This window comes from Aquimarina celericrescens (genome assembly GCF_042682765.1).
GTDB classification, from domain to species: Bacteria; Bacteroidota; Bacteroidia; order Flavobacteriales; family Flavobacteriaceae; genus Aquimarina; species Aquimarina celericrescens.
The window spans coordinates 115,343-168,492 of sequence record NZ_JBHUHY010000033.1 but is presented as its reverse complement, the minus strand read 5'-3'; the positions used below and the strand labels follow the sequence as shown (position 1 = coordinate 168,492).

46 protein-coding genes (1 of these 46 cut by a window edge) are annotated in these 53,150 nt (G+C 34.0%); 28 read left to right on the top strand and 18 right to left on the bottom strand.

Features of this window, described 5'->3' with window-relative positions:
* Positions 1–1,058: 1,058 nt before the first annotated feature.
* Positions 1,059–1,421, top strand: a complete 363-nt coding sequence (locus ACFSJT_RS19600) for a hypothetical protein (protein WP_378322042.1) — start codon at positions 1,059–1,061, stop codon at positions 1,419–1,421.
* Positions 1,422–1,447: 26 nt separating this feature from the next.
* On the opposite strand, the gene ACFSJT_RS19595 is transcribed toward ACFSJT_RS19600, so the two are convergent.
* The 4 genes from ACFSJT_RS19595 to ACFSJT_RS19580 all read right to left on the bottom strand — a co-directional run bounded on the left by ACFSJT_RS19595 (position 1,448) and on the right by ACFSJT_RS19580 (position 4,296).
* The gene (locus tag ACFSJT_RS19595; protein WP_378322041.1) at positions 1,448–2,263 is read right to left on the bottom strand and encodes an alpha/beta hydrolase; all 816 of its coding nucleotides are present in this window, start codon (positions 2,261–2,263) and stop codon (positions 1,448–1,450) included.
* Positions 2,256–3,125, bottom strand: coding sequence for an alpha/beta hydrolase (locus tag ACFSJT_RS19590; RefSeq protein ID WP_378322040.1), 870 nt, complete (start codon positions 3,123–3,125; stop codon positions 2,256–2,258). Before ACFSJT_RS19590 ends, ACFSJT_RS19595 begins: the two co-directional genes overlap by 8 nt.
* A 103-nt stretch (positions 3,126–3,228) precedes the next feature.
* Entirely contained in the window at positions 3,229–3,831 is a 603-nt protein-coding gene (locus ACFSJT_RS19585) for an outer membrane beta-barrel protein (RefSeq protein ID WP_378322039.1), read from the bottom strand.
* Positions 3,832–3,945: 114 nt separating this feature from the next.
* Positions 3,946–4,296: a 4Fe-4S dicluster domain-containing protein gene (locus ACFSJT_RS19580; RefSeq protein ID WP_378322038.1), complete on the bottom strand. Its 351-nt coding sequence runs from the start codon at positions 4,294–4,296 to the stop codon at positions 3,946–3,948.
* Positions 4,297–4,362: 66 nt separating this feature from the next.
* Between ACFSJT_RS19580 and ACFSJT_RS19575 the strand changes: the two genes are divergently transcribed.
* From ACFSJT_RS19575 to ACFSJT_RS19550, 6 genes are all read left to right on the top strand, one after another.
* Entirely contained in the window at positions 4,363–5,424 is a 1,062-nt protein-coding gene (locus ACFSJT_RS19575; RefSeq protein WP_378322037.1) for an acyl-CoA reductase, read from the top strand.
* Positions 5,425–5,550: 126 nt separating this feature from the next.
* Positions 5,551–6,615, top strand: a complete 1,065-nt coding sequence (gene serC / locus ACFSJT_RS19570) for a 3-phosphoserine/phosphohydroxythreonine transaminase (protein WP_378322036.1) — start codon at positions 5,551–5,553, stop codon at positions 6,613–6,615.
* A gap of 59 nt (positions 6,616–6,674) precedes the next feature.
* Positions 6,675–7,625: a D-2-hydroxyacid dehydrogenase gene (locus ACFSJT_RS19565; protein ID WP_378322035.1), complete on the top strand. Its 951-nt coding sequence runs from the start codon at positions 6,675–6,677 to the stop codon at positions 7,623–7,625.
* A 177-nt stretch (positions 7,626–7,802) separates the two neighbouring features.
* The gene (locus ACFSJT_RS19560; protein WP_378322034.1) at positions 7,803–8,441 is read left to right on the top strand and encodes a DUF937 domain-containing protein; all 639 of its coding nucleotides are present in this window, start codon (positions 7,803–7,805) and stop codon (positions 8,439–8,441) included.
* Between the two features lie 86 nt (positions 8,442–8,527).
* Positions 8,528–8,956 carry a DUF6146 family protein gene (locus tag ACFSJT_RS19555; RefSeq protein ID WP_378322033.1) on the top strand — a complete coding sequence of 143 codons (429 nt, stop codon included), beginning with the start codon at positions 8,528–8,530 and terminating at the stop codon, positions 8,954–8,956.
* 32 nt (positions 8,957–8,988) lie between these two features.
* A complete protein-coding gene (locus tag ACFSJT_RS19550) occupies positions 8,989–9,510 on the top strand; it encodes a DUF6787 family protein (protein WP_378322032.1) in 522 nt (173 codons plus the stop codon).
* Here ACFSJT_RS19550 and ACFSJT_RS19545 read toward each other — a convergent pair.
* The 3 genes from ACFSJT_RS19545 to msrA are packed head-to-tail and all read right to left on the bottom strand — an operon-like array spanning position 9,507 to position 11,023.
* Positions 9,507–9,806 carry a hypothetical protein gene (locus tag ACFSJT_RS19545; RefSeq protein WP_378322031.1) on the bottom strand — a complete coding sequence of 100 codons (300 nt, stop codon included), beginning with the start codon at positions 9,804–9,806 and terminating at the stop codon, positions 9,507–9,509. The two genes, ACFSJT_RS19550 and ACFSJT_RS19545, sit on opposite strands and share 4 nt — an antisense overlap.
* Positions 9,807–9,863: 57 nt before the next feature.
* Complete coding sequence (folE, locus tag ACFSJT_RS19540; RefSeq protein WP_378322030.1) at positions 9,864–10,460, bottom strand: GTP cyclohydrolase I FolE; 597 nt, start codon at positions 10,458–10,460, stop codon at positions 9,864–9,866.
* A gap of 5 nt (positions 10,461–10,465) precedes the next feature.
* A complete protein-coding gene (msrA, locus tag ACFSJT_RS19535; protein WP_378322029.1) occupies positions 10,466–11,023 on the bottom strand; it encodes a peptide-methionine (S)-S-oxide reductase MsrA in 558 nt (185 codons plus the stop codon).
* A 145-nt stretch (positions 11,024–11,168) separates the two neighbouring features.
* Between msrA and ACFSJT_RS19530 the strand changes: the two genes are divergently transcribed.
* Entirely contained in the window at positions 11,169–13,601 is a 2,433-nt protein-coding gene (locus ACFSJT_RS19530; RefSeq protein WP_378322028.1) for a DUF5916 domain-containing protein, read from the top strand.
* Between the two features lie 56 nt (positions 13,602–13,657).
* The gene (locus tag ACFSJT_RS19525) at positions 13,658–14,320 is read left to right on the top strand and encodes an ABC transporter ATP-binding protein (RefSeq protein ID WP_378322027.1); all 663 of its coding nucleotides are present in this window, start codon (positions 13,658–13,660) and stop codon (positions 14,318–14,320) included.
* Positions 14,321–14,395: 75 nt separating this feature from the next.
* Here the strand turns inward: ACFSJT_RS19525 and ACFSJT_RS19520 are convergent, their stop codons facing one another.
* The gene (locus ACFSJT_RS19520; RefSeq protein ID WP_378322026.1) at positions 14,396–15,229 is read right to left on the bottom strand and encodes a M57 family metalloprotease; all 834 of its coding nucleotides are present in this window, start codon (positions 15,227–15,229) and stop codon (positions 14,396–14,398) included.
* 476 nt (positions 15,230–15,705) lie between these two features.
* Entirely contained in the window at positions 15,706–16,647 is a 942-nt protein-coding gene (locus tag ACFSJT_RS19515) for a helix-turn-helix domain-containing protein (RefSeq protein ID WP_378322025.1), read from the bottom strand.
* 481 nt (positions 16,648–17,128) lie between these two features.
* Here ACFSJT_RS19515 and ACFSJT_RS19510 point away from each other — a divergent pair, with 481 nt between their 5' ends.
* Complete coding sequence (locus ACFSJT_RS19510; protein ID WP_378322024.1) at positions 17,129–17,890, top strand: TIGR02757 family protein; 762 nt, start codon at positions 17,129–17,131, stop codon at positions 17,888–17,890.
* Between the two features lie 26 nt (positions 17,891–17,916).
* Here the strand turns inward: ACFSJT_RS19510 and ACFSJT_RS19505 are convergent, their stop codons facing one another.
* A complete protein-coding gene (locus tag ACFSJT_RS19505) occupies positions 17,917–19,428 on the bottom strand; it encodes an NADP-dependent isocitrate dehydrogenase (protein ID WP_378322023.1) in 1,512 nt (503 codons plus the stop codon).
* Between the two features lie 349 nt (positions 19,429–19,777).
* Here ACFSJT_RS19505 and ACFSJT_RS19500 point away from each other — a divergent pair, with 349 nt between their 5' ends.
* The 3 genes from ACFSJT_RS19500 to ACFSJT_RS19490 all read left to right on the top strand — a co-directional run bounded on the left by ACFSJT_RS19500 (position 19,778) and on the right by ACFSJT_RS19490 (position 24,528).
* Entirely contained in the window at positions 19,778–21,235 is a 1,458-nt protein-coding gene (locus tag ACFSJT_RS19500) for a PhoX family protein (RefSeq protein ID WP_378322022.1), read from the top strand.
* A gap of 4 nt (positions 21,236–21,239) precedes the next feature.
* Entirely contained in the window at positions 21,240–23,042 is a 1,803-nt protein-coding gene (locus ACFSJT_RS19495) for a cytochrome-c peroxidase (protein ID WP_378322020.1), read from the top strand.
* Positions 23,043–23,313: 271 nt separating this feature from the next.
* Complete coding sequence (locus ACFSJT_RS19490) at positions 23,314–24,528, top strand: sensor histidine kinase (RefSeq protein WP_378322044.1); 1,215 nt, start codon at positions 23,314–23,316, stop codon at positions 24,526–24,528.
* Here ACFSJT_RS19490 and ACFSJT_RS19485 read toward each other — a convergent pair.
* Positions 24,525–26,093, bottom strand: coding sequence for an NAD(P)/FAD-dependent oxidoreductase (locus ACFSJT_RS19485; RefSeq protein ID WP_378322019.1), 1,569 nt, complete (start codon positions 26,091–26,093; stop codon positions 24,525–24,527). The two genes, ACFSJT_RS19490 and ACFSJT_RS19485, sit on opposite strands and share 4 nt — an antisense overlap.
* A 161-nt stretch (positions 26,094–26,254) precedes the next feature.
* Between ACFSJT_RS19485 and ACFSJT_RS19480 the strand changes: the two genes are divergently transcribed.
* From ACFSJT_RS19480 to ACFSJT_RS19440, 9 genes are all read left to right on the top strand, one after another.
* A complete protein-coding gene (locus tag ACFSJT_RS19480; RefSeq protein WP_378322018.1) occupies positions 26,255–26,779 on the top strand; it encodes a porin family protein in 525 nt (174 codons plus the stop codon).
* Between the two features lie 172 nt (positions 26,780–26,951).
* On the top strand, positions 26,952–27,929 hold the full coding sequence (locus ACFSJT_RS19475) for a YitT family protein (protein WP_378322017.1): 978 nt from the start codon (positions 26,952–26,954) through the stop codon (positions 27,927–27,929).
* Between the two features lie 64 nt (positions 27,930–27,993).
* Positions 27,994–29,922, top strand: coding sequence for a vWA domain-containing protein (locus ACFSJT_RS19470; RefSeq protein WP_378322016.1), 1,929 nt, complete (start codon positions 27,994–27,996; stop codon positions 29,920–29,922).
* A complete protein-coding gene (locus tag ACFSJT_RS19465; protein WP_378322015.1) occupies positions 29,919–31,172 on the top strand; it encodes a dihydroorotase in 1,254 nt (417 codons plus the stop codon). The genes ACFSJT_RS19470 and ACFSJT_RS19465 overlap by 4 nt, the downstream gene beginning before the upstream one ends.
* Before the next feature lie 78 nt (positions 31,173–31,250).
* Positions 31,251–31,580, top strand: a complete 330-nt coding sequence (locus ACFSJT_RS19460) for a DUF4870 domain-containing protein (protein ID WP_378322014.1) — start codon at positions 31,251–31,253, stop codon at positions 31,578–31,580.
* A gap of 170 nt (positions 31,581–31,750) precedes the next feature.
* On the top strand, positions 31,751–32,407 hold the full coding sequence (locus tag ACFSJT_RS19455) for a hypothetical protein (protein WP_378322012.1): 657 nt from the start codon (positions 31,751–31,753) through the stop codon (positions 32,405–32,407).
* Between the two features lie 4 nt (positions 32,408–32,411).
* A complete protein-coding gene (locus ACFSJT_RS19450) occupies positions 32,412–33,071 on the top strand; it encodes an alpha/beta hydrolase (protein WP_378322011.1) in 660 nt (219 codons plus the stop codon).
* Between the two features lie 117 nt (positions 33,072–33,188).
* Positions 33,189–34,034 (top strand): M57 family metalloprotease, encoded by an 846-nt coding sequence (locus ACFSJT_RS19445; RefSeq protein ID WP_378322010.1) that lies wholly within the window; start codon positions 33,189–33,191, stop codon positions 34,032–34,034.
* 202 nt (positions 34,035–34,236) lie between these two features.
* On the top strand, positions 34,237–35,061 hold the full coding sequence (locus ACFSJT_RS19440; RefSeq protein ID WP_378322009.1) for a M57 family metalloprotease: 825 nt from the start codon (positions 34,237–34,239) through the stop codon (positions 35,059–35,061).
* Between the two features lie 77 nt (positions 35,062–35,138).
* Here ACFSJT_RS19440 and ACFSJT_RS19435 read toward each other — a convergent pair whose 3' ends face one another.
* From ACFSJT_RS19435 to ACFSJT_RS19425, 3 genes are all read right to left on the bottom strand, one after another.
* Complete coding sequence (locus ACFSJT_RS19435) at positions 35,139–35,918, bottom strand: hypothetical protein (protein WP_378322008.1); 780 nt, start codon at positions 35,916–35,918, stop codon at positions 35,139–35,141.
* A gap of 540 nt (positions 35,919–36,458) precedes the next feature.
* Positions 36,459–37,301, bottom strand: coding sequence for an alpha/beta hydrolase (locus ACFSJT_RS19430; RefSeq protein ID WP_378322007.1), 843 nt, complete (start codon positions 37,299–37,301; stop codon positions 36,459–36,461).
* 238 nt (positions 37,302–37,539) lie between these two features.
* On the bottom strand, positions 37,540–39,930 hold the full coding sequence (locus ACFSJT_RS19425) for a glycoside hydrolase family 31 protein (RefSeq protein ID WP_378322006.1): 2,391 nt from the start codon (positions 39,928–39,930) through the stop codon (positions 37,540–37,542).
* Positions 39,931–40,286: 356 nt separating this feature from the next.
* On the opposite strand from ACFSJT_RS19425, the gene ACFSJT_RS19420 reads away from it, so the two are divergent.
* Positions 40,287–43,157, top strand: a complete 2,871-nt coding sequence (locus ACFSJT_RS19420) for an esterase-like activity of phytase family protein (RefSeq protein WP_378322005.1) — start codon at positions 40,287–40,289, stop codon at positions 43,155–43,157.
* Positions 43,158–43,368: 211 nt separating this feature from the next.
* On the opposite strand, the gene ACFSJT_RS19415 is transcribed toward ACFSJT_RS19420, so the two are convergent.
* Together ACFSJT_RS19415 and ACFSJT_RS19410 are read right to left on the bottom strand one after the other, a co-directional pair.
* Positions 43,369–43,878, bottom strand: coding sequence for a hypothetical protein (locus ACFSJT_RS19415; protein WP_378322004.1), 510 nt, complete (start codon positions 43,876–43,878; stop codon positions 43,369–43,371).
* Between the two features lie 2 nt (positions 43,879–43,880).
* Positions 43,881–44,642 carry an MBL fold metallo-hydrolase gene (locus ACFSJT_RS19410; RefSeq protein WP_378322002.1) on the bottom strand — a complete coding sequence of 254 codons (762 nt, stop codon included), beginning with the start codon at positions 44,640–44,642 and terminating at the stop codon, positions 43,881–43,883.
* Between the two features lie 166 nt (positions 44,643–44,808).
* Here ACFSJT_RS19410 and ACFSJT_RS19405 point away from each other — a divergent pair, with 166 nt between their 5' ends.
* The gene (locus ACFSJT_RS19405; RefSeq protein ID WP_378322001.1) at positions 44,809–46,263 is read left to right on the top strand and encodes a TonB-dependent receptor; all 1,455 of its coding nucleotides are present in this window, start codon (positions 44,809–44,811) and stop codon (positions 46,261–46,263) included.
* A 65-nt stretch (positions 46,264–46,328) separates the two neighbouring features.
* Here ACFSJT_RS19405 and bcp read toward each other — a convergent pair whose 3' ends face one another.
* Complete coding sequence (gene bcp, locus ACFSJT_RS19400; protein WP_378322000.1) at positions 46,329–46,778, bottom strand: thioredoxin-dependent thiol peroxidase; 450 nt, start codon at positions 46,776–46,778, stop codon at positions 46,329–46,331.
* Positions 46,779–46,936: 158 nt separating this feature from the next.
* On the opposite strand from bcp, the gene ACFSJT_RS19395 reads away from it, so the two are divergent.
* Positions 46,937–47,605 carry an endonuclease III domain-containing protein gene (locus ACFSJT_RS19395; RefSeq protein ID WP_378321999.1) on the top strand — a complete coding sequence of 223 codons (669 nt, stop codon included), beginning with the start codon at positions 46,937–46,939 and terminating at the stop codon, positions 47,603–47,605.
* Between the two features lie 232 nt (positions 47,606–47,837).
* On the opposite strand, the gene ACFSJT_RS19390 is transcribed toward ACFSJT_RS19395, so the two are convergent.
* Complete coding sequence (locus ACFSJT_RS19390) at positions 47,838–48,422, bottom strand: RNA polymerase sigma factor (RefSeq protein WP_378321998.1); 585 nt, start codon at positions 48,420–48,422, stop codon at positions 47,838–47,840.
* Positions 48,423–48,662: 240 nt separating this feature from the next.
* On the opposite strand from ACFSJT_RS19390, the gene uvrA reads away from it, so the two are divergent.
* The 3 genes from uvrA to ACFSJT_RS19375 form a co-directional block, all read left to right on the top strand.
* Complete coding sequence (gene uvrA, locus ACFSJT_RS19385) at positions 48,663–51,443, top strand: excinuclease ABC subunit UvrA (protein ID WP_378321997.1); 2,781 nt, start codon at positions 48,663–48,665, stop codon at positions 51,441–51,443.
* 457 nt (positions 51,444–51,900) lie between these two features.
* Positions 51,901–52,602, top strand: a complete 702-nt coding sequence (locus ACFSJT_RS19380) for a hypothetical protein (protein ID WP_378321996.1) — start codon at positions 51,901–51,903, stop codon at positions 52,600–52,602.
* A 221-nt stretch (positions 52,603–52,823) separates the two neighbouring features.
* Positions 52,824–53,150 carry the start of an amidohydrolase family protein gene (locus ACFSJT_RS19375; protein ID WP_378321995.1) on the top strand. 702 nt of this gene lie beyond the right edge of the window, so only the first 327 of its 1,029 coding nucleotides appear in the window; its start codon is at positions 52,824–52,826; its stop codon lies off the right edge, out of view.

Here is a 53,150-nt window from a genome sequence, read left to right as displayed (position 1 = left end):
GATGGTTGGTCTTCCAGACTTGTGTGCGTTTCATATCTAAAAATACAAACAACACAAATCTTATCAAAAAAAAAAAGAAGCTGCCTTTTTAGACAGCCTCTCTTGTTTATTTTTGAGTCGCAGTTACGATAGTAGTGAGAGACTTTTGTGGGATAAAACAATAAAACCTTTTGGCAGATGAAAAATGTTCTAAAAAAAATCATTAAGTCTGTTATCGAGAATCACCATCACACCAATCTATTTTTTGTCTTTCCAAGAAAAACATATGTCTATTTCTTAACCGAAAACTGGTGAGAAAATTAACTTGGAGGTACTTATTGTCCTTACAACACCAGATATCCGTTACTGTTTAAAATGAATGAATAGTTTTTGAAATATACTCCTGAAAATGGGGGAACGTTTCAAACACTTGATTTACAAATGAGAATCGCTTCATGCTTTATCACATACAACGCTTGTTGCTATACTTTTTCAAAAGCGCAACGACACTTTTTGGGGAATGCTTGGTGCAAATAGGTTTCTAATGGTTATCTATTTATAATTTAGTTTCAGGTGTATGAACGTTTGGATTAGACTGCCTAATTATACAATATGGCTTTCCTTGAGGGAAAAAGATCAGATATTGAATTCCCTCTAAATAATATAATTGTTGTTCAATTTAAGAAGAAGAAGATCATAGAACACAAACTTTATTTTAAAACATATAGGTATATAGAAGAACTTACCTCCTTAGGATTAAGGAGGTAAGTGTTGGGGAAAACAAAAAAAGTAAGGGAAAAATTGTAATTGGAATACTCTTCAAAGATAAAGAGGATTGTAGTATATGTGGTTACGGTTTTACCTCAAACTTTAGCCGGAATACTAGTATTTGTTCAGGTAAACTACTTTAAAATATTGAAAATCAATTATTTAAAATAAATTGATCAGCTTTGTTAAATCATCATGGATTAAAAAAAAATGCAATGTTCAAATAAATAATACTATTTCATGGGGTGATAATTCTGGAAAAAATTAAATTTGCACTGATCATTAATTAACCATCATATAATTTTACTCCTTTGGAAAATAAAAAGGCCATCAAATTAATCGATAAAATTCTGGAAGACCTTGATAAAAAAGGTATTAATACAGATGCATTAGTAGAAGATTTAAAGAAATTAAGAGAGTATGCTTTAGAAGAACAAATTCCACTTGTGGTAAAGGTTTTAAGATTTACCTATGAGCACCTTGAAGAAAACAACTCTTTTCTAATACCCATCCCAGATGACGAACCCGTTGACGATTCTTCTGAGACGTCTAATAATAATGCTTCAGACCCTGTAGAAAGTCTTAAGTATTTAATTGCTCTAACCAAAAGTGTTAAGAATAAAACAAATATATCTGATTTAAGAGAGTATAGAGACGCTCTAATGGCATATTAATATATTAAAACTTAATTTTTTTGAGATTAGTTGTTTTCAAGAATTTTATCAATGGTATTTAAGTATCCTTCAAATTCTATCAGATCGTTATGAGATCCCTCGGGAATGGTAATCATTTGTTTATTTTTTGTTGGAATACTTTTGTATAGACGTTCTCCTGTTTGGTAAGGTACTACCCCATCATCAGTACCATGATATATGGTGACAGTACAAGTTACATTCTTAATAAATGATCCAGAAGGTATTTTAAATCGCAATAGTGCGTTGGTAGGAATATGAGGTAACCAACTTTCTACAATATCCTTAATATTATAGTAAGGGGTTTCTAATATCAAATTGCAAGGCTGATTGTCTGCAGCTATTTTGGTTGCAATTCCCGTTCCGATTGATCTACCATATACCGTAATTTGATCTTCAGGATACTGTTTCAAAATATGATTATAAAATAATTGCGCATCACTATACAATTTTTTCTCAGTAATCTCTCCTGCACTTTTTCCATAACTTCTATAATCCATTACGACAACATCGTATTGCTTTTTGGCAAAGAACAAGACGACCTCTCCCCATCTCCTTAGACTTCCTCTATTACCATGAAAGTATAAAATAATGCCTTTAGGGTTATTATTTTTAAAGTGAATCGCATTTAAACATACTCCTTCGTCAGTTTCCAGAAAAAATTCTTCAAAAGGATGATCAAATTGAAATGTATAATCATCTGGTAATTCTTCTGGTTGAAAAAGAATATTTTCTTGAAAAAAATAAAGAATTACTATAATAATACTGTAGAACAAAATGCCAAAAATGCTAAATCCTATTATTTTCTTTAGTATTCTAGGCATTTACCTTTTTTTCAGCATGTATAACTCCAATACTGGTGTCAGAAAGATTTAAACGTTTCATTTTAGAATTAATGATTTCTCCCAACATCTTATGATAGGACTCAAAATTATTGAGGTTTTTATGTCCTCCTCCGATTACCGTGTACAAGCGGGTAAGTTTAGGTCGAATCTTAGATAATTTAATACTTGATTTAAAAGGAATTAACTTATCATGTGTACCATGGATAATATGAATTGGACAATTTACATATTTAAGCCATTTATAAGTCGGAATAGGATAGCGCATGATCAAAGACACTGGCATAAAAGGAATAAATTTACCCGCTACCTTACTAAGACTATAATAAGGAGCATCCATAATTAACATTCTGGGATTATTAATAGAAGCAAGTTTTGCCGCAAAGCCTGATCCCATTGATCTTCCGTATAAAATAATATGTTTTTCATCTACTTTATCTTTGATTCTATTGTAGACAAATTGTAAATCTCTTTTAATAGCTTTAAATGAGCGTCTTCCGGTGCTTTTACCAAATCCCCTATAATCAATCATGAATACATCATATCCATGCCTAGTAAAATCAACTGCAAATTTCCCCCAACCTTTTATACTTTTAGAATTTCCTTTGAGATACAGTACCACTCCTTTAGGATTTTCGACTATAAAATGAAGACCATTTAAGATAGCTCCATCTCTTGTTTCGAGATTATACTCTTCTACCACCTGATTTTTGTAATGAAACTCAAAATCCTTATCTAATTTCTCAGGTTTAAAAATGAAATACTCTTGCAAATAGTACAAAGCTACACTTACAATAATATATATTGCAAAAACAATAATCGCGGTGTATCCCCAGTTTGGCATGTTGTTATCCCTTGTTGTAAGATAACTAATTTACGAAAAATTAAAATCATTGCATAAAAAAATCCTGCCCTAGCAGGATCTTAATTACATTATTTACAATGTTTTATCGTCTTGCATCATAGATTCTGAATCGAATTCCTACTCTTGCATAGAAATCAAAAAACTTACTACCACCGGTTATAAACTCATCATTGAAGTTATCTACAAAATCATTCATAGCCCCTACTTCGACCATTACGTCAAACATTTCCCCTATCATTTGCGAGAAACCAGCTCCGTATACACCACCAATAACTACATTCTCATAAGCCTCAGAATCTAATTCTTCATTAGCTATCTCAACATTGGCATTTATTCTAAATGAAGGTCCGGCATTTATAAAAGCTCTGAACCTATCCTTTCCTGCACCAAATAAATATCTAAATTTAGGTGTGATCCCTACTTGAAGAATGTCGAGATCTCCAATATTTTCAATTTCACTTTTACGTTGCAAAAGGTCTAATGAGAAAACAATACTCGTTTTTGCCCTTACTCCCATTACATAGCCATATCCAGCATTGATAAAAAATCCAGTTCCTCGTTCAGTTTCTACATTATCCAGATTCAGATCAGAAAAAGTAGCACCAGCAGAAACTTCCCAGCGATATTGAGCATAACTTGTAAGTGAAAAAGCTGTGAATAATAGAAAGAATACTATTTTTTTCATAATATCATGTTTAGATTTGAGGTTAAATCGATAACGAAAATACTAAAATTTAAAAAACGACCATAAAAAAACCTGTCAATTGACAGGTTTTTGTTCATATTCAATATAAAAATGTTATTCTTTATGCATAAAAGACTGTTTCTGAAGTAGAAACTCTTCTGTCTCCACAACATCGTCATCAGGAACACAACAATCTACAGGGCATACTGCCGCACACTGCGGTTCTTCATGAAAACCTTTACACTCTGTACATTTGTCCGGTACGATGTAATAGATCTCATCACTTACAGGTTCTTGTGCTTCGTCTGCATTAACAGCCTTTCCACCAGGTAAAACCACATCTCCTTCCAGATCAGTACCATCAGAATACCTCCAATCATCTGCTCCTTCATAAATTGCAGTGTTTGGACATTCTGGTTCACAAGCACCGCAGTTTATACATTCATCTGTTATAATAATTGCCATAGCTCTTTTTTATTCTAAATTTGCAAAACAAAAATAACTCGTAAACTAGTGATAAACAAATAAGGAATGTTATTAAATGATCGAATTAGTGCTTTTGCAGAACTAGGAAACTTTATTAGACAATTTAAAACATCTGGTTATGAGAAAGTTACCACAGTATTATTGAATGATGATTTTTTTGATAAAATGGTGTTAAAGATTGATACTGCAGTACATCACAATGGATGGTTTACAAAAGAAAATGTACTTTTCGCATTGAATGAATGGAGTGAAGCTCTTGACAATGATTGTTTAAATGAATGGGTTTCTTCTTACAAGCTAGAAAAAATGTCACCTAGAACTGTTGGTGTAATTATGGCGGGAAACATTCCATTGGTTGGATTTCACGATTTTCTGTCAGTTCTAATTTCTGGACATAAAATTATTGTGAAACAGTCTTCGGACGATAATCAGTTACTGCCCTTTCTGGCTTCTTACCTTATCGCAGTAGAACCAAAATTTGAAGAAAAAATAACATTTACTACAGAAAAATTTACAAATTTTGATGCCATAATTGCTACAGGAAGCGATAATACTGCCAGATATTTTGAATATTATTTTGGAAAGGTGCCTAACATAATACGAAAGAATAGAAATTCTGTAGCCATATTAACTGGTACTGAAACAACCGAGCAACTTTATTCGCTAGGTCAAGATATATTTAAATACTACGGTTTGGGATGTAGAAATGTTTCGAAATTACTAATTCCTAAAGATTACGATTTTGATACATTTTTTAAAGCTATATATGACTATAGTGACATCATGAAAAGTGCCAAATACGCCAACAACTATGATTACAACAAGGCTGTTTATTTAATGAGTAATTTTAAGCTTCTTGAAAATGGTTTTTTGATATTAAAAGAAGATCAAAGTTATAGTTCTCCCATAGCGACACTATTTTATGAAACTTATCAAACAAAAGAAGAACTATTGCAAAAGTTAGAAAACGATAAAGAAAAAATTCAATGTATTGTTGGCGATAATTTTAACGAAAAAAGTATTGATTTTGGTCAAACCCAAAGCCCTTCACTTTCAGATTATGCAGATGGTGTAGATATTATTGAGTTTTTGACAAAAATTAATTAAATAATTTATCATTTTGATAATGCTTTTGTATAAGATTATTAGCACCTTTGTGGTGTTTTTTTCTCCTTGTAATTAGGTGGAAAATGACGTAGAAACCGGAACAATTAATAATAACAAAAATCACCGATGAAAAAGCACAATTTTAGCGCTGGACCCTGTATTTTACCACAAGAAGTATTTAAAGAAGCGTCAGAAGCTATTTTAAATTATAATGACTCCGGTCTCTCTATTATTGAAATTTCTCATCGCAGTAAAGATTTTGTTGATGTTATGGAAGAAGCCCGTAGTCTGGCTTTAGAATTATTAGGATTAGAGGGTAAAGGATATAAAGCACTCTTTCTGCAAGGTGGAGCGAGTATGCAATTCCTTTCAGTAGCATATAATTTATTGCAATCAAAGGCAGGATATATCAACACCGGTAGCTGGAGTGATAAAGCTATAAAAGAAGCAAAGCTTTTTGGAGAAGTAGTTGAGATTGCTTCTTCAAAAGATGCAAATTTCAATTATATCCCAAAAGGTTATACAATTCCCAAAAACTTAGATTATATACACTGTACAAGTAATAACACCATTTTTGGAACTCAAATCAAAGATTTTCCTGTTTCAGAGGCACCTTTGATCTGTGATATGAGTAGTGATATTTTTTCTAGGCAACTTGATTTTTCAAAATTCAGCTTAATTTATGCTGGCGCACAAAAAAATATGGGACCTGCAGGAACTACTTTGGTGGTCATAAAAGAAGATATTCTCGGCAAAATTGAAAGACAAATTCCTTCTATGCTGGATTACAAAGTACATATAAGTAAAGGAAGTATGTTTAACACCCCGCCCGTATTTGCTGTTTATACATCAATGCTCACCCTTAAGTGGCTTAAAAAATTTGGAGGCGTTGAGGCTATTGAAGAGCGAAATGAGAAAAAAGCAAAATTGATTTACTCTGAAGTAGATCTAAATCCTTTGTTCAAAGGGTTTGCAGTAAAAGAAGATCGCTCTACCATGAATGCTACCTTTACCCTGATAAATGAAGACCTAAAAGAGACTTTTGATGCAATGTGTACAGAAGCAGGAATTAATGGGGTTAATGGGCATCGTAGTGTTGGTGGTTATAGAGCAAGTATGTATAATGCTATGACCTTAGAAAGTGTTGCCACACTGGTAGATGTAATGAGTGACTTAGAAAGAAAAGCATAACAAAAATGGTTAAGAACTGGTAAAATAAGAACTTAACATTTATAACTTAACATTTAATAATGAAAGTATTAGCAAACGACGGAGTGTCTCAAAGTGGTATAGACGCTTTGGAAAAAGACGGATTCGAGGTGTTAACAACTACTGTTGCTCAAGATCAATTGGTAGATTATATTAATGAAAACGAAATTTCGGTATTATTGGTACGCAGTGCTACAAAAGTGAGAACTGATATCATAGATAATTGCCCTTCTCTCAAAATCATTGGTCGTGGTGGTGTGGGAATGGATAATATCGATGTTGCCTACGCTCGCGAAAAAGGATTACACGTGATTAATACTCCGGCAGCATCTTCTGGATCTGTCGCAGAATTAGTCTTTGCTCATTTATATGGTAGTGTTCGTTTCCTGCATGATGCGAATCGTAACATGCCTTTAGAAGGTGATAGTAAATTCAAAAACCTAAAAAAAGCTTACGGGGGTGGTGTAGAACTAAGAGGCAAAACTTTAGGGGTTCTTGGTATAGGACGAATTGGCCAGGCAACTGCAAAAATTGCAATAGGTGTCGGGATGAATGTTATCGCCTATGATCCATACATTGAAGAAGTTGATATTCCTTTGGAATTCTTTGACGGACAATCATTAAATTTTAAAATTAAAACAATTTCTAAGGAAGAGGTATTAAAAAATGCAGATTTCTTTACACTTCACGTTCCGGCACAAAAAGAATATGTGATCGGAAAATCTGAAATTGAGCAAATGAAAGATGGAGCAGGAATTATTAATGCTGCTCGCGGTGGTGTAGTCGATGAAGTTGCATTAGTCGAGGCCTTAGAAAATGAAAAATTAAGCTTTGCCGGACTAGATGTATTCGAAGATGAACCTAGCCCAGCCATTAAAGTACTCATGAACAATAAAATATCGTTAACCCCGCATATTGGTGCTGCAACCGGGGAAGCTCAGGATCGTATTGGTCAAGAATTAGCAGAACAGATTATAAAGATTTTGAAATAAAATACTTTAGACAATTATAATTAAAAGCGAAACGCTGTTTCAAGATATGAAACAGCGTTTTTTGTAATTTGACGATCAAATATGCTTTTAATCCTTTTTTCATCCATAAAACTAAGTGAAATCTAAAATTGTTAACATAAAAAATGTAATTTTAGATATACATAAAAACATACAACTATGTCAGGAATTTTAGATCTTTTAAATAGCCCAATGGGTAGACAAATTGTTAACGGTGTGAGTTCACAAACAGGACAGCCAGCTAATAAAACAGGTGATTTACTAAGTATGGCAATGCCAGTCCTCATGGGTGCTATGCAACGCAATGCCTCTACTCCAGAAGGTGCATCGGGATTATTAAATGCTCTTTCAAACAAACATTCTGGAGGAATTCTGGATGATCTGGGTGGATTATTTGAAGGTGGTGTAGATCAAAATGTGACTAACGATGGGGCTGGAATTTTAGGACATATTCTTGGCAGTAAAAAACCGGCAGTAGAGCGCGCATTGAGTCAAAAATCAGGAATGGATGCCGGATCGGTGAGTGAAATTTTGAAAGTAGCCGCACCAATTTTGATGGGAGTTTTGGGAAAACAAGCCTCACAAAACAATGTGAGTGATGCTAATGGATTGTCAAGTCTCTTAGGCGGAATGTCGGGAGCACAAAAAGGATCTAAACAACAATCTCTGATTGAATCTTTTCTCGATGCAGACGGAGATGGAAGTATTTTGGATGATGTAGCCGGAATGCTGTTGAGTGGTAGTGGGAAGAAAAAAAGTGGTCTTGGTGGTTTGCTAGGTGGACTTTTTGGAAAATAACAGATCATCATAAATAATGGTTAAAGCCGAAGACTTATCTTTGGCTTTTTTGTATTTTAAAAAAGTTGGAATAAGGAAACAAAATCATGAAAACTTTTTTATACATTACTTTTATTGCCATGTTTATTATCAGTTGTGCGTCTACTCAAGAAAAAAACATGGATACATCTTCTGTAAACAGTACCTCAGACACAGTAAGAATTGCCAATGACAGTTTAGAATACGAGATTATTATTATCGAACCAGGATTTAATGCCTGGTTAGTAACTCAAAGACCCAGAGGATTCTACGGTGAACAATTTTTGGAAAATCGAAATAGACTTTATGTTATGGAATACAATCAGCGCGTTCTACAACCACAACGTTTTGATCCAAACCTCTATATTCAACAAATAAATTATGATACCAACATTCACTATGGATACGAAGTGAATTATTTATTATATCACTATTTCCTGTTTTTTGAACAACGGTTTAATCAAAGATTTATATTTAGTCGTGGACGAGGGTTTTGATTTGAACATTTTTTAATTGTATTTTTGCCTCCATGAGAAGATTTATGGATCGCTGGGAGATACAATCAAGTTGGCAACTAATATTTCCTGTATCTGGATTGATAGGATTATTATTTTCGGGTTACTTATTTAGTAAGTATATTTTAAATGCCATAGGTTTTGCCCAAACTGATATTGCTTATTTTGGTTTGCTTTCGGCGATAACAATATTAGTTACTTACCTTTTTCTATACATTACCTTAAAGCTTTTTTCGATTCTAGAAACTAAATGGAATGTTACATACCGATGGGAGTTAATTGCTATTTTTATAGCTTTTGCAATAACAGGATCGACTGCTGCGCGCATATCAGATCCTATAATTTCTTTTCTAGGGTTTTCTAGAGAAACTACGATCGGATGGATATATTGGCCGATAAGAATTTTCTTGATATTTCCAGTATACCAAGTATTGCTACTAATTGTAGGATGGCTTTTTGGGCAATTTAAATTTTTCTGGAATTTCGAAAAGAAAATGCTAAGTAGATTGGGGTTTGCCCGCTTCTTTAAGAATTAGGAAACATCGATATCAATAATATCTTTTACTTTCTCTTTTTTAATCACATAGGTATATAACCACATTAATGTAAAAGTTGGTATTATATCTAATCCAGGTAGTGCTTCTTCAACGAATGTAATAACACCAGCCGCTTTTCCTACATTTCCTTTATACATCCTGGTCATTAACCATCCTGATAGAGGAGCCCAAAGAATATCACCAAACTCACCAATACCTGGAATTATATAAGTAACCATGCCAAGACCATCAAAAAGTAAACTTAATCCCAATTTTTTATACTTATCTTTTGCCATATTCAAAAGTTAGAGTTTAATATACAATAAACAGAACAAAGAGCATTCCAAAAAAAATCATCCTAAATTCGCTGTAATTAATCTTAAAAACTCTGTACGAGTTTCAATCTTTTCGAACTGACCCCTAAAACCCGAAGTCGTAGTTACTGAATTTTGTTTTTGTACACCACGCATCATCATACACATATGTGATGCTTCGATAACCACTGCTACTCCTTTTGGTCTTAAGGTGTTGTTAATACATTCTAAAATATCATGTGTTAATCGTTCTTGTACTTGCATTCTTCTGGCAAAAACATCCACTATCCTTGGTAATTTGCTCAATCCTACAATATATCCATTCGGTATATATGCTATATGAGCTTTACCAAAAAACGGTAACATATGATGCTCACATAACGAATATAATTCGATATCCTTAACAATGACCATATCATCATAATCTTCCTTAAACATAGCACTTTTAAGGATTTCTGCCGGATTCTGATGGTATCCCTGTGTTAAAAACATCATAGCTTTTGCCGCACGTTCAGGAGTTTTTTGTATTCCTTCTCTTGTAACGTCTTCTCCCAGATCTTTAATTATAGATCTAAATTTTTCTTTCACTCCATCTGCGACTTCAATATTGTATTCTTCAAAATTTGTATACGGCATAGCAATTAATTCTGTTTTTCTTTTTTCAATTTATTTCTAAATGTAGCATTTAATTTACTAAGTTTTGGATTTATAACAAATTGGCAGTACCCCTGACTACTATTCTGGTTATAATAATTTTGATGATAATCCTCTGCATTATAAAATGGCCCTAATTCAGTAACCTCGGTAACAATAGGATCATCAAAAACTTTTTCATTGGTAAGATGTTCGATAAATTCGTCTGCAACTTTTTTCTGTTCATCAGTTACATAAAAAATGGCGCTTCGATATTGGGTACCTCGATCAGCTCCTTGGCGATTTAACGTAGTAGGATCATGAGTCACAAAAAAAACTTCTAATAATTCTTTAAAACTAATTACATCAGCTTCAAACTCGATCTTAATAGCCTCGGCATGCCCAGTTCTTCCAGTTGTGATTTCTCTGTAAGCTGGATTTTTAATTGCACCTCCAGTATAACCCGAAACAACATTAATGACTCCTTCTAGTCGTTGAAATACAGCTTCTGTACACCAAAAACATCCTCCGGCAAAGACCGCCGTTTGTAGATTTTTATTTTCCATAGCATTATAAAATCTTAATTTTTTAACAAAAATAAGCAGATAGAAAGCGCTTTTAATTCTTTTTAACTTTTCATTAGTACCACAATTCCTATGAAAGCATAGTTTTGCAATTGACAAAAAAAAGTAAGGTTTTTATTACGAATGTATGGATACAAAATTATGCTACAAAATTAGTATCTTATTTTCTATACTGTTCATTACAAATGTTATAAGCCAGGAAAAAAAGGAAATTATAGCAGAGAGAATTAAAACTCCTCCAAAAATTGATGGTATCTTAGATGATGATGTTTGGAAAAATCTTCCGGCATATAGTGATTTTCAGATGTGGCAACCAGGTAATGAAGGTATAGTCCCCGAAAGTATCCAATCTGAAGTAAAAATGGCATATGACAATAAGGCTGTTTATTTTGCTGCGTATTTATATGATGATCAACCCGATAAAGTGCTCCGACAGTTTAGTCAAAGAGATAACATTTTTGTGCAAGCCGATTTTTTCAGTATTGCTATAAACACTTATAATGACGGCGTTAATGAAACTCGTTTTTTTATCACCAGTGCAGGTACTATTGGTGATGCTCGAGCCGATCAGTTTAACGAAGATTTTAGCTACAATGTAGTTTTTGCTGCACAAGCGTCTTTTGATGATAAAGGTTGGTACGCCGAATTTAAAATCCCTTATAATGCTCTTCGCTTTCCAGAGGTAGCCATTCAGGACTGGAGTATAAACTTTTACCGCAGGCTTCAAAATCGCAATCAGACACATACCTGGAATTTAATCGACAACCGAGTAGGACAGCAAACACAATATAATGGAATAGTAAAAGGAGTAGAAAATATTAATCCGCCTGTTAGACTTACTTTCTTTCCGTTTCTGCAGGGTTTGGTATCCAATACAGATGGAAATACTGAAACCGATTTCAGTGCAGGAATGGATGTAAAATATGGATTAAGTGATAGTTTTACGTTGGATGCAACGTTAATACCTGATTTTGGGCAAGCTGCTTTTGATGAAGTGCAGTTAAATCTAGGTCCATTTGAACAAACCTTTGGTGAAAACAGACAATTTTTTACAGAAGGTACTGAATTATTTAATAAAGGAAATATATTCTTTTCAAGAAGGATTGGAGGAAGACCTTCTGAATCAATATCTGATGACGATCTTAGAATTAATGAAGAAGCCGAAGATACACCTTCAAAAATAAATTTACTAAATGCTTTAAAGATTTCTGGAAGAACCAAAGGTAATCTAGGGGTCGGCATTCTAAATGCAATTACCGAAAAAACTGAAGTGAGCATCACAGATACAATTAATGGTGATTCTAGAAAAGCCGTGATAGAACCTCTTACCAATTATAATGTTTTTGTACTTGACCAGCAGTTCAATAAAAATTCTTCTGTATCTCTTATAAATACAAGTGTAATTAGAAATGGAAGTAAATTTCGGGATGCCAATGTATCCGGGTTAGTGTGGAACTTAGCCAATAAAGCAAATGCGTATAGAATTACTGGTCGTGCCATCACTAGTTATCTGAATTTGAAAGACGATAATATTGGTGGATTTGCCTCAGATATTGATTTTGATAGAATAAAAGGAAAAATAAGGTTTGGTCTTGGTCATAGCCTAGCCAATAAAACGTTTGACATTAATGATCTTGGAGTAAACTTTAGAAACAACTACAATAGTTTTAGAGCAAATGTATCTTATCAAATATTCGAACCTAAAGGAATATTTAACAATTATCGTATTAATTTATTCGCAAGACATAGAAGATTACTCGATCCGTCTGTTCAAACTCAAAATCAATTAGGGTTTAATACCTTTTTTGTAACCAGAGAACGTTTGGCATTTGGTGCAAGAGGATCTTTTAATTCTGAAGAAAAGGATTATTTTGAACCCCGAATTGATGGTAGATTTGTGACTTTCAGTTCTAGTTTTGGAGGAAGAGCTTTTATTTCTTCAGATTATCGCAAAAAATTTGCTTACGATGTTAGTGTAGGAACGAGACAATGGTTCGATGATCCTCAGAAAATTTATAGAGTCGAGATCTCACCTAGATATCGCTTTTCTAATAAATTTTTGCTAATCTTACGATCTGAGTATTTTAACAGAGAAGAGTTTGGTTATATTGATGATGATGGAACAGATGTTTTTCTAGGACAACGAGACAGAATTTCTTTAGAAAACTCGATAAGCGCAAGTTACAATTTTGATCCTTTTAAAGCTATCAACCTTCGTTTCAGAAATTTCTGGAGTACAGCTGACTATTCTAACAACTTATTTTACATATTAAACGATGACGGATCTAGATCCCAAATAGATTATAACACCTCAGAAAACAACCCTAACACGAACTTCAATATCTGGAATCTAGATGTAAGTTTTAGCTGGAGGTTTGCACCAGGAAGTGAAGCTACTCTTCTTTATCGAAATCAAATATTTAATGATGATGAGTTATCTACTCTTAATTACACTCAAAGTCTTGATAACCTATTTGAGCAGCCAATACAACATACACTATCATTAAGAGTAGTGTATTTTTTAGATATCAACAATTTAAAACGTTCTTCTAAAGGATAATCTTGGGGATATTAATGTTATTGATTACTTTCACCCTTTTAAGTTGAAGATAATAGATGATAAAAGCAAGCAACATTCATAAAAATTATGGTGATTTACACGTGCTGAAAGGTGTAGATTTGCATATAAAAAAGGGTGAAATCGTTTCTATTGTAGGTGCTTCTGGTGCTGGCAAAACTACGTTGCTACAAATTTTAGGTACTTTGGATAGAGCAAACGAGATAAAAGAAAGTAACTTATCAATTAATGGATCCAATATTAATATCCTATCACAAAAACAGCTTTCAAAATTTAGAAACGAACAACTAGGTTTCATCTTTCAGTTTCATCAATTATTACCAGAATTCACGGCTTTAGAAAATGTATGCATTCCTGCATTTATAAAAAAGACCCCCAAAGTAGAAGCCGAAAAAAAAGCAAAAGAGTTATTGGATTTCTTAGGTCTCTCTCATCGATATGACCATAAACCCAACGAATTATCCGGTGGAGAGCAACAACGTGTAGCAGTTGCCAGAGCTTTGATAAATAATCCTAAGGTAATTTTTGCAGATGAGCCTTCTGGAAATTTGGATAGTGAAGCTGCAGAAAATCTTCATAAACTGTTTTTTAAACTTCGAGATGAGTTTGGACAAACATTTGTGATAGTTACTCATAATCGGGAACTAGCCGATATGGCAGATAGAAAATTGGTAATGGTTGATGGTAAAATTGTAAGTTAAATTATCTACACTTAAAGAACAAAAGACCGCTAAAAAACGGTCTTTTGATATATTTCTAAGTCATAAAGTTATAATTCAATACAGATACTCTATCGCAATAATATCGTTCCTGTTGAAATTTCCATCTTCATAACCTGTAGGACAGGACATCATCGTAGAACTAATATCGATTCCTGTAGGAGTGCCAGGAATATGAATCGCACCTTCGCTTGATTGACCTTCGTTACTTCCATCACAGTATCTTCTAAACCAATCAGTATGGCGTAATCCAATACAGTGTCCAATTTCATGAGTGATTACATGAGTTGCGTATCCCAATCCTCGATTTGAAACACTCGGTCCTATTCTTGCCCACTGATAAGGTCGTCCTTGAGAAGGAAATCCAGCAAGACCACCAGCACCCAGATTACTCTGGACGTAAACTGTAATATCAGCAGCTCTATAATTGGTACCAAAAGTTAATCTCATATTAAGAGTAGAATTTAGACGATTATAGTTATTTACTGCTCTTTGGAGAGCTTGTCTATTGGTAGAATTAAGTGCATTACTACCACCAGTATATCCTAAGACATCGATAGTTCTATTGGCACTAGAAACCAGGTTTCTAGTACGATATTGTTTAGTACCGTTGTCTAAAGATTCCAGATCTCCTAAATCGAATAATCCTTCAACCGGTATAGCTAAATCTGTATCGTTCAGAAAATAATCTTCTGAAGACCCGTCAAGATTGATAACCTTTTCAATAGTAACCGCCGTATTACTAATTCCTAATGCGTTCAACTTGATCAATTGCTCTTTTGTTGGAGTTTTTTGTGTAATATCAGTTTCATTTGTTACATCTTCTTTTTGACAAGACATTAGAGCCCCAACAAGAAGAATGTTTAACAGTATTAATTTGATAGTTTTCATAATAGTTGTGAGTTTTAGTTAAAATTAAGTTTCAATTCAACTTTTTAGACTTAGAAATATATAATTGAGTTAGTGTAAAATCTTCGTATTAATTCTTTAGATAAAATATCCTATTACGCTTAATTTTAGAGACCCTTACTAAGTCCCTACAGGGATTAAAATATAATCCACAAAACTATCAACATATCAAACTTTTACTTAAAATTCTAAAATGCCTAAAGAAAATTAGTAATCTCCCAACGTTAAATATGCTCATGCCAAGAATAAGAAGTGGATGTAACTAAATGGCTGTAATTCGAACAGTAAATACTGCAGATAGTCTTGTAGATTGTAAGAGTAACATAAGTTGAGTTTGTGTTAAAAATAAGTTAATCCAAAGTTGACCAAAAAAAAGAGAAAGATCAAACAATGATTGTCCAAAAACATACATTGAGACATCCCAAATCATGTTATGAATCATTATGATAAATCAAAAATTAAACTACTATATCCTTGAAGTAACTAGTAGGAGAGACGCCTTCAATTTCTTTGAAGTTTTTATAAAATGATGCTCGTGAACTAAAACCTACCTCATTGGCAATTGCCGAAATACTGTATTTTTTATATGCTTCAGAAGCTATCAATCGTTTAAATTCTTCTACCCTATAATAATTAATATAATTGCTAAAGTTTTTATTGTTTATTCTATTGATAGCTTTTGAAACATTTCTCTCGGGAATTCCTATGCTTTTTGCGAAATTTTTCAAATTGATATTCGGATCAAGATAGGACTTGTTTTCTAGAAGATTATGCTTTATTTGTCTCATAATCTTTTCTAGTTCTCTTTGTTCTTCTTCAACATTAGCCTGTGAAGGAATGACATTATTTATGTTGATTTGTACCAAACTCGCAATAGTAATATAATAAAGTAAGAATAGCGATAAACTGAAATATGTATTTTCTACAAATTCCGTTTTAACCTGGAATGTATGATACAAATGCCTAAAAATATTGAGAACTATACAACCGATACAAAAAACAATTAACCATTGTAGTGACTTGAACTTAGTATCAGAAAAATGAATACTCAATAACTTTTTATGTTGTAGGATGATTCGAATAATAAGCAAACTGAAAATGATTATATATATTGAAGAAAAAGTTCTAAGATATAGATCGAAGCCTTTTTTTTGCAAAAAATCATGATAATCAGAGTTAGTCGAAACGACAGAAAAAGCTATTGTTAGCACAATAATCTCAATAATAGCGGGTATGTAATACTTAATTTTTGAATTTATTCTTATACCAGCAGTTTCATTGGCATAAAAAAATAAAAATGTAAGAGTGAGAAAATCAAATTTAACAGGTAGATAATGTAATGCCGGATTTGTAGTTGTTTTAAGCAGAAAGTACATCGTTATTTCAACACAAATAGTCATGAAAAAAAAACTCAAATATTGATTTACAGGTTTTTTTTTCGACTTATAGAAAAATAAAACAATGAAAATAACTAACGTTTGTAAGCCAATGATCAAAAAAAGAATTTCTTTAATGCTCATACAGTTTTTTCGATATTCAATGACTAATCAACTTCTGATAAAAATATTCAATCTATTTTAAATATCAAAAAAATATAGTTTTAAGTACAAAAAACCCTCTTATTGTTAAATAACTTAATTTTTAATTATGATTATCCGTAATATGTAATAATGTAATTCTTTAGCGTCATTCCGAATTTATTTCGGAATCTCATTTCGTTCATAAACAATCAGTTGTAATGAGAATCTGAAACGAGTTCAGGTTAACGATTATGGTATATGATATATTACGGATATTCAAATTTTTAATAGATAGTTTTTAAATTTATTGAATTTGATCTCTATTTTTGTATGCGATTGATAATATGTAATTAAGATCTTCTTGACTGTAGAATTAAAAGAATTTTTAGACGAAAAAGCAGCTTTATACGAGCATCCTAAGTTTATAGAAACAGATCCCATTCAAATACCACATTTGTTTACACAAAAACAAGACATAGAAATCTCGGGATTTCTTACTGCAACTATTTCATGGGGAAACAGAAAAAGTATTTTAAATAATGCACATAAACTAATGAATCTTCTGGGTAATAGCCCTTATGACTTTGTGATGAATCATACTAAGGAGGATCTAGAAAGTCTTGAAGGTTTTGTTCATAGAACCTTCAATAGTAAAGATCTCGCATATTTTATAAGTTCCCTACGCCAACTTTACAGCAAATATGGTGACATGGAAGAATTCTATAAACAATTCCAATCCGAATCCAATCTTCAAAACGCAATTCATCACTTTAAAAAAGAGTTTTTCCATCTTCCACATCAAATCAGAACCGAAAAACACATAAGTGACCCTCATAAAAATTCAGCAGCCAAACGAATCAATATGTTTTTACGATGGATGGTAAGAGATGCAAAAGCAGGTGTTGATCTGGGAATTTGGCGTAGCCTCTCTCCTGCTCAATTATCATGTCCATTAGATGTGCACTCAGGAAACGTTGCCCGTAAACTAGGATTACTAAAACGTAAGCAAAATGATGGAAAAGCATTAGCCGAGTTAGACAGTAAACTTCGCAAATTAGACCCCAAAGATCCTGTTAAGTACGACTACGCACTATTTGGACTTGGGGTCTTTGAAAAGTTCTAATTAACTTTAAAAAATCACACTATAATTTATTCTCCTTGACCAAGAGAGAACCCTCTTTTATTATCAAACTCGTAGAGGTTTTCAGTTTTTATCACATCAAAACCACTAGCATTTAATTTTGACAGTAAATCAATTACTTGCTCGAACTCCACTTCTTTGTAGACCAGAGTCTTACTTTTTGTATCCATATCTGTAGAAACGAAGCGACATCTCCAGTGGTCTGTACAGAAAGTCTCTTTCAATCCGTTTGGATATACTTTTACTCCCCTATTCGTGATCATCTTCAGTTTCATTTTATACGAATTGATCTTTTCCAAGGCTTTTCCAAGTTTGTTAGGGTTGTTTTCTTGCCAATCTAAAAACACATCCACCCCAAGCAAAACCTTCTTTGCATCTCTTCTTTGATAATCTGGGATGGTTATTTTACCTTTTCCCTCAGAGAGTTTACTAATAGCCAGGTTTTTTGGTTGTGCTCCTAATCTTGTAATAATTTCATCTGCAAATTGAGAAGTCGTTACTTTCTTTTTCGTCATTCCGTCCTTATAAATATCAGGAGTATGAATCCCTTCCTCTAAAGTGGCAAGCCAGGCATTTTTGATTTTATCTGCAGTTTTATTTTGACCTAAATGTGCAAGCATCAGAATTGCAGCATTAAGTAAGCCCGATGGATTTGCCATTTGTTTACCTGCTATATCGGGTGCAGAACCATGAATGGCTTCAAACATTGCCACATCTTTCCCTATATTACAAGAACCAGCCATACCTACAGATCCACCAATCTCTGCTGCAATATCAGAAATTATATCTCCATATAGATTAGATGTTACAATCACGTCGTATTCTTCAGGCCTCGCAGCTAATCTTGCCGAACCAATATCAATTATTTGTACATTTTGTTCAATATCTTTATATTCTGCACCGATCTCCAAAAAAACCTCGTGAAAAAGTCCATCGGTAAGTTTCATGATATTATCCTTGACCATACACGTTACTTTTTTGCGATTATAGGCACGAGCATACTCAAAAGCATATCGAATGATTCGCTCACAACCAGGTCTTGTGATGAGTTTTAAACATTGCACCACGTCTTGAGTTTGCCGATGTTCAATTCCCGCATACAAATCCTCTTCATTTTCTCGTATGATAACTACGTCCATATCGGGAAAATTGGTATGAACATAAGGGTGAAGTGCCGAAACTGGCCTAACATTGGCAAATAATCCCAATGACTTCCTTAATGTAACGTTGAGACTTTTATAACCTTTCCCCTGCGGTGTGGTAATCGGGGATTTCAAGATTATTTTATTTCTTCTGATTGCATCCCATGCTTTTTCAGAAATTCCCGAAGTATTGCCCGATTCGTATACTTTCTCACCAATATCGATGAATTCGGGATCAATCTTTGCCCCTGCTGCATTTAGAATGCGCAAAGTGGCATCCATAATCTCATGACCAATGCCATCGCCATTGGCCACAGCAACCTTAATACTCTTTGTAATTTCTGTTGTGTTTTGAAGGGATACTGATGTACTATTCATTTTTTTTCGGTTTAGAAATTATATCTTTTTATTTACAAGTACAAAGTTGAGAAAATTAAACCATAAACTTTCATTTAATTTAAATATGATTAATATAAACAATTGTTTATGTATTGAGAATAAAGCAGTATTAGGCATCAGGAAGTACGCCTAAAAACACTAAGAAATCTTCCTAAAACTTGGAATATCGTATTCATGTATTATAAAGCACAGTCGAAAACTGGGATAACAATAATTTTACAAACTTAATATTGTTTTGACCTTATCATAATAAACATAAAACATCTTCATAAAGTTATTGACTACAAGCTTGAGTTAAATTTGTGCAAACAAAAAAATTCACACAACCATGAAAAATTATCTCTTTTTAAGTGCAATAGCAACTGCACTGGTTTTGGTTTCTTGTGATGTCGATGACTTCACAGGTGGACCTAAGCCTCCAACAGGGCAAATTGAATTCAAAAATCATTCTGTTTCTCCTGTACTATTACAAACAACTTCAGAATTTTCAGATATTGAAATCTACAATATCTTATCCTCAGAAGATACGTATATTCCTAACTTCACCTACGGTTCTATGGCCGATGGAGCTGGTTTGTTGCGTAATAAAAATGGAACATTTACCTTATTGAATAATATAGAAGCTGATTACTCTGTAGCCAGAATTACCTTCGACGAGACTTTCAAACCTGTAAAAGGTGAGCATATTCTCAATGCCGTCGCTACTGCCAACACTGCGCAATGTTCGGGCTCACTCATAACCCCATCTGTACACGGTTTTGGGCCACTTTATTTTTCTGGTGGAGAATGGGGAGGAAACTCAAAGGGAGTATTCGCTACAGATCCATTTAAAGATGCTGCTGCTGCATCTGTGCCAAGGATGTTGCCTGCAATGGGTCAATGGTCTACAGAAAATGCGGTTGCACTTAACAGACGCGCATATCCTGGTAAAACTGTAGTTTTTATTGGTGACGATAATAGTAACAACGAAATTCCTTCGGGACAATTAGGAATGTATGTGGGTAGAACCGGAGATTTGGATGGCGGAAAGTTATATGGCCTTAAGGTTACCGCTCCCAATATTACCTATGAAGTAGATATGAAAGAAGGTATTGAATATGATATGGAGTTTGTAGAACTTCTTGAAAAGGACTTAGATCTACTTGATGCCGAGGCTAAAGAAAAAGGTGTTATGGGATTCTCTAGATTAGAAGACCTGGATTGGAGAAGAGGTTCTAAAAGTAATAATCAAGAACTTTATTTTGCCGTTACGGGTAGAGAAAAACCTGGCTTAATCGGAAAAGGTACTCTTGCCGGAAGAATTTATAAAGTAATTCTAAACCCAAGTGATCCTTCTGGGCCTGGTAAAATCGTATGTGTTCTAGATGGTGACTTGGAGGGAGGAAAAGCTGAAGCTTTCCATAGCCCGGATAACATTCTTGTGACAGAAAACTATGCTTATATCCAAGAAGATCCAAACGGTATCTCTAAGCCGGCTGCAAATCACTACGCAAGACTATACCAGTACGACTTAAATACAGGTGCCCTTAAAACCGTGTTGGAATGTGACCAAGTAAAAGCTGCTTCTATGGGTTATGGTTCTGCAGACAGAACATGGGAATTAACTGGTATGATAGATATTTCTGAAACTATTGGTGTGGACGAGACATTCTTATTAATCACACAGAATCATGGTTGGGAAAGAGCAGACGGAACGCCTTTTACCGATCCTAACGCTAATCCTGATTTAGCAAACAGTAGAAAAGAAGGCAGTATGCTTTTTGTAATCAGAGGTTTAGAAAGATAATTCTATGGCATTTTTGATAAAACCAAAAAATATACAAGAGGCTTATTTTTCAATAAGCCTCTTCGCAATATTAAGTGTTTTTTCTTGTAAAAAAGACAGTCAACCTGAAAGTGTAGGATTTAATACCTTGATGAAGGAGCAATTCACTAAGGACATCTCTTTGGCAATTGCTTTTTTGGATAGCATTCCTGGTAATAAAGATCAATCGAAAGAATATTTTTTGAAATCTCGTCGCTATTTTAAAAAAATAGAACCCATTTTATCATCATTGGATCTTGAAAATTATGGCTTTCTGAATCAACCTAATATTGTAAAGGTTGAAGAAGATGATCTTATGGATAAAAAATTTAAAAAACCAAGTGGATATCAAGTACTAGAAGAAGAGATTTTTGCCGATCAAATAGATTTTAATACTGTAGAAAAGCATGCTCATCTAGTTTCTAATCGACTAAATTTAATTAAGACGAACATTAGTTTTAATCATCTAAGAACATATCATTTTTTGTGGCTGTTCAGAAAATCAATTATAAGAATAGCCTTAACCGGTATTACCGGTTTTGACTCTCCGGTGTTAGAGAATTCGATAGAAGAATCAAAAATTGTTTATCAAAGTCTTAAAACATATCTTTCTCTATTTAAAGATACGTTTAAAAATGAGCAGCTATATGGCCAATGGAATAGTGAAATAGAAGCCACGATTGCAGGTTTGAAAGGAGATTTTAATACTTTTGATCGATATACTTTTATAAAAAAACATACCCACAAGCAATTACAACTTTGGAACCAAACGGTAGAAGATTGGAATGTTAGCTTTCCGTTTGAATTGGCTTTCAAAAACGATGCGACCTCACTTTTTTCTTCAAATACTTTCAATATTGCATACTTTTCAGATAGAAATTCCGGAGAAACTACGCCAGAAAAAATTGCTTTAGGAGAAAAGTTGTTCTATGATCCAAAATTGTCCTCAGATAAGAAAATAAGTTGCGCAACTTGTCATCAACCCGATAAAGCATTTACAGATGGCCAAAAAATAAGAGCTGGTATAACCCGCAATTCTCCTACTCTTCTGTATGCGGCACTGCAAAAAGGATTTTTTTATGATAAAAGAGCTGGCAGTTTAGAAGGTCAGATTATTTCAGTTGTTGAAAATAAAAACGAATTTCATACCGATTTGCAAACCTTGGAAGATGAAATCAAAAAGGATAGTACTTATATTTCTGAGTTCGCCAAATCGTATCCTACCAGAACAATTACCAATGCAGAAATTAGAAATGCTATTGCCAGTTATATTAGAAGTTTAGTTCTGTTCAACTCAAAATTTGATCGTAATATAAACGATCTGGAAGCTTCAATAACTCAAAGTGAAATTAATGGATTTAATCTTTTCAACGGAAAAGCTAAATGTGCCACATGTCATTTTGCTCCGGTATTCAACGGAACAGTACCTCCGGATTATAGAGAGTCTGAGATTGAACTTATTGGGGTTCCAGAAAAAAATGATACTATAAATACCAAAATTAGCAAAGATTTGGGTAGATTTTATGTTTATAAAACTCCTCAAAGAAAGCATTTCTTTAAGACCTCTACTGTAAGAAATATATCCAAAACAACGCCTTATATGCATAATGGAGTTTATAACGCATTAGAAGAAGTTATGAATTTTTATAATCATGGAGGAGGCACGGGTATTGGTATCGACCAGGAATATCAAACTTTGCCTCCCGATTCACTTCATCTTACTGATCAAGAAATGAAGGATATCATTTCGTTTATGAATAGTCTAGAAGACACTATCTATGAATTATAATACTGCTGGTACTAATTTGACAGGGGTTTTGTACCCATTTATAAACTAGATATCTATTTTAAAGTACTTAAGATCGTTTCTAAGAATGTATACCTCAATAATAATATTATAATATCGCTTTGCGTTATCCCAGTCTAAAGCGTATTTTTAAAAAAATTACGGTTATCACATCAAATTAGTACGTGATGATCTATAAACACCTAAAAAGTGCTATATTTTTGTTAATTTTATTAAGAATCGTCGTACAAATTGAGCGATTCTTTTGACCAAAATGATATCAACTGCAACACCAATAAACGAAAACTTTAGACTGGAAGCTTTAAAATCGTTAGACATTCTTGATACCCAATCAGAGAAGGAGTTTGACGATATTACTGCTTTAGCTAATTTTCTATGTGATACCGAGGTAGCATTAATATCATTGGTCGATAACGATCGGCAATGGTTTAAGTCTAAAGATGGATTGAGTATTAAAACTTGCGAAACTCCCCGTGAAAATTCTTTATGCTCATACGCAATTTTAGAACCAAAAAAGCCTCTTATTATCAGGGACACGCGAAAAGATGAGCGTTTTAACGCAAATGAAATCTATCTAGAAGACAAGCCTGTCATCTTCTATGCAGGAATACCGTTAATCGACAAAGATGGGTTCGCTTTGGGTACCCTTTGCGTGATGGATAAAAAACCCAGAGAACTTTCAAAAAAACAACTAGAATCACTTCAAGCACTAGCAAGACAAGTAATTATTCTTTTTGAGCTTAACAAAAAAAACAAAGATCTTGAAAAAATACAGGCGAAGTTAAAAAAGAAAAATGAAGCCTTACGAGAGTTTGCAAAAGTGATTTCTCATGATCTTAAAATGCCGTTGGCTAATATTGTGACAACTACAGACTTACTTAAACTGGTTTTAGGAGATAAACTTGATGAAGAAAGTTTAGAGTATTTTGAATATATAAAGAGTTCTTCTTTTTCAATGAGTAATTATATTAGTGACGTGCTTGCACATTACGAGAGCGAAAATTTAATAAATAAGAAGCCTGAACGTTTTCATCTAAATCAACTTCTGAAAGAGATTGTAGAATTGTTAAGTATAAAACCTGATTTTACAATTCATTTTCCTGAAAATAATCCAGAAGTAGAGTGTAATAAACTGGCACTTAAACAGATTTTCTTTAATCTTATAGGAAATAGCATAAAATATAACGACAAAGAACAAATTGTAATATCTATTGAAACGACCCAGGACGATAAATTTAATTATTTTAGAATTACAGACAATGGAATGGGTATTCCAACTAATAAATTAGATTCAATTTTCGATCTTTTTACTACTGCAGATACTATAGATAGAAGTGGTAATAAGGGTAATGGAATAGGATTATCTACAGTAAAAAAAATAGTTGAAAGCCTGGGAGGCTCTATCACAGTAACCTCAAAGGAAAAAGAATATACCACCTTCGATTTTTCAATCAAAAAATATTACTAAACTGTTTTAAATTTAATCGTTTCTACGCATGCTTGTGCACATTTTTCTCCATCAATAGCAGCCGAAATTATTCCGCCTGCGTATCCTGCACCTTCACCACAAGGATATAATCCTTTGATTTGTAGATGCTCTAGAGTTTTTAGGTCTCTGGGAATACGAACCGGCGAAGATGTTCTGGATTCGGGAGCATGAACTACAGCGTCATTGGTAAGATATCCCCGCATGCTTTTGTCAAAAGCTTTAAAACCTTCCTGCAATGTATGATGAATGAACTTTGGGAATACAGCGCCCATATCTGCCGATGTTACACCGGGCGTATACGATGTTACGGGAAGATCCTTGGATAATTTGCCTTCTACCATATCTACAAGCCGCTGTGCTGGGACTTTTTGCGTCTCCCCTCCTATTTGCCAGGCAAGTTGTTCGATACTTTTCTGAAAATACATTCCTGACAAAGGTCCGTATTTAGAAAATTCTTTAAAATCTTCATTGCGTAATTCTACCACAATACCGCTATTTGAAGTAGGTTGATCCCTTTTTGAAGGAGACCAGCCATTGGTGACTACTTCTCCCGGACTAGTTGCGCAAGGAGCAATCACTCCGCCAGGACACATACAAAAGGAATACATTCCTCTACCTCCTATTTGTTTTACAAGACTATAGGGCGAAGGAGGTAAATAAGGCCCTCGCACCTCACATTTATACTGAATTTGGTCGATTAACCGTTGTGAATGTTCTACTCGTACTCCCAAAGCAAAAGGTTTTGCTTCTATGACTACTTTTTTATGGTATAAAAGTTCAAAAATATCTCGTGCAGAATGTCCTGTAGCCAAAATGACCTTATTCGTAGCTATAGTACTTCCATTTTGTAATGTTACCCCATAGATTTCAGAATTCTTTATCTCAAAATCAATGACTCGAGTTTCAAAATGAATTTCTCCACCTTTTTCAATTATTTTTTCGCGTATAGTGGTTATAATTCCGGGTAACTTATTGGTCCCGATATGCGGGTGTGCTTCTACTAGAATTTGATCTGTAGCACCAAAACCCACCAAAAGCTCTAAAATACGCTGCACATCGCCCCTTTTTTTGGATCGAGTATATAATTTTCCATCACTATACGTGCCTGCACCCCCTTCTCCAAAACAATAATTAGAATCTTCATTTACAATGTGATCGCGATTGATTGCTTTTAGATCCCTACGACGGCTTCTTACATCTTTTCCCCGTTCTAAAACAATCGGTTTACAACCTAGCTCAATACAACGCAAAGCTGCAAATAATCCTGCCGGGCCTGCTCCAATGATTACAATTTCAGGAGCATGGGTTACGTCTGGATAATCTGGCAGTTCAATTGGTTGATCAATAAAATCCTCTTGCACGTATACTTTTAATTTCAGATTTACTTTGATTGCCTTTTGCCTGGCATCTATGGATCGTTTTAAGATCTGAATATGTTTAATTTCATCAATAGAAATACCATTCTTTCGTGCTATGAAAGTTTTTAGTTGATCAGGATGTGCTGCAATCTCAGGAGAAACTTGTATAGTAAATTCGTACCGCAATTTTAGCTGTGATTTTAATTTTTTGACGAAGATACACCATATTTTTTGAAAGATAATCCGTTTAGATTTATCGATAAAGTAACCAAATCTTTTTAAATTTAACCTTTTCTTAAGGTTTTAGTTTATATCTTTGAATCTAAATAAACCTTAAATTTACAATTATGAAAAAGCTATTTTTATTAGCAATCGCAGTAATCGGTTTTACAGTTTCTTCAAACGCACAAGACATCAAATTAGGTGTAAAAGGTGGGGTTAATTTTGCGAACGTGACAGGAAGTGATATCGATTTTGATTCAAGAACTGGATTTCATATCGGTGGTGTTCTTCAAATTAGCGTGTTAGAAACTTTTGCCATTCAACCTGAAGTTCTGTATTCTGCTCAGGGAGCCGAATTAGGCGATATCGATTTCGATATTGATTATTTAAATGTCCCTATTTTGGCTAAACTTAAGTTTGCTAAATTTCTAAGCGTAGAAGCCGGACCACAACTTGGTTTTGTTGTTAATGAAGGAGATAACGTTCAAGATATTGAAAGCTTTGACTTTAGCGGTGCTGTTGGTGCCGGAGTTGAGTTTGGCTCATTCTTTGGTCAATTACGATATAACTTTGGTTTAACTGATATCAACTCTGATGAGGATGGTAAAAACTCTAACTTTCAGATATCAGTAGGATATTACATCTTTTAATCAGAAAAACAATATTTACAATATCAAAAGCGGGAGTTTTTACTCCCGCTTTTTTGTTGCCCAAAGCTTTGTTAAAATTTGTGATATGCACCAAAAGGTTATGTAGTTTTATAAGTAATCAACTGATTGTATCTCTTTTGACATCAATTATCAAAACATACGCTTATCTCCTATGAATTCAATTTGGAAAAGAAGAATTATTGAGGCTTTTTTATCACAAAAACTCAAAAGATCAAAGCAATTATCTAAAATTACACCTGCCCAATTCAAAAAAGAGTATTCGCAATTTAGAATTTCAATTATCTCTCTTATAAAAGATATGGCTCTTATTTTGTTAGGAGTGATTTCTGCAGCTTTTGGTCTTGAAAGCTTTTTATTGCCTAATATGTTTATTGATGGTGGAGTTACCGGAATCTCCTTATTGGTATCAGAACTTACCTCGTTACCCCTTGCGTTATTGATCCTTCTCATTAATATTCCATTTATTTTTTTAGGATGGAAAGTGATTGGAAGGAGATTTGCCATCAGAGCAACTATTGCTATCTCTGCCCTGGCACTCACTTTATTCTTCGTCAAATTTCCCGAAGTGACACAAGATAAACTGCTGGTTTCTGTATTTGGAGGATTCTTTTTAGGTGCAGGAATAGGGCTTTCAGTGCGTGGTGGCGGTGTTTTGGATGGTACAGAAGTCTTGGCTATTTTTATGAGTAAAAAACTGGGAACCACAGTTGGAGATGCAATTACGATCATAAACATCATCATTTTTTCGGCTGCTTCCTATTTATTATCAATAGAAACAGCTTTATATTCTATGCTTACCTATCTTGCTGCGTCAAGAACATTAGACTTTGTTATAGAAGGAATTGAAGAATATACCGGAGTCACAATTATTTCTGAACATAATCAAGAAATGAGAACTATGATTACAGAAAAAATGAGGCGTGGAGTCACTATTTACCAAGGGAAACAAGGATATGGAAGCCATGAAAACTTAGACGATATTGATATCATTTACACAGTTATTACAAGACTTGAGATTAGCAAACTTAATAATGAGATTGAAAAAATAGATCCCAAAGCATTTGTAATCATGCACAGTATTAATGATACTCGAGGGGGTATGATCAAAAAAAGACCAACAGAGTACTAATTTTTTTTATCCCCAAACTTAAAACACCAAATCTTATAGTATATTTGAAAAACTCAAATCAGGAATGCAGTTTAAAAATCCAGAAATTCTTTACGCTCTCTTTGCACTTATCATTCCTATTCTAGTTCACTTGTTTCAGTTACGTAGATTTCAGAAAGTAGACTTTACAAATGTACAGTTTCTTAAAGCGGTTACTCTACAAACTCGAAAAAGTTCACAAATTAAAAAATGGCTTACGCTTTTTTCACGTTTATTGGCTCTGGCGGGTATTATTATAGCTTTTGCTCAACCTTTTTTGGCTTCAGACGATATCATAGGTAAACAAACAGAAACTGTGATCTATTTGGACAATTCTTTCAGTATGCAAGCTAAAGGATCTAAGGGTCCCCTTCTAAAAAGAGCTATACAAGAGATTTTAAGTGACATCCCTGAAGAACAAATTTTTTCACTATTTACCAATTCAGAAACATTTGTTGATGTTTCAAAAAAAGATATTCAGAATGATCTGCTCCAATTAGAATATAGTGCTAACCAACTACCCTATCGTGCCGCTTTCCTGAAAGCTAAACAATTATTAGGTCCTTCTTCGCCAGAAACTATAAAACGAGTAATTATGGTTTCTGACTTTCAGCAGAAAAATGAGACATTTTCATTGACAACAGATGAAAATACACGAACAAATCTGGTGCGTTTACGCCCGGTTACAAAACAAAATATTGCGATAGACAGTTTGTATTTAGAGCGCAATATCGATAACGAGTTAATGCTCAAAGTACAGGTTAGCAATATCGATGCCAATGCAGAGAATACATCTATTGCACTTTATAATAACGATAAATTAATCGCAAAAACAGCTGTTTCTATTCCAAAAAATAGTTCTGCGAATACTGAATTTCGTTTGGACGAAAATACGCGCATAAATGGAAAAGTAACTCTAGAAGATCCTGCAATCACTTTTGATAACTCCAGATACTTTACAATAAATACTCCTAGAAAAATAAAGGTAGTTGCCATTAATGATGAAAATGATTCCTTTCTAAAAAATATTTTTACGCCAGATGAATTCGAACTCATAAGTAACTCTATCCAATCCCTTGATTATAATAACATAAGTGATGCCGATTTAGTGATCCTTAATGAAGTTAAACAAATTCCGGTATCTTTGATCAATACTCTAAAGCCTTTTGCTAATCAAGGGGGAACTGTCTGTTTGATTCCATCGAATACCGGAGACCTGGTATCGTATCAACAGTTTCTTAATGCTTTCTCAAGTCGAGGTTTGTTAGAATTAAAGACTCAGGGAAAAAAGATCACAAAGATCAATTTCTCCCATCCATTATACAAAGGTGTTTTCGATAAGAGAATCACAAATTTTCAATATCCTAAGGTGAATAGTTTTTACCAAACCAATGCCACCAACGTTGTGTTATCATTTGAAGATAATAGTCCTTTTCTCTACAAAACCAACAACCTTTATGTATTTACAGCAGGTATAAATGATAAAAATTCTAATTTTAAGAATTCTCCTCTTATTGTTCCAACTCTATACAACATAGGGAAACAAAGTTTGCAACTTACAGATATCTCTTACACTATAGGGCAGCGTACTTTTTATGACGTACCAATATCCTTGGGTCAGGATGGTATATTATCTTTGGTATCAGAGCAGGAAAATAGTATTCCACTGCAACAAAGTTTTTCAACCAAAGTACGTATCGCCACAGACGAAGTTCCTACCAAGGCAGGAATTTATAGTCTACAAGATAAAGATAGAATTATACAATATGTAAGCTACAATTATGATAGCTCAGAAAGTGAATTACAATACCATAACCTTACCGCAGAGGGAGATTATGAAATAAGCGATTCTATAACCGAACTTTTTGATAGTATAAAAGAAGAGACCAGTATCAATGAACTTTGGAAATGGTTTGTTATTTTTGCGCTGATATTCCTGTTAATTGAAATACTTTTATTAAAATATCTGAAATGAACTTCTTACTAAAGGCGGCTACTGTAATTGATCCAACCTCACCTTTTCACAATCAAACGGTTGATATTCTTATTGAAAATGGTACAATTACAGACATTAATACTACCATTGTTTCAGAAAAAGGTGTTGAAGAAGTTAAACGGGATAATCTATATGTATCTCAGGGATGGTTTGATAGCAGTGTGAGCTTCGGCGAACCTGGTTATGAAGAAAGGGAAACTATTGACCATGGTCTCAATGTCGCTGCCAAAAGCGGTTTCACCAGTATTGCATTAAATCCCAATACAATACCAGTGACAGATAACAGTGCCTCTATAGGTTTTCTTACCGGTAAAGCGCAAAATAATGCAGTGAATTTATATCCCATAGGTGCCCTAACAACAAAATCAGCAGGTATTGATATGGCAGAACTGTATGACATGCAACAGGCAGGAGCTATAGCTTTTGGAGACTATAAAAAAGCGATCCAAAATCCAAATTTACTAAAGATTGCTTTACTCTATACACAAAATTTTGACGGATTGGTACTTTCCTTTCCACAAGAAAATAATATTTCTGGTAAAGGTGTTATGAATGAAGAAGAGCAAAGTACCTTACTGGGTCTAAAAGGCATTCCGGCACTTGCAGAAGAATTACAGGTAGCTCGGGATTTGTTTTTACTTGAGTATACAGGTGGAAAACTACATATACCTACAATTTCTACAGCAAAATCAGTAGATCTGATTAAGCATGCAAAGGAAAAAGGTTTACAAGTTAGTTGCAGTACTACAGTACATCATCTAACACTCACCGATAAAGAACTCATGACTTTCGACTCTAATTATAAAGTACTACCTCCTTTAAGAACACAAAAAGATATTGATGCTTTACTAAAAGGAATTGAAGATGGAACTATCGATATGATCACTAGTGACCATCAACCTATAGATGTCGAACATAAAAAAGTTGAGTTTGATGAGGCCAATTATGGTACCATTGGTCTTGAAAGTGCGTTTGGGTGCATGAATGCCATATTAGGTATTGAAAAAACAATAGACACGCTCACGAGGGGAAAAAAGGTTTTTGGGATACAAGGTGCATGTATAGATAAAGACAATAAAGCCGATATTTCTCTATTTAATCCCGAAGGAGCTCATGTTTTTTCTGAAAAACATATCTTGTCAACCTCAAAAAATAGTGCATTTGTTGGTAAATCAATGAAAGGTACGGTATATGGCATAGTATCTAATGGGAAAATGATACTGAAGTAAATATTCTAATTTTTACAGTACGATCTGTAATTACAAAAATAGGAACAAGTCAAATAATAAACACACAATACATCAATCATGCAATCAGATTATGCAAAACAAGGGAAAACGGCAGCAATTGTGGCTTATATTACTATCATAGGAACAATTATCGCCTTTTTTATGAATAATGATACTAAAAACCAATTTGCCAGTTTTCATATCAGGCAAGCATTAGGAATTAATATATCATTCTATGTTATCGGAGCTTTGGTCACTTTTTTTGACTCCTGGCCTATATCTTCAGGCTTTTATATTTTCATTTTTGTACTTTGGATATTTGGTTTGATAACAGCTTTGAGAGAAGAACAAAAAACTGTGCCCCTTGTTGGGCCCTACTTCCAGGAATGGTTTAATTTCATTAAATAAATATTGTGAGGTGTTTTTATATTAAAAAAATATCTAAACTTGTTCTAAAGCTAATATTGTTTATTTTTTTAATCGCAATTACACAAATAGGAGGTTTTGTCTATTTAATTGCTGAAATCACATTTAGAAAAAATGTTTGCAGATACAGGCTCAAAAAATTTATCTTATTTGTGACGCTATATTTAGGAATTACATTTTTATTAATACCGTTAATTGCACCAATATTTGGAAGAGAAAAGCTAAAAGACTCCTCTTATATTGAAGCACACACCTTCTTTACAAAATTGTTAAACAGAAATTATATAAAGGCTGAACTCCATATTTCATTACAGGAAATAGCAGCAAGTTATCAAAAACAACATCACGGAATAAAAATCGTTTATCTCGACGCAAATTTTCCTTTTGTGAATGGATTTCCATTATTTCCGCATTTAAGTCATAATGATGGAAAGAAAATAGATATTTCCTTTGTTTATTTGGATCAAAATGATAGACTAACCAACAGAAAGCCTTCAATAAGTGGTTATGGTGTCTTCGAAAAACCTACAAATAAAGAATATGATCAAACGAAGGCTTGTAAAAAAAATGGATATTGGCAATACGATTACTCGCAATATCTTACTTTCGGCACCATAAACAAGAACCTAAAATTTTCTGAAAAAGCGACAAAAGATTTACTTTTAGCAATTGTGAATCATCAACAGATAGGTAAAGTTTTTATCGAACCTCATTTAAAAAATCGATTAAGAGTAGAAAATTCGAAAATCCGATTTCAAGGATGCCAAACTGTTAGACATGATGACCATATTCATTTACAATTAAAATAAGACTATGCAAACAAAAACATTATCATTACACCATATTATCAAGCCACCAACTACTACGAAAGAGAAAACACCTGTGCTTTTTATGTTTCATGGATACGGAAGTGATGAAAATGATCTTTTTTCGTTTGCGCCAGAGTTACCCGAAGAGCTTTTCATAATCTCAGCACGAGCTCCCTACCCTATACAACCCTATGGTAATGCATGGTATGCTATCTATTTTGATGCTGCACAAGGAAAATTTAGTGATGACAAGCAGGCTATAGAATCCAGAGATAAAATTGCTCATTTTATAGATGAAGCAATACAAACCTATAATCTAGACAAGAATAATGTAACACTTTTGGGGTTTAGTCAAGGAACCATTTTAAGTTATTCGGTTGCACTATCTTATCCAGAAAAAGTAAAGAACGTTATCGCACTAAGTGGATATATCAATGAAGATATTTTAAAAGAAGGATATGAAAAAAATGATTTTTCAAGACTTAATATTTATTGCTCTCATGGTAGTGTAGATCAGGTTATCCCAGTCGACTGGGCCAGAAAAGCTCCAGCTCACCTGGCAAAACTTGGAATAATAACAGAACTCAACGAATTTCCTGTAGGTCATGGAGTGGCACCACAAAATTTTTACCAATTTAAAGAATGGCTAAGCCGAAGGATTTAGAATTTCAATATTCAACAAAAATCAATACAATATACTGATAATTAACATTTTAAAGTTGATTTTTCATACTATTTAAATTAAATTTAGGCTATTCACACATAACTTAAATAGTATATTATGAAAAAATTCAATTCACTAATTGCGCTTACCCTTTTGTTAAGTTTACTTTTTGTTGGTTGCCAGCAACAAGACGATGAAAACGCAGCACTGCAAGACGCACCCGATCAGATTTTAGTAGCTCTCGAATCTCAAGGATTTAATGTAATAGATCAACCTCCTATTCCATATAATGATGGTTTTTTAGTAGAAGGAGATATATATCTTAGCAATGATCAAATTTTGAATCGAAATAAGAAGAACGGAAAAGGCATTTCTATCTCTGAAAAGCAGTACAGTACCAACAATCTAGTTACCACTAATGGCAATAGAACTATAACAGTATTCGCCAGAGAAGGCGGAGGACTGGGGTTTGATACTGCTACCAGTGAAGCCATTGATTTGGCTATAGAACGTTACAATACAGAAAATCTAGAAATCACTTTTGAAAGAGTTAGTTCTCAGCGTAATGCGGATATTGTGATATCGAGATTAAATTTTTTCCTTGAACTTTTTGGTATTCTTGGATTTGCTGGTTTTCCAACAGATAACGGAGACCCCTTTGATGAAATATCGTTGACTGGGAGACTTGCCAGTATTGGTATTTCTACAGAAGGAATTGCAAGTATCGTAGCCCACGAATTGGGTCATTGTATCGGCTTTAGACATACCGATTATTTTGACAGAAGTATTTCTTGTGGTGGAGATCCGGTTGATGAAGGAGCAGGTGACATAGGTGCAAATCTTATTCCGGGAACTCCTGCCGATGCAACTCTTGAAGCCGCTTCCTGGATGCTGTCTTGCTTTGATGGCAGTGATAGACCATTTAATGAAGACGACCTAACGGCTCTTGACTTTTTATATTAAACACCATTTTTCTAAGATACAACCTCATATGTTCTAGAACTTATGGGGTTTTTGTTTTCAATCAATAAAAAATTACTGATTTACCATCATTTCTAAAAGGTTATACATCATTCGTAAACAACTGGTAATTAACACTTTAAATTTTATAGTTTCTTGTATTTAAAGTATATTTAGGTTATTAACACAAACTTAAATATTAATCATGAAAAAATTAAATTCATTAGTTGCACTCGCTCTTTTGTTGAGTGTTTTTTTCGTTGCTTGCGAGCAAGAAGAAGAAACGATGGTTACACCAGAAGTGTCAGACGAAGTTTTAGTGGCACTTGAAGATGCAGGGTTTAACGTAATAGATCAACCTCCGATTAAATTTGAAGAAAGTTATATTGTAGAGGGTGATATTTTACTTACGCACAAACAAATATTAAATTTAGCTCAAACTGATGGTTTGTCTGTTAATTCAAAGCAGTATAGTACAAATAACCTGGTGTCGACAAATGGTAGTAGAAATATTACCGTATTTGTAAGTTCAAGTTTTAATGCTGCTACCTCGGCAGGTATTGACCTTGCAATTCAACGTTATAATGCTGAAAATCTTGAAATCACATTTCAGAGAGTTAATAGTTCTAGTAATGCCGATATTACGATATCAAGACTGAACTTTATTCTTGAATTTTTTGGTGTCTTGGGTTCGGCAGGATTTCCTACTGCTGGAGGTGATCCGTTTAATGAAATTTCATTGAGTGGAAGACTTTCAAATCTTGGTTTTGATACCGGAGGAATTGCCACTATCGTTTCTCATGAGATGGGTCATTGTATCGGCTTTAGACATACCGATTATTTTGATCGAAGTATTTCCTGCGGTGGTGCCGCCGATAATGAAGGAGATGCAGGCGTTGGTGCGAATCTTATCCCAGGCACACCTGCTGGAGCTAACCTCTCAGATGCATCCTGGATGTTAGCTTGTTCTGATGGAAGCGATAGGCCATTCAATACAGATGACCAAACGGCTCTTAACTTTTTATATTAGGAAGAAACATCATGATAAAAGAACAACCTCACAAGCTTTAGACTTGTGAGGTTGTTCTTTTATTTTAGGATACCAATTTAACCTGCTGGAATATAGTCTTTCAATATGGGCATTATTTGCTCTTCTAAAACTTTATTCCATAACTTTTGAATATCGTTCTTTAATTTTCTTCTTACCACAGCTATCAAATTGATAAAATTAATCGGTATAACAGTTAATACTCCACGATTGCACTCTTCATGGCTTATTCTTTCTGCAAAATATTTCACATAGGCGTTATTCTGCGATGAACCAAAAAATTTCTTTTTGGTTTCTTCTATTTCTGGTAATGAAAAAGAAATTTCTATTACATCCTTTTTCACCTCATTTAAGTTGAATAAATCGATTATCCCATTTTTTACCTGAACCAGTTTCTTACTAATTTTTCTTGTAGGTTTTGGGTAGACATATCGCCAGTACTTGCAGGCAGCTACATATACAATTGGATTCAATGTTACACTTACCATATACACCTTTTTAGACAGGTTTTTTAACTTGGTCTTGATCATGGTATTCATAATAATACTTTTAGGAAAATAAGAACCTCTCTCATTGCCAATCACTCCAATACCAGGACGAACATAAATATTTTTAGTATTGGTTGGATCCTGGCAATACATAAAATATGCTAGACCGATATCTTTTTCATTCTTTTTCATAATATAGATATCCATCTTTTCTAATTTTGAAAACATTTTTCTAAAACTAACAAGAGAAACCTCGTCACTTATTGATGCTTTAAACAAATGATACAATCTGTTTTCAAAAGGTGAATTTTTTTTAATTTCTACTACATAATGATGTTCAAGTTTTGTCATATTACAGTTTTATTTTGGGGGACGTAAAATGCTATACGTGTGGCAAAAACTCCACAAGTATTTCTACAAATGTAGTAGTTTTGTTGTCCGAAAAAGGCAATACCAGTGGTTTAATGGAATGCTAACCATTAGTCGATTTGAAGTTATTAAAAAATTGAAATTCAAATAACTGAATATTTTTTTTGATAAAAATATGGTTAAAACGTATCAATTTTGTTGATAACGCATTAGAATAGAAAGAGTGGTTTTACAGACAATTATGAATTTGATAAAAAAGAGGTATTCCTATTAGTTTTTTGATAATGAAAAATAGCAACGACTTGAATCAATAGAGGTGAGATTCAACAAAATTTAATGTTTGAAAAATAAAATATCAAATATCCTTATATTCATACTATCGGTATTTGTCATTTAGTCCTACCCCCTTTACTAGCCTGCAATACTTATATGACATCTTTCCATTCTGGATTATTGTCAATAAACTCTTCTACAGACTTACCACATTACATGCCTCAATTTTATGCAGTATTAATATATAAATTATTCCCCGGACTTTTCTTTTCTAAAAATCTTATTAAAACTATCGTATGTAGCTAAGTGCAAGGTATCGCCATGATCAAGTTCTTCGAAAAAATTGAAGTACAAAGAAGTATTTTCTTTAGAAACTGCTTTCAATTTTTGAAATAACTCTTTGGCAACTTTTTGCATGGTAGGCCCCTCTTTTCCTACACCAACATAAACAGACTTTTTTGTAGTATATCCTTTTGGAGTAAACTTCAATAAAGACTCATCATCCCACCATAGACTTGGACTAATTATGATATAATTATCAAACATGTTGGGTCTTTTAAACAGAATTTCTGTAGCTAATAATCCTCCTAGAGACTGCCCTATCAGCGTCCTGGCGCCTGCCGTTCTATATTCTTTTACAATCATGGGCTGAAGCTCAGCTTCAAGAAAATCAATAAATGCCTGTGAGCCACCCGTAGTTGGAAATTCCTCTTTATCTTTTTTATTGTTCGTAGGATAGGTAAGATCTCTTTTTCTATCTGAATTTGCTATACCAACCACAATAGTTTCAGGAATCATGTTGATCCAAGAAAAAGAACCAAATTGAACCAGCCCGGCCACATGAATAAAATCCTCATCTGCCGACCCATCTAAAAGATAAATAATAGGATATTTTTTATCTGTATTCACTAAATATCCATGTGGTAAGTACACATTGATTATTCGATCCTCATTAAGTGTTTTTGAAGGAATTGTAAAAGTTTCTCCGATTGAAAACTTCTTCTTTTCAATTGTTAGGCTATTTTCTTGCGCTTTCAGTTGAAAGACTAATAGCACTAATAGTAATCCTAAGAAGTTTGTTGAAGATTTCATGATTAGATTGGTTTTCTTAAATTCAATTTATGATTATCCTTAATATGTAATAATGTAATTCTTTAACGTCATTCCGAACCTGCCTGCATTACCGCAGGTAGACAGGTTTATTTCGGAATCTTATTTCACTCATAAACAATCAGTTATAATGAGAACCTGAAACGAGTTCAGGTTGACGATTATGATATATGATGTATTACAGATATTCAATATTCAATTAAAAATCATAATAATACGATCACAAATTTACTTTTATCGTTTTAGGTTCAGAAGAATTCCAATTTATATCAATTTCTAAGGTTTTACTTTCTTCATCCCAAGTAGAAGACAAGTTTTTATTATCTACAAGTTCTGGAGCTCTATCCATATTATGAATGATCAAAGTAATACTTCTGTCACTTGCAGGATAACTACTTCCTCTTTCCGCAGAAAAAGAAACAGACAACTCGTCTGGCGACGTTTTACTTTCAAAATTTAACAATTCATACTTACCTTTTTCATAGGAATACGGAGTTTTACCATCATCATCATACAACTTCCCCGAGCTTTCCACTACAGAACTATCATGAAAATAATGCAATGTTAACGCTTTGGTACTATAATTTTCAGTAGTAAGGACAGGAGACACCATTGGAACAAACGACCCTGCTTTTACAAAAACAGGTATATGATCCTCTGCCACTTTAACTGATGTATACCTTCCTCCTTCATATTTTTCTCCGGTAAAGAAATCATACCAATTTGTTCCTTCTGGAAAAGGAATATCCATAGAAGCGACTCCCGGATTTACAATTGGAGAAACTAGAAAGTTATCCCCCCATAAATAGGCATAGCTCATCTCGTAAAACTCTTTATTATCTTGGTCTTCAAAAAACAAGGGTCTCATAAGAGGTACCCCTGTTTGATTATTGTTAAAAGCGATAGTGTAATTATAAGGAAGTAAACTATACCGCAATTCAATACTTTTTTTGGCCAGGGCCTTTGTTTTTTGATCGTGAAATATAGGTTCTGGGGCGATATGTTCTTGTGCATGCGGTCTAAATATTGGTTGAAATACTCCATATTGCAACCATCGTGTATACAATTCGGGATCAAAAGTTTCTCCACCGGCAAATCCACCTAGGTCAGAGTGCATATATCCTAATCCTTGCATGCCCATTGATAAAGCAATTTCAGTCTGTGGTTGTAATCCTCCCCAACTTCTGCTCACATCACCAGACCACGGGATCATACCAAAACGTTGCGATCCCGAGTATCCTGCTCTCATCAAAATAAATGGTCTTTGATCCGGGAAGTCTTTTTGATACCCTTCCTGAATTAATCTCGCCCAATCATGTCCATAAATATTATGTACTTGATCTGCGCTACCCGTAGCATGTTGGAGTTTTGAAGGATGCACTTCTGGTTCCCCTAAATCTCCCCACCAACCCGCAATACCGTAGTCTTGAGTATATTCTTTGTAAATATTCCAGAACCAATCTTTTCCTTTTGGATCATAAATATCTATAATTCCTGTGTTTCCAAAATAAAAATCATATCTAAAAGGATTACCAACAGAATCTTTACCCAAAACTCCTTTTTCTATGGCTTCATCCCATTTTTTGGAAGTGCTTAATATAAAAGGTTCTGTAATCAATATGGTTTTTATTCCTTTGTGCCTAAAGTCATTGATCATTTGCTTAGGGGTTGGGAAAGAATCTGCCAAAAACTCCAGATTACCCATATGTCCCTGTATCTCTTTTCCAAACCAATAAATATCAAGAATTACAGCATCAAGCGGAATACTATCTTGTCTGAATTTTGCTACTGTTTCTCGAGTTTCCTTTTCTGAATGATATCCAAAACGGCTTGCAAAATTTCCAAAGGCCCATCGAGGTGGTAATGGTTGCTTACCTGTAAGATCTGTATATTGATCCATTAGATCTTTCCAATCATCCCCTGCTATTACCTGGTAGGTTTTTCTGCCACTAATGGTTTCATATTGTAATGTGTTGTCACCTTTACTATCGATATCCAAAAATCCAATGGGAGCATTATCAAAATGGACAGCATACACTTTTGACGAAAGCACCAATGGCATACTATAGTTCATTAGTTCAGCATGTGTCGAATACCCATAGTGCGCTCTATTGTATAGCTGAAGTTTTTTTCCTCTTCGGTTCATTCCAACAACCCTGGCACCTGCTCCATAAATGACTTCATCTTTATCCAGACTGAAATCGAGAATTTCTGTCGAATCTGTTTTAATATATCCCTTGTTTTCAGAGATTAAATCTTTCCCTTTATACGTATATTTTATTCCAAAAGGTTCTTTGGTAATATGAGCTACAATTCCGGGTGTGGCATACGTAATCGTTTTTTTATTTTCTTTTATTTCTGCGGTTACATTAGGAGAAAGAACTACTGCATGTGATGCTGCATCATATGTTTCTCCTTTTGGAATGAAAGAGGTTTCCATAATTCGATCAGAATATGGTCTAATGATATAGGTACCGTTGTCTTTGTAAACTTCAATATGGTCTTCTTTATCATCAAATCCCTGATAGGGGCCTTCATACTTCTTTTTGCATGAAATGCTAGTTGTCGTAATGATAATAACCAATAAAAAGTAAAGAAACTTTGTGTTCATCCTAGAGTAAGGTTTGTTGTTTATATGAAGATATCAAATATAACAGAATGCTTGTAAAATCAAATAAATTCAATGACTTATCACTTCAAATTATTGAATTCTCGGTAATATGCAATGCTAATTGAATATTTTTTTAACCAGCTATTTTTATTGAGGTTAATAAAAATGAAGTATAGAGATACCATGAAAATCTTTTTTTAAGACATCATTTGAATTAATTACACAACCTTTCCTTAAGTTAATACTGATTACCTTATCCTAATCATTTGTTTAAGAACTATAAACAATTCGGTAATATGATCGCTGTACTTTTGAAGTATCCTTAACCAAGTTAATTTTAACCGTATTACACTATTATGAAAAATTATTACGCTATCATCTCAAATTTGAAACATACTTTACATGCTAGTATAGTATGTCTAGGGTTATGTACCTCAATTCAAATCTATGCACAAGTTGATTCTTCAATTCAGAAAAAAGAAAAAAAATATCAATTTGACAATCCCATAGACAATTCATTTAACAAAGAAATATACTCAAAAGGAACTGGTATGCCCTTTTTTAATTTTGGAGACATTCTTGTAGCGCGGGCAGTTCTACCTGCAAATAGCTTCTCTGAAGGACCTACCTCTGGGCAATTTATCGGTTCTGGATCCATCAATCAACAACCAGTTCCTTTTTTAAACAAACAACCTGTTCAAGGTTTTTCTGCGGTTTTAAATAATTATGATGGGACGTTCATGGCATTATCTGATAATGGCTTCGGGGGAATTGAAAATTCATCAGATTACCACCTGCGTATCTACAAAATCAAACCCAAGTTTGAGACCATTCTTAGACCAGGAGACGGAACCATAGAAGTGATCAATTTTATTGAATTAAAAGACCCTAATAATTTAATACCTTTCGCAATAGTAAATCACTTTAGTGACGATAGAATTCTTACCGGAGCTGACTTTGATATAGAGTCCATACAAAGAACGGAAAATGGAGATTTTTGGATTGGTGATGAATTTGGTCCTTTTTTATTGCATTTTAATAACAATGGAGTATTATTAGACCCACCTATTGCTCTTCCTGATTTTAATAATCCGGGAAAAGAATTACGTGCTCCACAAAACCCTTTTAATGAAGAAATTAGTGCGCTTAGAATAATGAATGCTATGCGATCACATGCACAAAAAAATGGAAGTAAAAATCCTGTGATGTCTCCATGGTTTGTCATGCTTGATGATCAAAATGAGAATACCAAAGTAGGTAGTCGCGAAAATCCACCAGCCGGTCTGCAATCAGCCTCAAGCGAAATACATAACGTGTCTTCGTTAAACAGAGCGGGACATCAGGTGATTGTTTACACCGTGAATGATCTGGAAAACATGAAATTTTTGATGGATTTAGGTGTACAAGGAATTATCTCTGACAGACCAGATCTATTACTACAAGCCATTCAAAATTTTGATAAGGATAACGATGGGCAATCAGGCTTTATAGATGCTAATGGACTAATAAACCTTGCCAAATTTGATGCGCAAGGTCACAGGGGTGCTAGAAATCTGAGACCTGAAAATACACTTCCATCTATGGAAGCTGCATTAGACTATCTCATGCCCACATTAGAGACTGATTGCGGAATTACTTTGGATGGTGTGCCAGTTCTTGATCATGATCCACATATTGAAGCGGCAAAAACTCGAAAAGCAGATGGCACCCCCTATGAATTAGAAGACGAAGTTTTAGTAAAAGATTTAACTTTAAAACAAATTCAAAATACATTTATTGCAGACAAAATTCTAGAAGGTAGACCTTTTCAATCAAATGATCTGTCCCTATCTCCTGTCGCTGTCGCTTTTTCAAATCAAAATGGGCTAATTGATCCCTACATAATGCCTTCGTTACAGCAGCTATTTGATTTTGTTGATTTTTATGTTGACTACTATAAAAACGGACCTGGAGCATCGGATCCCGAAGCTAAGAAACGATGGATGAATGCATCCAAGGTCCGTTTTAACATAGAAACTAAAATCAATCCTAGAACAGACATTGATGATCGAGGAGATATTTTTTCAGAGAGAACTGTAGATCCAGAAACATTTACCAGGGGTATTGCCAATGTAATTATTACTAATAATTTAGTAGAGCGGGCAGATATTCAAAGCTTTGATTTTAGAACCTTATTAATAGCGCATAAAAAATATCCTCAAATTCGTACAGTTTGCTTATTTGGTGACTTTCCAAAAGTCGGACATATAGGAGATGGAACTAATCTGCAAGATCAGGATGGTAAAAATACGCCTTGGCTGGGTGGTTTATATTGGCCATATCGGAGTACAAAACTTGATGCGCCGTTTAGGGTTAAAGGCAGTGGCGGTTTTGAGGGAATGGCCCTGACTCCTGATAAAGAAAAATTGCTTCCTTTACTAGAAAAGCCCTTAATAGGATCAGACACTAAAAATCTATTGGTACATGAATTTGATTTGGCAAGTAAGTCATTTACAGGTAAGAAGTTTCAATATTCACTAGATGAAAGAGCTACAGCAATCGGTGATTTTATAATGTTTAGTGATCATCGAGGTCTAATTATCGAAAGAGATGGATCTCAAGGAGATTTAAGCGGTTTTAAAGCAATCTATGAAGTAAAACTGGATCAGGAAAAAGATTTAATTGAAAAAAGACAAAATGTTGACTTGCTTAAGATCAAAGACCTAAGAAGAATTTCATTACCCGGGCTAGAGGGAGACGTGGGAATTGGAAAGAACTTTGCCTTTCCATTTGTAACAATCGAGAGTGTAGTTGTGTTAAATCCATTCTTAATCGGAGTTTTAAACGATAATAACTACCCCTTTAGCTTAGGACGACATATCGGAACAGGATTACCGGATGACAATGAATTTATTATGCTCTGGTTAGATCAACCTTTGGGTAGACCTTGGGGAAATGACAAAAAAAAGAATAAAACCTCAAATAATATTAAAATCTATCCAAATACGTTCAAAGATTATGTTACTTTTTCTAATGAAACCATAGGAAAAAATCAAGTATCGATTACGATTTATGACATTGCAGGAAAGGTAATAAAAAATCTGGTTAGCAAAGATCAAAATAATGGGAAATTCAATTATAGATGGAATGGAATTGCCGAAAACGGATCTGAAGTTAGCAAAGGAACATATGTTGCTGTTATTGAAATCAACGGAGAGTTTACAAAAAAGAAACTACTAAAAAGATAACATATAATATATTGACCAACTTAATTATGATCAGAATCAAAAAGAGGTTTATCTGAAAAGATTCATAGAAAAATTTTCAGATTGCCTCTTTTTTTACAATCCTGCAAATCTTACATTAGATTTTATTTGGATGTAATCAATTGTTCTGCATCTAGATTAGCTATATTCTGAAATTGATGTATCCCACTGGACTTAGTGCTGAGAAATCATTTCAATTTCTAGGGTATAAAAAGGACTTCTCGACTTCAAAATCTACAACACCATCTTCTCTTACGTCATAAGTTATAAAAAGTTCTCCCCAGTAAACTCCATCAGTAAAATCTGCAATAATCCACTTATGATTTAGTAAACGAACTTTATTTATAGCCATATTACCTTCCATCCCTTCATATGGAACAATAGGATTATCTTTTCCAGGTTTATTTTCACTTATAATTTTATCACTTATGGTCAACGCTAATTTACCAGGGTTATATCCCATCTCTTCAAAATAGCTTGCGGCATCTTCATTACTCTCTAATGAAAAATAAGTAAGATCCAAATTAATGTCAATAAGAGAATCGATAGTCGCAGTTTTTATAGAATCTTGAGATTTTAATCGTTTTTGAAGGTTTTCAATTTTAACATCATACGACTCTTTTGCTTTTTTGGCATTCATGAACTGAAAAAGAACAAATAACGCTGTAAAAATGAACAGATATAAAAAAATCTTATTCTTCATATTTATATAGTAATTTTTAAATTATCATAGGCTATAAACACATTATCTGGTAATGTTTTTTCAACATCGGCATGAAAACCCAACATATGGCTAATGTGCGTAAGATATGCTTTTTGAGGCCGTATTTCTTCTATAAATTCAAGGGCTTCTTCTAGATTAAAATGTGAATGATGGGGTTCAATTCGCAAAGCATTTACCACTAAAACTTTTACTCCATTAAGCTTTGCTTTCTCTTCTTCTTCAATGGTTTTTACATCTGTCAAGTACGCAAAATCTTTAAACCTGAAACCAAAAACCTGCAGACGATTATGCATAGTATTTATAGGGATGACATCAAGATCAACAAGAGTAAAAGGTTCATTTGTTAATTCATTTTCTATAACGCTGGGTGCTCCAGGGTATTTGTTTTCTGAAGAAAAAATATAGTCAAATCTTGATCTCAGAGCTTTTAACACTCTTTTATGGGCATAAATAGGAATATCTCCTTGTCTAAAAAAGAAAGGACGTATATCATCCATCCCCATAGTATGGTCTGCATGCTCATGCGTAAAAACTATACCATCAATTCTTGAAACATTATTAGAAAGCATTTGTTGTCTAAAATCGGGGCCACAATCAATCACATAACTATGATCATCCCAAGATACGAGAACAGAAACCCGAAGTCGTTTATCTCTTGGATCATCACTCAAACAAACAGGATGTTTACTTCCTATTATAGGAATCCCCTGTGAAGTTCCGGTACCAAGAAATATTACCTCCATATTGTGTTTTAATAGCGCAAATGTAATTATATTTTTTTGGCAAAAATTATATGAATATCTTAATTATTCATTATGTCATTTATAAAATACAGAAATTTACGTTCTTCCTTTTTTAATACTCATTGTATTATTACCTTTACCTTAAACAAAAAAAGCCCTTTTTACTATGCCTATTAAGATAATGGGAGATAAAGAATTCGAGTCTGTTCCCTCTATTAAAAGCAAAGCTTTACGTATTAATCTTAATCAAAACATCTATGGCACCTTTGCAGAAATTGGTGCCGGCCAAGAAACTGCGCGTAATTTTTTCAGAGCTGGTGGTGCTTCAGGTACTATTGCGAAGGCCATGAGTGCATATGATAAAGACTTTAGCGACGCTATCTATGGGATCGAGGATGATAAGCGTTATGTAACCGAGGCCAGGTTAAAAAAAATGCTAAAGCATGAAGTTAACCTCATAGAAGAAAGGATTTCCAGAGAAAAACATCCTAATAAATTATTTTTTAGCTATGCCAATACTGTAGCGACTATTGATTTTGCTAAAAAATATAAAGGACATGGTTGGGTTGGTATACGCTATCAAACTGTCCCTAATGAAGAATACAATGAAATTTCGCTACATATTCGTTTTCATGAAAACGATGCGAGATTACAGCAAATGACCCTTGGTGTATTGGGTGTTAATCTAATCTATGGTGCCTACTACAAATATGATAATCCAAAGAAACTATTAAGATATCTATACGATCACTTAGATAAAGATCAAATAGAAATTGATACCATAAATTTTTCTGGCCCTAGATTTACCAAAGTAGATAACCGTTTAATGAGTTTACAATTGGTTAAGAACGGAATGACTGAAGCTGTAATGTTTGGCCCCGATGGTAATAATATATTACCAGCTGCCATATTATATAAAAAAAATATTTTGGCGCTACGCGGAAGTTTTAGACCGGTGACTAAGGTGAATATGGACATTTACAAAAAGTCACTTAATATATTCTTGAATGAAAATAAAGTAAATAAAAATAAAACTGTAGTAATCTTTGAGATTACGCTATCAAACCTAAGAGCAGAAGGCGAAATAGATGAAGAAGACTTTATGGCAAGGGCCAGGCTATTATGCTCTCTTGGTCAAACCGTGATGATCTCTAATTTTAAAGAATATTACAAAGTAGTAGAATATTTCTCTAATTATACCAAAGAGAGAATGGCATTGGCAATGGGGGTAAATAATCTCGTAGATATTTTCGATGAAAAATATTACCGACACTTAAGCGGCGGTATTCTCGAGGCATTTGGTAAATTATTCTTTAAAGATTTAAAAGTATATCTATACCCACTTCATGACCAGGAGACCGACAAAGTTACTAACAGCGATAACTTAAAGGTTCACCCAAGAATGAAAGAACTATACAAGTTCTTTAAATACAATGGTAAGTTAGTCGATATTACCGATTATGATGCGACCATCATGGATATATTCTCAAGAGAAGTTTTACAAAAAATTCAAGATGGTGAATCAGGATGGGAAGATCAATTACCGGCCCTAATACCAGAGATGATCAAAGAGAATAACTTCTTTGGTTACAAAACACCAGAAGAGGCCATGAAACAATAATGATTTATATATATAAAGGCACGAATTATTATTTAATTCGTGCCTTTTTCATTTAATACAAAAAATTAAAGTATCTGTGCTGCGTGATCTTTGGTCTTTACTTTTGAAATAACTTCGGATATTGTCCCTTTTTCGTCTATCACGAATGTAGTGCGGTGTATTCCATCATATTCTTTTCCCATAAATTTTTTGGGACCCCAAACACCAAAAGCTTCTATCACCTTTTTATCTTCATCTGCCAATAATGGATAAGGTAATTCAAATTTATTCTTAAAATTTTGTTGACGCTTGGCACTATCAGCACTTACACCAATAATTTCGTATCCCTTCGCCTGAAATGTATGATAGTTGTCTTTTAGATTACAAGCTTCAGCAGTACAACCAGGTGTACTTGCCTTTGGGTAGAAAAAAACCACAAGTTTTTTTCCCTTGTAATCGTCAAGAGCAATCGTATTTCCATCCTGATCCAGTGCTGTAAAATTGGGAGCCTTGTCCCCTGCTTTCAATGTTGTCATGTTATAGGTTTTATCTGAATACTATTTTGTTTAATATTTACATGTAAATGTAAAACAAAAACTACAGTACTTATCAGATTTTATAAAAACTTTAATGATAACCAGGGATTATAATGGTTTTATAATTTAATATTTTAGCATGAAATAATTCTGGTAATATGACCAAGCAAGAAAAGATAGATTTTACAATCAAAACATTACAGGAGCTTTATCCAAAAATACCAATTCCGTTAGACCATACGGATCCATATACGTTGCTTATCGCAGTATTAATGAGTGCTCAGAGCACTGATGTACGGGTAAATCAAATTACTCCTCTATTATTTGATAGAGCCGATAATCCATATGCAATGGTAAAATTATCTGTAGATGAAATTAGAGAAATCATAAAGCCAGTCGGTTTAAGTCCTATGAAATCTAAAGGGATCCATGGATTATCGCAAATCCTGATCGATAAATATAATGGTAAAGTCCCAAAAAGTTTTGAAGCGTTAGAAGAGCTGCCAGCGGTTGGCCACAAAACGGCAAGTGTGGTCATGTCACAGGCCTTTGGTGTTCCAGCTTTTCCGGTAGATACACACATCCATCGATTAATGTATCGCTGGGGTTTTAGTAGTGGTAAAAATGTTACACAAACCGAAAAAGATGCCAAACGTTTATTTCCTAGAGAATTATGGAATGACTTACATCTTCAAATCATTTGGTATGGTAGAGAATATTCTCCCGCCCGTGGTTGGAATCTGGATAAAGATATCATTACCAAAACTATAGGTCGGAAAACTGTATTAAAGGAATATCAAAAATTAAAAAGGCCTATTAAGAAATAGGCCTTTTTAATTTTAGTTTAAAATCGTTTCAAATTTTAAGTTACCATACTCCGCAACTTGTAACGATTTTGAATAGTTGAGAAGAAAATCTATAGTTCTTCTGCTAGGTACTAATTGTTTTTCTTCTTTATGTGAAGACTTAAAGTAAAATTTTGCCATATTATATAATCCTAAATTAATATTATTTAAGAGTATAACGGGGCATTTTACATATTATTATACCTTTGTGTTATTAATTTGTTAAAACTATGTTATTCTTTTCTATTACCTTTCTAAGATTAATTAGCGCATAACGCATTCTTCCAAGAGCGGTATTAATGCTAACCCCAGTTTTATCTGATATTTCTTTAAAACTCATATCCCTATACATACGCATGATCAATACTTCTCTTTGATCATCTGGTAATTCTTGAATTAAATTACGCAAATCTTCTTCAACTTGATCTTTAATAATTCTTCTTTCTGCATTCAGATTTCCATCGCTTATCACAGAAAAAATACTGAATTCGCCATTATCTTCAAACTTTGGCATACGATTTCCTTTTCTAAAGTGATCAATTACCAAATTATGAGCAATACGCATCACCCATGGAAGAAATTTTCCTTCCTCATTATATTTTCCATTTTTTAAGGTTCGAATCACTTTAATAAAAGTATCCTGAAATATATCCTCAGATACGTCCCTATCAAAAACTTTGGAATAAATAAAACTGTAAATACGTTGTTTGTGTCGCTCGATAAGAACAGATAGAGCGTTTTCGTCTCCTGTGATGTAGTTATTAACCAGAACGGCGTCTGAAACAGTGTAATCTTTCATACCTATACTTTGTTTTAGTACCAACAAGCTTGGGGCTCGGGCTATGTTAAACTTAAAAAGTAAAGGTTTGCTATAGGCGTTCCTGTTTTAAATTTGGTTCGTTAGTTTGGGGCTAATATAATAACTATCATTTAAAAACAAGCAATTTTCTGTTAATTTTTTTAACTAAACTTTCGTTGTCGATAGGCTATCATACTTATTTTGTAATCATTATCTTTGCGCTCTTACCGCATGATTACTATGATTCAAGATATTACGACCCTAGATCCTAAGAACAATATTATTATTAAAGGAGCCAAGCTTCATAATCTCAAAGATTTGGATGCAGTGATCCCTAGAAATAAATTAGTTGTGATCACTGGACTCTCTGGGTCGGGTAAATCAAGTTTGGCATTTGATACCCTATATGCAGAAGGACAACGAAGATACGTAGAGAGTCTGTCTTCATATGCGAGACAGTTTTTAGGCCGTCTTAACAAACCAAAAGTAGATTATATTAAAGGTATTGCTCCGGCTATTGCTATCGAGCAAAAAGTAAATTCTACAAATCCCAGATCTACAGTTGGTACCACTACAGAAATATATGATTATCTAAAACTTCTTTTTGCCAGGATAGGGAAAACTTATTCCCCAATTTCGGGAAACCGGGTAAAAAAAGATAGAGTAACCGATGTGATCGAGTATGTAAAATCTTTTAATGATGGAGAGAAATTATTATTGCTTGCTCCGATTATTATAGAAAAAGGAAGAACTCTTGAAGGGAAATTAAAAGTCTTACAACAACAGGGGTTTGCTCGAATAAAAATAAAAAATACCATTCTAAGAATTGAAGAAGCCTCAGTTAAAGAAAAAGACTCGGCTTTCTTGGTAGTTGATCGTATTGTAAAGAGAGATGACGAGGATTTTTATAATCGTTTGGCTGATGCTGTAGATTCTGCTTTCTTTGAAGGTAAAGGAACATGTTACATAGAAACCTTAAGTGACGGCGCTCAACGCCAGTTTAGTAACAAGTTTGAGTTGGATGGAATGACTTTTCTAGAACCCAATGTGCATCTATTCAGTTTTAATAATCCCTATGGGGCTTGTCCAGAATGTGAAGGCTACGGTGATGTTATTGGTATCGATGCAGATCTTGTGATCCCCAACACCGCATTAAGCGTATATGAAGGAGCCGTTTTTCCCTGGAAAGGTGATAGCATGGGATGGTATAAAGATCAGTTGATCAATAATGCATACAAATTCGACTTCCCTATTCATAAACCCTATTTTGAACTTTCTGAAGAGCAAAAAGAGTTATTATGGACAGGAAATCAGTATTTTGAGGGAATTGATGATTTCTTCAAAGAATTAGAATCAAAAGCCTATAAAATTCAGAATCGGGTAATGCTTTCGCGCTATCGCGGAAAAACAAAATGTACCACCTGCAAAGGAAAACGATTACGACAAGAAGCCAATTATGTAAAAATTAATGATGCTACACTTACAGACCTAGTCGAGAAGCCTTTGAATGAATTAGCAAACTTCTTTAAAGAACTAACGCTTAATGAATATGATACAACAATAGCGAAGCGACTGCTTAAAGAAATCAATAGCCGACTAGAATTCCTGCAAAATGTAGGATTAGAATATTTAACACTTAATCGAAAATCAAATACTTTATCAGGAGGAGAATCACAACGTATAAATCTTGCCACCTCTCTGGGTAGTAGCTTGGTAGGTTCTATGTACATTCTAGACGAGCCTAGCATAGGGCTACATCCAAAAGATACCGAGAAATTAATCAAGGTATTAGAATCCCTTCGCGATCTTGGCAATACAGTGATCGTGGTAGAACATGATGAAGATATTATGAAAGCTGCCGATGAGATTATCGATATTGGTCCCGAAGCTGGTACTTATGGAGGTCATGTCGTTGCAACCGGAACTTTCAAAGAAATTTTAAAAGCCGATTCACTTACTGCAAAATACCTTAATGGGCAACTAGAGATAGAAATTCCTACAACTAGAAGAACTTCAAAATATTACCTTGATATTATAGGTGCACGCGAGAATAATCTTAATAATATAAATGTAAAAGTTCCTCTAGGTGTTTTCACTGCTATTACGGGAGTATCAGGTAGTGGAAAAAGTACATTGGTAAAGAAAATAATTTATCCTTCGGTATTAAAACAATTAGGAGGATATGGCGAAAAAGCGGGTCAGTTTACCAAGCTTAAAGGGAATTACAGTAATATCAAACATGTAGAGTTTGTAGATCAAAATCCGATAGGCAGATCCTCGCGCTCAAACCCTGTTACCTATATTAAAGCTTATGACGATATACGCAGTCTCTTTGCCAATCAGAAACTATCAAGTATACGTAACTATAAGTCAAAACACTTCTCTTTTAATGTAGATGGTGGTCGATGCGAAACTTGTAAAGGCGAAGGCGAAGTAACTATCGAGATGCAGTTTATGGCCGATGTACACTTAGAATGTGAAACTTGTGGCGGAAAACGTTTCAAAAAAGATGTACTCGAAGTTACCTTCCATGATAAAAATATCCACGATATTCTCACCATGACTATAGATAATGCTATTGATTTCTTCGCAGAGCATAATCAAACTAAGATTAGAAAAAAATTACAACCCTTACAAGATGTTGGCCTGGGATATGTGCAATTAGGGCAGAGCTCTTCTACCCTATCTGGAGGTGAAGCACAGCGAATTAAATTAGCTTCTTTTCTTGTAAAAGGGAATACCAAAGATAAGGCACTTTTCATTTTTGACGAACCTACAACAGGACTCCATTTTCATGATATAAAAAAGCTATTAAAATCCTTTAACGAACTTATCGACAAAGGACATTCGATAGTAGTCATCGAACATAACCTTGACCTGGTTAAGTGTGCTGATTATATCATCGACCTTGGTCCTGAAGGTGGCAAAAATGGCGGTAATATAGTAGCCCAAGGCACTCCTGAAGAAATTTCCAAAAATAAAAAATCGTATACCGGTAGATATTTGAAGGAAAAGCTCTAAAAGAGAGCTCCTATTGACGGGAGCCAACATTTTACTACCTAAAAAGAGACCCTCCTGACGGTAGCTACTATTATTTCGACTTCAGGCAATCTATGCAATCTTAGAATAGCTATTATACAAAAATGCTGTAGTATAACATGGCATTGATAATTGTAAGATATGTATTGTTTAATAAATAGGAATGTCTCCTATCCTAAATCCTTTCCAGAGGAAAGGACTTTTTGACCACCTTCCCTTTGGGAAGGGTTGGGGATGGGATGATAGATGTATTGGTTAAAAACATCAACGTTACATTAAGCTAGAACCACAAAAAATAATAAATACTTAACAACCAAAAAGTTAACCCTCATTTTTCATAGTCTTAAAATTTTTGGCACGCCATTTGGATCATTGCTTATCAAATAGCGGAAGCCGAAAAGCTAATTGAGTAGGTGTTAACCCAAAAACAAATTAGGTTATGAAAAAAATGTTACTTTTTATGGCAGCTTTATTGCTGATAGGAACAACTGCCCATGCGACCGATCACAAACACTTGGATCACCAGGATAGGGTTACAAAACGCTATCGCCAAGCACAACCGATCGTATTCATACAAGGAGGTGTAAAATTTTTCGTACATACAGATGGATCTGTGGATTTTAAGATCCTAAACCGAAGGTCCAGATCCCAACAGGTACATTGGCATGGTCAGACCACTCCCGGTGCTTACAGGTATAATCCATATCGCAATATGGTACGATACGATTACTATGGGAGATTAAAAAGAGTGAAATCCAATCATATTAGTTATAATAGATACAATCAAGTTAGAAGAATTGGTACTATTGTAGTGCGATATAACCGTAGAGGTTTAGTTTCGCAAATTGGTGGATTACATATTCACTATAGAAAGCACGGTAATATCAAATTTGTAGAAGGAAACGTATATTATAATGGTTGTGGGCATTGTGGAATGGATGGATGCACCGCCACCCATGATCCCTACTACCATCAAAACAGGAGACCAAAATATCAAGATCGATGGCATGGTGATTATCATCATAAAAACAGAAAAAGATATCATGACGATGATGACGATGATGATGATGATGATGATGATGATGATGATGATGATGATGATGATGATGATGATGATGATGATGATGATGATGATGATTAATATATAGATTAGTTGTTGGTTAGTTGTTGAAAATCCCATTACCCAATACTTACGGTAGTGGGATTTTCTTATTTATAAAGTGTTGTTAAGTTTTATTAATGAATTGATGATTATTATATATTTATCCATTGGCAATCAGAATCAAACAAACCAACATGAAATTCTATAACGTTTTTATTTTCATTTTTTCGTGCTCAATATTACAACTATCAGCCCAAAATATGGAGTTTGAGGATTATGACCCTCCTTCTACCCTTGTAGTTCCGGGAAAAGAAATCAAAAAAGCAAAGTTTCCATTTATTGACGTGCATAACCATCAATTTAGAATGCCTTCTCAAAACCTGCAAGAGGTCGTTACCGAAATGGATAAATTGAACATGGCAGTAATGGTCAACCTATCAGGGCGTGGAAGAGGATCAGACGAACATCTTATGAAATCCCTGAAAAATGTAAAAACCAATCACCCTAATCGCTTTATAGTATTTACCAATATTAGTCTTACTGGGATTGACGAACCCAATTGGACTGAAAAAACAGTAGCACAATTA

Excerpts from the sequence above, each read along its gene's own strand:
- ACFSJT_RS19555 (WP_378322033.1), top strand. The coding sequence starts at position 8,528 with ATGAAAACTTTTTTATACATTACTTTTATTGCCATGTTTATTATCAGT.
- ACFSJT_RS19575 (WP_378322037.1), top strand. The coding sequence starts at position 4,363 with ATGTTATTAAATGATCGAATTAGTGCTTTTGCAGAACTAGGAAACTTT.
- ACFSJT_RS19580 (WP_378322038.1), bottom strand. The coding sequence starts at position 4,296 with ATGGCAATTATTATAACAGATGAATGTATAAACTGCGGTGCTTGTGAA.
- ACFSJT_RS19445 (WP_378322010.1), top strand. The coding sequence starts at position 33,189 with ATGAAAAAATTCAATTCACTAATTGCGCTTACCCTTTTGTTAAGTTTA.
- ACFSJT_RS19515 (WP_378322025.1), bottom strand. The coding sequence starts at position 16,647 with ATGACTATTTGTGTTGAAATAACGATGTACTTTCTGCTTAAAACAACT.
- ACFSJT_RS19470 (WP_378322016.1), top strand. The coding sequence starts at position 27,994 with ATGCAGTTTAAAAATCCAGAAATTCTTTACGCTCTCTTTGCACTTATC.
- ACFSJT_RS19435 (WP_378322008.1), bottom strand. The coding sequence starts at position 35,918 with ATGACAAAACTTGAACATCATTATGTAGTAGAAATTAAAAAAAATTCA.
- ACFSJT_RS19425 (WP_378322006.1), bottom strand. The coding sequence starts at position 39,930 with ATGAACACAAAGTTTCTTTACTTTTTATTGGTTATTATCATTACGACA.
- ACFSJT_RS19405 (WP_378322001.1), top strand. The coding sequence starts at position 44,809 with ATGCCTATTAAGATAATGGGAGATAAAGAATTCGAGTCTGTTCCCTCT.
- folE (WP_378322030.1), bottom strand. The coding sequence starts at position 10,460 with ATGCCGTATACAAATTTTGAAGAATACAATATTGAAGTCGCAGATGGA.
- ACFSJT_RS19490 (WP_378322044.1), top strand. The coding sequence starts at position 23,314 with ATGATATCAACTGCAACACCAATAAACGAAAACTTTAGACTGGAAGCT.
- ACFSJT_RS19450 (WP_378322011.1), top strand. The coding sequence starts at position 32,412 with ATGCAAACAAAAACATTATCATTACACCATATTATCAAGCCACCAACT.
- msrA (WP_378322029.1), bottom strand. The coding sequence starts at position 11,023 with ATGGAAAATAAAAATCTACAAACGGCGGTCTTTGCCGGAGGATGTTTT.
- ACFSJT_RS19590 (WP_378322040.1), bottom strand. The coding sequence starts at position 3,125 with ATGCCAAACTGGGGATACACCGCGATTATTGTTTTTGCAATATATATT.
- ACFSJT_RS19460 (WP_378322014.1), top strand. The coding sequence starts at position 31,251 with ATGCAATCAGATTATGCAAAACAAGGGAAAACGGCAGCAATTGTGGCT.
- bcp (WP_378322000.1), bottom strand. The coding sequence starts at position 46,778 with ATGACAACATTGAAAGCAGGGGACAAGGCTCCCAATTTTACAGCACTG.
- ACFSJT_RS19505 (WP_378322023.1), bottom strand. The coding sequence starts at position 19,428 with ATGAATAGTACATCAGTATCCCTTCAAAACACAACAGAAATTACAAAG.
- ACFSJT_RS19410 (WP_378322002.1), bottom strand. The coding sequence starts at position 44,642 with ATGGAGGTAATATTTCTTGGTACCGGAACTTCACAGGGGATTCCTATA.
- ACFSJT_RS19520 (WP_378322026.1), bottom strand. The coding sequence starts at position 15,229 with ATGAAAACTATCAAATTAATACTGTTAAACATTCTTCTTGTTGGGGCT.
- uvrA (WP_378321997.1), top strand. The coding sequence starts at position 48,663 with ATGATTCAAGATATTACGACCCTAGATCCTAAGAACAATATTATTATT.
- ACFSJT_RS19390 (WP_378321998.1), bottom strand. The coding sequence starts at position 48,422 with ATGAAAGATTACACTGTTTCAGACGCCGTTCTGGTTAATAACTACATC.
- ACFSJT_RS19565 (WP_378322035.1), top strand. The coding sequence starts at position 6,675 with ATGAAAGTATTAGCAAACGACGGAGTGTCTCAAAGTGGTATAGACGCT.
- ACFSJT_RS19585 (WP_378322039.1), bottom strand. The coding sequence starts at position 3,831 with ATGAAAAAAATAGTATTCTTTCTATTATTCACAGCTTTTTCACTTACA.
- ACFSJT_RS19545 (WP_378322031.1), bottom strand. The coding sequence starts at position 9,806 with ATGGCAAAAGATAAGTATAAAAAATTGGGATTAAGTTTACTTTTTGAT.
- ACFSJT_RS19525 (WP_378322027.1), top strand. The coding sequence starts at position 13,658 with ATGATAAAAGCAAGCAACATTCATAAAAATTATGGTGATTTACACGTG.
- ACFSJT_RS19395 (WP_378321999.1), top strand. The coding sequence starts at position 46,937 with ATGACCAAGCAAGAAAAGATAGATTTTACAATCAAAACATTACAGGAG.
- ACFSJT_RS19465 (WP_378322015.1), top strand. The coding sequence starts at position 29,919 with ATGAACTTCTTACTAAAGGCGGCTACTGTAATTGATCCAACCTCACCT.
- ACFSJT_RS19500 (WP_378322022.1), top strand. The coding sequence starts at position 19,778 with ATGAAAAATTATCTCTTTTTAAGTGCAATAGCAACTGCACTGGTTTTG.
- serC (WP_378322036.1), top strand. The coding sequence starts at position 5,551 with ATGAAAAAGCACAATTTTAGCGCTGGACCCTGTATTTTACCACAAGAA.
- ACFSJT_RS19475 (WP_378322017.1), top strand. The coding sequence starts at position 26,952 with ATGAATTCAATTTGGAAAAGAAGAATTATTGAGGCTTTTTTATCACAA.
- ACFSJT_RS19420 (WP_378322005.1), top strand. The coding sequence starts at position 40,287 with ATGAAAAATTATTACGCTATCATCTCAAATTTGAAACATACTTTACAT.
- ACFSJT_RS19430 (WP_378322007.1), bottom strand. The coding sequence starts at position 37,301 with ATGAAATCTTCAACAAACTTCTTAGGATTACTATTAGTGCTATTAGTC.
- ACFSJT_RS19530 (WP_378322028.1), top strand. The coding sequence starts at position 11,169 with ATGGATACAAAATTATGCTACAAAATTAGTATCTTATTTTCTATACTG.
- ACFSJT_RS19480 (WP_378322018.1), top strand. The coding sequence starts at position 26,255 with ATGAAAAAGCTATTTTTATTAGCAATCGCAGTAATCGGTTTTACAGTT.
- ACFSJT_RS19595 (WP_378322041.1), bottom strand. The coding sequence starts at position 2,263 with ATGCCTAGAATACTAAAGAAAATAATAGGATTTAGCATTTTTGGCATT.
- ACFSJT_RS19495 (WP_378322020.1), top strand. The coding sequence starts at position 21,240 with ATGGCATTTTTGATAAAACCAAAAAATATACAAGAGGCTTATTTTTCA.
- ACFSJT_RS19550 (WP_378322032.1), top strand. The coding sequence starts at position 8,989 with ATGAGAAGATTTATGGATCGCTGGGAGATACAATCAAGTTGGCAACTA.
- ACFSJT_RS19415 (WP_378322004.1), bottom strand. The coding sequence starts at position 43,878 with ATGAAGAATAAGATTTTTTTATATCTGTTCATTTTTACAGCGTTATTT.
- ACFSJT_RS19380 (WP_378321996.1), top strand. The coding sequence starts at position 51,901 with ATGAAAAAAATGTTACTTTTTATGGCAGCTTTATTGCTGATAGGAACA.
- ACFSJT_RS19440 (WP_378322009.1), top strand. The coding sequence starts at position 34,237 with ATGAAAAAATTAAATTCATTAGTTGCACTCGCTCTTTTGTTGAGTGTT.
- ACFSJT_RS19560 (WP_378322034.1), top strand. The coding sequence starts at position 7,803 with ATGTCAGGAATTTTAGATCTTTTAAATAGCCCAATGGGTAGACAAATT.